The organism is Streptomyces sp. NPDC023723, assembly GCF_040639815.1.
Classification (GTDB): Bacteria; Actinomycetota; Actinomycetes; order Streptomycetales; family Streptomycetaceae; genus Streptomyces.
Genome location: NZ_JBFAAP010000014.1, coordinates 1 through 56342, shown reverse-complemented (window position 1 = coordinate 56342; position 56342 = coordinate 1). Strand labels below are relative to the sequence as shown.

The 56342-nt window shown below is 71.5% G+C and carries 50 protein-coding genes and 1 pseudogene (1 of these 51 running past the window's edge); 12 read left to right on the top strand and 39 right to left on the bottom strand.

The genetic code is table 11. From position 1 onward, the window contains the following. A protein-coding gene (locus tag AB0G32_RS17615; protein WP_361163543.1) for a type I restriction endonuclease crosses the window boundary here: on the bottom strand, positions 1-3589 show its 5' portion. Its footprint begins 173 nt before the window's first position; the window shows 3589 of its 3762 coding nt (coding positions 1-3589); it begins with the start codon at positions 3587-3589; the stop codon falls past the left edge of the window. Between the two features lie 267 nt (positions 3590-3856). On the opposite strand from AB0G32_RS17615, the gene AB0G32_RS17610 reads away from it, so the two are divergent. Both AB0G32_RS17610 and AB0G32_RS17605 read left to right on the top strand, forming a co-directional pair. Continuing rightward, the gene (locus AB0G32_RS17610) at positions 3857-4207 is read left to right on the top strand and encodes a hypothetical protein (RefSeq protein WP_361163541.1); all 351 of its coding nucleotides are present in this window, start codon (positions 3857-3859) and stop codon (positions 4205-4207) included. A gap of 139 nt (positions 4208-4346) precedes the next feature. Beyond that, entirely contained in the window at positions 4347-4982 is a 636-nt protein-coding gene (locus AB0G32_RS17605; protein ID WP_361163539.1) for a hypothetical protein, read from the top strand. An 86-nt stretch (positions 4983-5068) separates the two neighbouring features. Here AB0G32_RS17605 and AB0G32_RS17600 read toward each other — a convergent pair whose 3' ends face one another. From AB0G32_RS17600 to AB0G32_RS17560, 9 genes are all read right to left on the bottom strand, one after another. Next, on the bottom strand, positions 5069-5341 hold the full coding sequence (locus AB0G32_RS17600; protein WP_361163537.1) for a hypothetical protein: 273 nt from the start codon (positions 5339-5341) through the stop codon (positions 5069-5071). Beyond that, positions 5341-5733: a hypothetical protein gene (locus AB0G32_RS17595; protein ID WP_361163535.1), complete on the bottom strand. Its 393-nt coding sequence runs from the start codon at positions 5731-5733 to the stop codon at positions 5341-5343. The genes AB0G32_RS17600 and AB0G32_RS17595 overlap by 1 nt, the downstream gene beginning before the upstream one ends. A gap of 183 nt (positions 5734-5916) precedes the next feature. Next, entirely contained in the window at positions 5917-6108 is a 192-nt protein-coding gene (locus tag AB0G32_RS17590; RefSeq protein WP_361163533.1) for a DUF397 domain-containing protein, read from the bottom strand. 10 nt (positions 6109-6118) lie between these two features. Then, on the bottom strand, positions 6119-6973 hold the full coding sequence (locus tag AB0G32_RS17585) for a helix-turn-helix transcriptional regulator (protein WP_361163531.1): 855 nt from the start codon (positions 6971-6973) through the stop codon (positions 6119-6121). 12 nt (positions 6974-6985) lie between these two features. After that, positions 6986-8185 (bottom strand): restriction endonuclease subunit S, encoded by a 1200-nt coding sequence (locus AB0G32_RS17580; protein ID WP_361163529.1) that lies wholly within the window; start codon positions 8183-8185, stop codon positions 6986-6988. Beyond that, on the bottom strand, positions 8175-10907 hold the full coding sequence (locus AB0G32_RS17575; RefSeq protein ID WP_361163527.1) for a class I SAM-dependent DNA methyltransferase: 2733 nt from the start codon (positions 10905-10907) through the stop codon (positions 8175-8177). Before AB0G32_RS17575 ends, AB0G32_RS17580 begins: the two co-directional genes overlap by 11 nt. 64 nt (positions 10908-10971) lie before the next feature. After that, the gene (locus AB0G32_RS17570) at positions 10972-11742 is read right to left on the bottom strand and encodes an RloB family protein (protein WP_361163525.1); all 771 of its coding nucleotides are present in this window, start codon (positions 11740-11742) and stop codon (positions 10972-10974) included. Then, complete coding sequence (locus AB0G32_RS17565) at positions 11742-13016, bottom strand: ATP-binding protein (RefSeq protein WP_361163523.1); 1275 nt, start codon at positions 13014-13016, stop codon at positions 11742-11744. Before AB0G32_RS17565 ends, AB0G32_RS17570 begins: the two co-directional genes overlap by 1 nt. 121 nt (positions 13017-13137) lie before the next feature. Beyond that, positions 13138-14421 (bottom strand): adenylosuccinate synthase, encoded by a 1284-nt coding sequence (locus AB0G32_RS17560; RefSeq protein WP_361163521.1) that lies wholly within the window; start codon positions 14419-14421, stop codon positions 13138-13140. Positions 14422-14628: 207 nt separating this feature from the next. Here AB0G32_RS17560 and AB0G32_RS17555 point away from each other — a divergent pair, with 207 nt between their 5' ends. Continuing rightward, positions 14629-15576, top strand: a complete 948-nt coding sequence (locus AB0G32_RS17555) for a diacylglycerol kinase (RefSeq protein WP_361163519.1) — start codon at positions 14629-14631, stop codon at positions 15574-15576. 135 nt (positions 15577-15711) lie between these two features. Here the strand turns inward: AB0G32_RS17555 and AB0G32_RS17550 are convergent, their stop codons facing one another. Then, complete coding sequence (locus tag AB0G32_RS17550) at positions 15712-16209, bottom strand: MarR family transcriptional regulator (RefSeq protein ID WP_361163517.1); 498 nt, start codon at positions 16207-16209, stop codon at positions 15712-15714. A gap of 82 nt (positions 16210-16291) precedes the next feature. Here AB0G32_RS17550 and AB0G32_RS17545 point away from each other — a divergent pair, with 82 nt between their 5' ends. Continuing rightward, a complete protein-coding gene (locus tag AB0G32_RS17545) occupies positions 16292-17188 on the top strand; it encodes an ABC transporter ATP-binding protein (protein ID WP_361163515.1) in 897 nt (298 codons plus the stop codon). Beyond that, positions 17185-18759, top strand: a complete 1575-nt coding sequence (locus AB0G32_RS17540; protein ID WP_361163513.1) for an ABC transporter permease — start codon at positions 17185-17187, stop codon at positions 18757-18759. The genes AB0G32_RS17545 and AB0G32_RS17540 overlap by 4 nt, the downstream gene beginning before the upstream one ends. Before the next feature lie 28 nt (positions 18760-18787). Here the strand turns inward: AB0G32_RS17540 and AB0G32_RS17535 are convergent, their stop codons facing one another. Further along, the gene (locus tag AB0G32_RS17535) at positions 18788-20011 is read right to left on the bottom strand and encodes a cytochrome P450 (protein ID WP_361163511.1); all 1224 of its coding nucleotides are present in this window, start codon (positions 20009-20011) and stop codon (positions 18788-18790) included. A gap of 251 nt (positions 20012-20262) precedes the next feature. On the opposite strand from AB0G32_RS17535, the gene AB0G32_RS17530 reads away from it, so the two are divergent. Further along, entirely contained in the window at positions 20263-20985 is a 723-nt protein-coding gene (locus tag AB0G32_RS17530; RefSeq protein ID WP_361163509.1) for an alpha/beta hydrolase, read from the top strand. 92 nt (positions 20986-21077) lie between these two features. Here the strand turns inward: AB0G32_RS17530 and AB0G32_RS17525 are convergent, their stop codons facing one another. From AB0G32_RS17525 to AB0G32_RS17510, 4 genes are read right to left on the bottom strand one after another with little or no spacing between them, the layout of a single operon-like run. Beyond that, positions 21078-21974, bottom strand: coding sequence for a class I SAM-dependent methyltransferase (locus AB0G32_RS17525; protein ID WP_361163507.1), 897 nt, complete (start codon positions 21972-21974; stop codon positions 21078-21080). Continuing rightward, the gene (locus AB0G32_RS17520; protein ID WP_361163722.1) at positions 21971-23074 is read right to left on the bottom strand and encodes an NAD(P)-dependent alcohol dehydrogenase; all 1104 of its coding nucleotides are present in this window, start codon (positions 23072-23074) and stop codon (positions 21971-21973) included. Before AB0G32_RS17520 ends, AB0G32_RS17525 begins: the two co-directional genes overlap by 4 nt. A gap of 10 nt (positions 23075-23084) precedes the next feature. Continuing rightward, positions 23085-24473 (bottom strand): aldehyde dehydrogenase family protein, encoded by a 1389-nt coding sequence (locus AB0G32_RS17515; RefSeq protein ID WP_361163505.1) that lies wholly within the window; start codon positions 24471-24473, stop codon positions 23085-23087. Then, positions 24470-25225, bottom strand: a complete 756-nt coding sequence (locus AB0G32_RS17510) for a (5-formylfuran-3-yl)methyl phosphate synthase (protein ID WP_361163503.1) — start codon at positions 25223-25225, stop codon at positions 24470-24472. The genes AB0G32_RS17515 and AB0G32_RS17510 overlap by 4 nt, the downstream gene beginning before the upstream one ends. 252 nt (positions 25226-25477) lie before the next feature. Here AB0G32_RS17510 and AB0G32_RS17505 point away from each other — a divergent pair, with 252 nt between their 5' ends. Then, the gene (locus AB0G32_RS17505) at positions 25478-26005 is read left to right on the top strand and encodes an EF-hand domain-containing protein (protein ID WP_361163501.1); all 528 of its coding nucleotides are present in this window, start codon (positions 25478-25480) and stop codon (positions 26003-26005) included. Here AB0G32_RS17505 and AB0G32_RS17500 read toward each other — a convergent pair whose 3' ends face one another. From AB0G32_RS17500 to AB0G32_RS17485, 4 genes are all read right to left on the bottom strand, one after another. Beyond that, entirely contained in the window at positions 26006-26752 is a 747-nt protein-coding gene (locus AB0G32_RS17500) for a class I SAM-dependent methyltransferase (RefSeq protein WP_361163499.1), read from the bottom strand. 161 nt (positions 26753-26913) lie between these two features. Then, positions 26914-27099 (bottom strand): DUF397 domain-containing protein, encoded by a 186-nt coding sequence (locus AB0G32_RS17495; RefSeq protein ID WP_361163497.1) that lies wholly within the window; start codon positions 27097-27099, stop codon positions 26914-26916. Next, positions 27096-27281 (bottom strand): DUF397 domain-containing protein, encoded by a 186-nt coding sequence (locus tag AB0G32_RS17490; protein WP_361163495.1) that lies wholly within the window; start codon positions 27279-27281, stop codon positions 27096-27098. The genes AB0G32_RS17495 and AB0G32_RS17490 overlap by 4 nt, the downstream gene beginning before the upstream one ends. Continuing rightward, on the bottom strand, positions 27281-28132 hold the full coding sequence (locus AB0G32_RS17485; protein WP_361163493.1) for a helix-turn-helix transcriptional regulator: 852 nt from the start codon (positions 28130-28132) through the stop codon (positions 27281-27283). The genes AB0G32_RS17490 and AB0G32_RS17485 overlap by 1 nt, the downstream gene beginning before the upstream one ends. A 209-nt stretch (positions 28133-28341) precedes the next feature. Here AB0G32_RS17485 and AB0G32_RS17480 point away from each other — a divergent pair, with 209 nt between their 5' ends. Next, positions 28342-28650, top strand: a complete 309-nt coding sequence (locus AB0G32_RS17480) for an ATP-binding protein (RefSeq protein ID WP_361163491.1) — start codon at positions 28342-28344, stop codon at positions 28648-28650. On the opposite strand, the gene AB0G32_RS17475 is transcribed toward AB0G32_RS17480, so the two are convergent. The 13 genes and pseudogenes from AB0G32_RS17475 to AB0G32_RS17415 all read right to left on the bottom strand — a co-directional run. Then, positions 28620-29285, bottom strand: a complete 666-nt coding sequence (locus tag AB0G32_RS17475) for a response regulator transcription factor (RefSeq protein ID WP_361163489.1) — start codon at positions 29283-29285, stop codon at positions 28620-28622. The genes AB0G32_RS17480 and AB0G32_RS17475 overlap by 31 nt on opposite strands. Beyond that, a complete protein-coding gene (locus AB0G32_RS17470; protein ID WP_361163487.1) occupies positions 29282-30622 on the bottom strand; it encodes a histidine kinase in 1341 nt (446 codons plus the stop codon). Before AB0G32_RS17470 ends, AB0G32_RS17475 begins: the two co-directional genes overlap by 4 nt. 140 nt (positions 30623-30762) lie before the next feature. Beyond that, positions 30763-31623, bottom strand: coding sequence for an alpha/beta hydrolase (locus tag AB0G32_RS17465; RefSeq protein ID WP_361163485.1), 861 nt, complete (start codon positions 31621-31623; stop codon positions 30763-30765). A 74-nt stretch (positions 31624-31697) separates the two neighbouring features. After that, complete coding sequence (gene kynU / locus AB0G32_RS17460; RefSeq protein ID WP_361163483.1) at positions 31698-32906, bottom strand: kynureninase; 1209 nt, start codon at positions 32904-32906, stop codon at positions 31698-31700. Beyond that, complete coding sequence (locus AB0G32_RS17455) at positions 32899-33714, bottom strand: tryptophan 2,3-dioxygenase family protein (RefSeq protein ID WP_361163481.1); 816 nt, start codon at positions 33712-33714, stop codon at positions 32899-32901. The genes kynU and AB0G32_RS17455 overlap by 8 nt, the downstream gene beginning before the upstream one ends. A 148-nt stretch (positions 33715-33862) precedes the next feature. Further along, a complete protein-coding gene (locus tag AB0G32_RS17450; RefSeq protein ID WP_361163479.1) occupies positions 33863-34276 on the bottom strand; it encodes a DUF3151 domain-containing protein in 414 nt (137 codons plus the stop codon). A gap of 68 nt (positions 34277-34344) precedes the next feature. Beyond that, entirely contained in the window at positions 34345-35376 is a 1032-nt protein-coding gene (gene fbaA, locus AB0G32_RS17445; RefSeq protein ID WP_361163477.1) for a class II fructose-bisphosphate aldolase, read from the bottom strand. Positions 35377-35478: 102 nt separating this feature from the next. Beyond that, positions 35479-36027: an orotate phosphoribosyltransferase gene (pyrE, locus tag AB0G32_RS17440; protein WP_361163475.1), complete on the bottom strand. Its 549-nt coding sequence runs from the start codon at positions 36025-36027 to the stop codon at positions 35479-35481. Positions 36028-36047: 20 nt separating this feature from the next. After that, positions 36048-36836 (bottom strand): aldose 1-epimerase, encoded by a 789-nt coding sequence (locus tag AB0G32_RS17435; protein WP_361163473.1) that lies wholly within the window; start codon positions 36834-36836, stop codon positions 36048-36050. A 56-nt stretch (positions 36837-36892) separates the two neighbouring features. Continuing rightward, positions 36893-37768, bottom strand: a complete 876-nt coding sequence (locus tag AB0G32_RS17430) for an SRPBCC domain-containing protein (protein WP_361163471.1) — start codon at positions 37766-37768, stop codon at positions 36893-36895. A 299-nt stretch (positions 37769-38067) separates the two neighbouring features. Then, positions 38068-39678 carry a polyamine aminopropyltransferase gene (locus tag AB0G32_RS17425; RefSeq protein WP_361163469.1) on the bottom strand — a complete coding sequence of 537 codons (1611 nt, stop codon included), beginning with the start codon at positions 39676-39678 and terminating at the stop codon, positions 38068-38070. Positions 39679-39757: 79 nt separating this feature from the next. After that, positions 39758-40339 carry a DUF2617 family protein gene (locus AB0G32_RS17420; protein WP_361163467.1) on the bottom strand — a complete coding sequence of 194 codons (582 nt, stop codon included), beginning with the start codon at positions 40337-40339 and terminating at the stop codon, positions 39758-39760. An 899-nt stretch (positions 40340-41238) separates the two neighbouring features. Further along, a pseudogene (locus tag AB0G32_RS17415) lies at positions 41239-41379 on the bottom strand (pyridoxamine 5'-phosphate oxidase); the annotation flags it as partial. 118 nt (positions 41380-41497) lie between these two features. Between AB0G32_RS17415 and AB0G32_RS17410 the strand changes: the two are divergent. Continuing rightward, a complete protein-coding gene (locus tag AB0G32_RS17410; RefSeq protein WP_361163465.1) occupies positions 41498-42682 on the top strand; it encodes a pyridoxal phosphate-dependent aminotransferase in 1185 nt (394 codons plus the stop codon). A gap of 55 nt (positions 42683-42737) precedes the next feature. On the opposite strand, the gene AB0G32_RS17405 is transcribed toward AB0G32_RS17410, so the two are convergent. From AB0G32_RS17405 to AB0G32_RS17390, 4 genes are all read right to left on the bottom strand, one after another. After that, on the bottom strand, positions 42738-44840 hold the full coding sequence (locus tag AB0G32_RS17405) for an acyltransferase family protein (protein ID WP_361163463.1): 2103 nt from the start codon (positions 44838-44840) through the stop codon (positions 42738-42740). 176 nt (positions 44841-45016) lie between these two features. Further along, entirely contained in the window at positions 45017-45547 is a 531-nt protein-coding gene (locus tag AB0G32_RS17400; protein ID WP_361163461.1) for a YbjN domain-containing protein, read from the bottom strand. 104 nt (positions 45548-45651) lie between these two features. Then, a complete protein-coding gene (gene clpB, locus AB0G32_RS17395) occupies positions 45652-48249 on the bottom strand; it encodes an ATP-dependent chaperone ClpB (protein ID WP_361163459.1) in 2598 nt (865 codons plus the stop codon). Between the two features lie 421 nt (positions 48250-48670). Further along, positions 48671-49006: a hypothetical protein gene (locus tag AB0G32_RS17390; RefSeq protein ID WP_361163457.1), complete on the bottom strand. Its 336-nt coding sequence runs from the start codon at positions 49004-49006 to the stop codon at positions 48671-48673. 277 nt (positions 49007-49283) lie between these two features. Between AB0G32_RS17390 and AB0G32_RS17385 the strand changes: the two genes are divergently transcribed. Continuing rightward, positions 49284-50303, top strand: coding sequence for a helix-turn-helix transcriptional regulator (locus AB0G32_RS17385; protein WP_361163456.1), 1020 nt, complete (start codon positions 49284-49286; stop codon positions 50301-50303). Further along, a complete protein-coding gene (locus AB0G32_RS17380) occupies positions 50300-51295 on the top strand; it encodes a helix-turn-helix transcriptional regulator (protein ID WP_361163454.1) in 996 nt (331 codons plus the stop codon). Before AB0G32_RS17385 ends, AB0G32_RS17380 begins: the two co-directional genes overlap by 4 nt. Here the strand turns inward: AB0G32_RS17380 and AB0G32_RS17375 are convergent. Together AB0G32_RS17375 and AB0G32_RS17370 are read right to left on the bottom strand one after the other, a co-directional pair. After that, positions 51276-52289, bottom strand: coding sequence for a LuxR C-terminal-related transcriptional regulator (locus AB0G32_RS17375; protein WP_361163452.1), 1014 nt, complete (start codon positions 52287-52289; stop codon positions 51276-51278). The two genes, AB0G32_RS17380 and AB0G32_RS17375, sit on opposite strands and share 20 nt — an antisense overlap. 78 nt (positions 52290-52367) lie before the next feature. After that, a complete protein-coding gene (locus AB0G32_RS17370; protein ID WP_361163450.1) occupies positions 52368-53471 on the bottom strand; it encodes a substrate-binding domain-containing protein in 1104 nt (367 codons plus the stop codon). 304 nt (positions 53472-53775) lie between these two features. Between AB0G32_RS17370 and AB0G32_RS17365 the strand changes: the two genes are divergently transcribed. Then, entirely contained in the window at positions 53776-56211 is a 2436-nt protein-coding gene (locus AB0G32_RS17365) for a PA14 domain-containing protein (protein WP_361163448.1), read from the top strand. Positions 56212-56342: the final 131 nt, after the last annotated feature.

Sequence of the window (56342 nt, the reverse complement as noted above, 5' to 3'; positions counted from 1 at the left end):
CGCCGAACGACACCGGCCGCACCGTCGCGATGATCTCCTCGTACGTCTCGGCGACGAGCTGCCGCAGCCGCTCCGGAGCGGCGTCTCCCAGGGCCTCGTTCTCCGCCAGTTTCTCGCCGATCAGCTCGTACAGCCGTCGCTCCATCGGCGACAGATCGGCGACAGCGGGATCGGTCTGTTCCGCCCGCCGGGCCCTGTCGACCAGCGGCAGAAGCTCGCGGGAGATGTCCTCCCAGTTCCCGGCGAACTCCTGGAGAACCCGTTCCAGCTCGACGGAGAGTTGCCGGTAGACCGGTCGTTCCTCGACCGCCAGACGCTCTTCCAAGTGGTAGCGCAGTGCTTGCGCCTGTTCGGCGGCGGCCTCGCGTACGGACAGGGTGCCGATCACTTCGTCGAAGTCGGGAGCGAGGATGGAGACGGGCGGGATCTTCTGCTCGACTTCCTGCGCCTGGAGGTGGTCGGCGATCAGGGCGCGCACCTTGCGGCCGTAGCCTCGCATGGAGAACCCGCCGCCGGTGTCGTCCCGGTAGTGGCGGCGCACACGCATCTGGAGCACGCTCCACGCCCGTACGTCGTGCAGGTGTTCCAGCGCACCCTCGTGCGGGAGCACCCGGTCGACCGCCCCGAGGAAGTCACCCAGCCGGTTGTCGAAGTCGGCGCGTACCGTCGGATCGGCCAGCGCGAGCACAGCGCTGCCGAGAGCCCCGTGTGTCGTGAGACCGTCGGGATCGATACCCGCTGCCGTGAGAGCATCGCGGACCAGACTGGCCGTCCGCCCCATCTCCGGGATCTCGTCGGCCATGCTGCGCAGCGATTCCAGAGCGGGCGGGTTGCCCCGGTAGGCGGCCAGGGTTACACCGAGATTATTGAGGACGCCGTAGTAGTCGACGACCAGCCCTTCCCGCTTCCTGCGAGCGGGACGGTTGACGCGGGCGATCGCCTGGAGCAGTTCGGCGTCGCGGATCGGCCGGTCCAGGTAGAGCGCCTGCTCGCGGGGAGCGTCGAAGCCGGTGAGCAGCATCGACTTGACGATGAGGAAGGCGATGGGCGGCTGTGCTCCTTCGTCACCTCGACGGTTGCTCCGGGAGCCGTCGCCTCCGCCGAACACCAGATCGCTCCACGGGTTCATGCTGCCCACGGACCCGGCCCGCACCGGGTCGGGTTCGGCGGGCGGAAGCGCAGCCCAGGGGTTGTCCGGCGGCAACTGCGGGAAGGGCCGCAGGAAGCGCGCGATGTGCTTGCGCTGTTCCTCGGGATCGGTCCACTCACGCCACACCCCTTCCTTCTGCTCGGCCCCGGCGGAGATGACCGGTACAAAGTCCATCCGCCTCAGCAGTTCCTGGAACTGCCAGGCACGCAGCAGAAGCAGTTCCTCAGCGGTGTACGTCTCCGGCTTCCTGCCGCGCAGAGCCTCACGCCGCCCACTGTCGTCGAAGTCGGCGACCCGTCGAAGCAGTTCGGCCCGCGCGTCCCGGAACGCGTCCCGGTAGAGAACGGCGGCCCGTCGGCTCACCGCGGCGACCTGGGCCTTGAAACCCCCGGTGAGCGGCCCGGTGACGTAGTGCTCCAGCATGTTGGCGGCCTTCGCCCGGATCAACGGTACCGACTCCGCCACGGTCCTCGCGGAGGGCGCGGCGTACTTCTCGCGTACCCGCTTTTGCTGGTCCTCGTCCAGCGGCTCGATCAGGTCCTCGAAGCACTCGTCCAGCCGTTCCTTGTCGCGTACCTCGGCGCTGGTGGCGCGTCCTTCGTAGCGCACGGGCACCACGACGTGGTCGCGTTCGGCCTCGGTCATGCGGTACGTGTCGAGGAACTCGGGGTCCCCGCCGGGTTCGGCGCTGGGCTCCAGGCCGAAGATGCGTCCGGTATCGGTGAGGCGCCCCTGCATCAGCGGAGTGCCGGTGAAACCGATCCGGGCCGCGTTGGGCAGGGCCTTGCGCAGGCAGGCGTGCAGGACGGAAGTGTGCGAGCGGTGGGCCTCGTCGACGAGGACGAGGACCCGGTCCTCGTCGCTGCACTCGGGGAAGATCCGTTCGGCCCGCTTCAGCGTCCGTTCGTCCGGCGCGGGATCGGCGACCTCCTCGGCGTCCTCACCGGCGTCGACCCGTCGGCGCGCCTGCTCGAAGTCCTCGGCCAGCGCCCGGTCCGTGCCGTCGGCCGTGTCCTTCGCGTCCTCCGTGGCCGGCGCCAGGTCGCCCAGGAACTTCTGGATCGTCGCGAAGATCACCGCTCGTCCGCCGACTCGCCCGGCTCTTCGGAGCAGACCTTCCAGATCCGTACGGGAGGTGGCTTCCCGGATGTCCGACCCGCTGAGCGCCACGGCCCGCTTCAGCTGCCGCTGGAGGTCGGTACGGTCGGTGATCGCGACGATGGTGATGCCGTTCAGCTCGCGGTCCCGGCTCATGTGCAGGCGCCGGGCCAGGAACTGCATGGTGAAGCTCTTGCCTGCGCCCTGGGTGTGCCAGATGACACCGCCCCGCTCGTCCCGGTCGCCGCCGGTGACGCGGCGGCTGGGCCGGGTGCGCAGCCGGTTCACGATCTTCTCGGTCGCCCGGTACTGCTGGTGGCGGCAGACCACCTTGACCGTCTTCGGTTCGCTCCCCCGGGCCCGACGGCCCGTGGTCCTGACGCCGTTGCCCGTGTCACTGTCCTCGTCGACCGGCTTCTCGAAGACGTAGTGCCGGACGATGTTGAGGAGGTTGCCGGGCGCGAGGACGAGCGCGGTGAGCCGCTGCTGGAGGGTGGGCGCCTCGTCGGGCCCGAGTAGCCCCCAACCGCGCAGTTCCCGGCGGAGATCCTCCATGCCGTCGTCGCCCGGCCGGTCCGGATCGCCGTAGTCCGGCGTGACGCTGCGCCACAGCGCGTAGTGCTTCTCGTCCGATGAGTACGTGCCGAGTGCGGCGTGCGTCCCGTCGGCGGCCACGAGCAACTGAGCCGGTACGAACAGGTGCGGCACGCCCCGGGGCGCCCCGGAGCCGCGCCGCGTGTCGTCGTCGAGCGGGCGCCCCGTGTAGGCCCGCAGGTCGCGTATGGCCTTGCCGATCGGGTCGGGTACGTCCGGCGACTTGCACTCGATGACGACGAGCGGGATGCCGTTCACGAAGAGGACGAGGTCCAGCACGGACGGCCGCCCGTCCGCGTCGTGCACCCGGAACTGGTCGACGACGAGGTAGTCGTTCCGCGCCAGCACCTCTTCCCGGCTGCCCTCCAGCGCCTCGCTCGACCAGTCGAAGAACTTCGCCTGTACCTGCTTGTCGTCGGGCCCCTGTTGCATGTCCCCGTGGAGCAGCAGCGTGGTGACGTCACGGTTGGCCTCGGGCAGCGCCTGGGCGGACACATGGCGGGCGGCGGCGCGCAGCCGCGACACGGCGGGCTCCGTGTGCGCGTCGCTCCTCATCCAGCTCGACGACCGGCGCAGCGCCGCCCGCAGCCGGCGCTCCAGCAACACTTCCCGGTAGTCGCCGCGCTCTCCCGCGTCCCGCAGCCGGGCACCCTCGACGTGCTGCCACCCCATCGCCTTGAGGTGTTCCAGCAACGGCCGCTCCGCCTCGACCCGTTCGGTCCCTCCCCTGACCCCACCCGCAGCCATGCGCCCGCGCCCTCCCCTGCGTCGCGGTGAACGTGTGAGGGTCCATTGTGGGCCAAGGGCCGTGGGGAGTTCACGTTTCTCTGGCGCCGGATCGCGTCCAACTCAGCAGGGCGGCATCCCGTTCAGCACCCGACCCGATCCCCGCTCGCTTCATCCATAGATACCTATGGAACGTCGATGCGCTACTCTCTAAGGGACGGATGAGGGACGAGACCCTCCCCGGCGCTGGCATCACTGTGCGTAAAAATCGCAACTAAGGGGACGGTAATGGACAGCAGTTACCAGGAACTTCGCGACAAGGTCGAGACCGACGGCGGACTCAGCGTTGTCACCATGCGCGAGCTGCGCGACATCCACGGAGTCAGCCGTATCGGCAGCCGAGTGCCCGGCGAGATCTCGGAGAAGCTGGCATCCCACGGAATGGGACACATCCCCACGAAGCTGCCCCGCAGCCAGAACAGCCCGGCCCGTCTCTACCTCCTCGGGACCTCGATCGCGGACGCCGTCAGCGCCGTACTCGACCCGACGCCCCAGGGCGACGCGATCCTGCGGGGAGTGGGCGACTCCGAGGCCCGGCAGGATCAGCTTCGTCAGATTCGTGAGATCGTCCGCGCCTAGAACCTGCCCGACGGTCCGGCTGGGGGGTGTTCCGGCGCCCTGGGCGACAATGTCGACGGTTCAGCGCCGTCGGCCGCCGACCCTGGCCCCCGTGTGGAATGGGGCAGTTCCTTCGGGACTGCCCCTCGGAACAGCGTCAGTGAGGATCACCGAGATGCGCCCGAGCCCCACCCACCGACTGGTCGAGCTCTGCGAGATCGCTTCCGGTCCCTCAGGACTCCAGCTGGGAGCTCTTTCGGCGAGCCTGGAAGGCGTCCCTGTCATCTCGCCTCCGGACCTGACCACCGACCACCGAGTCGATACGCGCAGCATCAAGCGTGTCAGCGCCGACACCGCCGCCGGTCTCGCGCGGTTCCGACTGCGAGCGGGAGACCTGGTCTACGTGCGCCAGGGGACGCTCGGACGGCGGGCTGTCGTCGGCCCGGCGGAGGCCACCTGGTTCTTCGGCCCCGCGTGCCTGCGCATCAGACCCAAGTCGGAGGCGATTCTGTCCGACTACCTTCTCCACTACCTCGGGCATCCCCTCGTCCACGACGCGATCGTCTCGTACGCCAACCCGAGCAAGGCGGTGGAGACACTCCCCTCTCAGGCTCTGGCCGCGACGCTCGTCCAGCTTCCCTCGCTGGAACAGCAGCGGACCGTCGCCGGTGCCATGAACGAGATCGTCACCCAGATCGAGGCGAACAAGCTGCTGGTCGACAAGCAGGAGAGGTTCCGCCTGGGACTTCTCACGGACCTGCTCGGCAGCACGGTCAGCGAACCGGGTACGCCATAACGGACCACCAGAGCGGCGAGAGAAGAGGAACGGTTGGGCGGCACGACCTTGCTCGTCGTGCCGCCCACACGGAGGAGATCAGGCTTCTACGGCCAGTGAACGCCCTGGCTGCCTCCCACAGGCTTACGGCAGTCGGGCACCTTCGGCATCGGCGCGATCACCGAGGCGGTCGTGTCGTCCAGTACGTAGCAGAGTTGGGCGTGCAGCACCTCCGCCTCGGCGGCGGTGAGCCGCAGGGCGAGGTCCGACTCGAAGTCCCCGTCCCTGGTCAGCCAGAGGTCGATGGTGAGCGTGCCGTCGTCGCTCCGTCGTACGGGCTTGCTGGGCACGCGGCTGATCCGCATCCGAGGTGCGCTCATCAGGCCGCCACCCCCAAGGGCATACGGACCGGGCTGCCGACGCGATGACCGTGGATCACCACTGGACCGACATCGATCCCGTCGAGCGCGAGCAGCAACTCCCGTCGCCGCATGCGCCGCTCGTGGGCGATCAGGTACGGACGGATGCGGGACGGGAGCAGGTGCTCCGGGATGTCCGCGGCCGGTCCGCCGGACCGCAGCCGCCGCAGGAGATACGGGGGCAGTACGGGGATCTCGGCGCCGGCGACGAGGATGCGGTAGCCGGGCGGCCGGCGGACCGGGTCCACCCCGGGCAGAGGCACGGGGAACAGTGCACGCACCAGGCACACGAGGAGAAGCCCGGCGACCTGCACGAGTGTTCGTGCGAGGCCGGGCCGGATACGGTGGGTCATGCTGACGCTCCTGTAGGGCGTTGGCCATGCCCCGGGGTGCCGCTAACACCGCCGGGGCGCTTGACTTCCAATCGGTAGTCAAGCGACTACCGACTGATATCAAGGTACCCAAAACCTGCTGCGGCATCAACATTGATGCCAACTTGGATCATGTTGGCATATGCCGATCCACGACGTGGACGCTCACACCAGGTCGTCGAACTCTCCCGCCTTGGCTCCTGCGAGGAACGCCGCCAGTTTTGCGGGGGTCGTACTGACGATCACCTCAGGGTTGTCGCTCTCCCTGACCAGCACCTGGCCATCCGCGACCGCCAGTTCGAGACAGTTGCCCGACTGTTCGGAGTATGACGACTTACGCCACTGAATGTTCAACATCCTCGTACCCTCACAACTCATGCAGCACCTTGCGTATAAAGTCCCGTGAGTGTTCCTCATCCAGGGACCGCGTCTCCATGCGGCTCAGAACGGCGCGGTAGTTGGTGAGATGAATCGCGGAGTCCAGAAACGTAACTGTGTTCGGGACGTCGATCTGTACGGTGTCCAGTTGGCGGACGGGGCCGCTCGCGTACATCGTTGAGCTGCCAGCGCTGGGAAACCCTCCTGAGGAGAAAGGGATCACCCGCAGAGTCACCGAATCCCGCTCCGACTCACTCAAAAGCCCCTCCAACTGCCGTCGAACTACGGACCGATCTCCGAACAGCATGCGCAGTGACGCCTCGTGGAGAAGGAACGAGCAGTTCGGGGGAACCGTCCGATCGAGCAATGCCCGCCGTCGCATGCGGAACTCGATTTGCGAATCTAAAGCTTTCGGCGTCAGGGGTGGGACGGCCTCACTGAAGACCGCTCTCGCATAGTCCTCGCATTGCAACAGCCCGGGTAGGTGTGTGATCTGCACGTGCTGCAACGCAACGGCGTGATGCTCCAGCTCGGCGAGGTCCAGCATGAACGAGGCCATGGAATCCTTGTACGCAGACCACCAGTAGGCGCCACCCCGCTCGCTGGCCATGGCCGCGAGCGCATCAACGTAAGCGTGGTCCGGACAAGAGTAGTTGGCAGCCCACACGCGCACCCGGTCAGCACTCACCCCGAAGCGGGCCGACTCAGTATTGCTGATGGCGGTCTTGTCCACGCAATGAAGAGCGGCGGCTTCGGTGAGGGAAAATCCCACACGCTCACGCATCCGTCGAAGCTCAATCCCGAGCCGACGCTGTCTGGCCGTGGGCAGCTTTCGAACAGGCATGGCACTTCCTTTTCAGGAGGCATACACGCGAGCAACAAATTTCGCCGTTCTACCACTGAGCAAATCAGCAGAAAGAGCATACTTCAACGACTTCAGCTTCGCTACGCGAGCCCTCCCTACCCGAATACAATTATCTACTGCATCCAACCGGTCCAGAAAAGCACCCTGTTCCGCCGAGCTCATTATTGGCATCGGACAAGAAAGAATATCTCGACGATTGATGCTGGCCTGGGACACAGCCGGCTTGGTTCGACTCGCAAAGTAAGCTCGAACCAAGGAGGAGGAAAGCCATTCCTGCACCAGCAACGGAGAAATCTTCGACGAATCCACTCTGCACCGCATAATATTTGACTCATAAAGAGTGAGCTCATCGAGTCGCGAGACAACCGTGCTTTTACCGACCAACCCTGGCGTATTCACTCGATTAATCAACACATCACCAACCCTGATACTGAATCTTTCAATCTCGGCATCACTGACCCGTACGCGAAGCAAGCCCGAGGTGAGGTCCGAAGGTCCGCCATCGAAGCTACCGATGCGAACAATAGGGATTCCGTTTTCTCCGTAACATTCCGCAGGCTTATAAATACCATTGCTAGGTCCATCAGTAAGAAACTGCGAAAAAACCGTTGCCTTGCGAGAGATCAATGACTCGACTAGCCCCCTCCTCACGGCTTCCGCCTTGAGAACCTCGCCCTCTGCGGTATATTCCGACTCGGACATAGATTCTAGAATTTTGATTATACGTGACTGCTCCGCAGCAGGAGGAATGTTCAACTCATAGGAGCTAAGATCACTCCTATTCAGTTTTGGGATTCCAGTCCTACCGGACACACTCTCTGCAAAAAGAGAAAAACGTTCACCAAGAAGTTCACTCTGGAGAATTTCTGGCGCTAGCCGAAGGGATCGCATCGGGTACATGTCTGCAGAACACGTACCATTGAATCGCGCTAGCGCTACCTTCCTGAGCGCAGGACGAATTTTACTGAGGATTACATCCCCCGGACGGACAATGTACTTTCCACTCGAAGCACCCTGCGCCTCTGCGGATTCCAAAGTCATGATTCGCCCCGTGGCTGATTCGACGTGGTCCGGGGCTAGCAGCGGCTGAGCACGGTATGGCAGTGACTGCGGATTAACTTGGCCAGTAGGCAACAACACCACGTCTGTCAATTTATGCCTAGACCAGCCTGGTGGCAGCTCATCCGACATAACCCAGCTCCTTAAGGAACCCGTTCAACCGCTTCGCCGCAGCCTCGCGCCGCGCTTCGATGTCCCGCAACGACACCAGATACTTGCGCTCCCAGCCCAAGTACGTGTCGATCAACTCGCGCCGCCTGCGCACGACATGGCCCTCCAGTTTCGACGCCAGGTCGTCATGGAGGATGCCGAGAACGATGTCCCGGGCGCCCTCGTCCGTCAGCGCGTCGCGGGCCTCGTGCAGGCCGATCTTGCGTTGCTCCGGCTCAGTCGCGAGTGTCACGTCGAGTGTCGTCTGTCCGGCCTCTGCGGCAGTGGCCACCGCCGTCCTGGGCGCCTTGCCGGGCTTCGCCGTGACCACCGCCCCCAGCCCGTCCAGCGGATAGAACGCCTCCTCCAGCGCCTTGACCGCCTTGCTCGCCGCCGTCCGCTCCCGCTTCGCCTTCTTCAGGTCGGCGTCGCTGAGCAGCGCCTCCGCGATCGCCGGGTCCAAGGCGGGTCCGCCCTCGGCAGAGTCATCGGGCGAGCCGTCGGACAACTCCCCGTCCTCCGAGACACCCGCCGCCGCCGCGGCCCGCGCCGCCTCCGCCTCGTCCGCTGCCTTCACCTTGGCGTCGAGCCGGGCCTTTTCGGCATCCGCGTCGGCCAGCTCCTTCAGGAACTCGCCAGCGATGCGGGCGACGACCTTGTGCCCGTAAGCCTGGCGCCGCTCGGCGGCGGAGCGCTTGCGGGCGCCTCCGGTCCACGGGTTGGGCTCCGGGTTCAGCAGGGTCTCGACCGTGTCGACCCAGCCCTCCACGACACCCCTGAAACCGTTCTCCGTCAGGGCCTTGAGCTCGTTCCTCGCGTCCTGCCACCAGCCCGCGACCGCGCCGGCAAGCGCGTACCGGTCCAGCAGGCCGACAGTCAGGAGCCGGTCGCGGAAGGAGTTGATCAGGTCGGCCCGTAGATCGGCGAGCTGAGCACGCTTCTCGAACTCCGTGCGGTCGTCCCCGTCATACGGTGCGATGGCCGCGATCTTCTCCGTCTCGCCCGTCCACCAGGACTCGAACGCCTCCCACAGCTCGCGTTCCCGGCCCTCGGCCAGTGCGCTCAGCCGGTCGGCGTCCGGTCGCCGGTCCTCCGGCAGGAAGTCGACGTACTCGGAGGAGGAGTCGGATTCTCCCTCGCGTTCGGCGAACAGGTCCGTCAGAGCCACCCCGTACGCCGACAGCACCGCTGCCTTCTCCGGCGCATCGATCTCGGACCTCGGCACGCCCCCCACCAGATGCGCCCGTACGTCCTGCGGTTCCGGCGGCGGGGTGTTGTCTACGTAGCGGCGGATGTTGAGGTTGTACTTGTTCTTCCGGATATCGTCCCGCTTCACCCAGCGCGCAAAGCGCTGCACCTCCGTGCCCGCCTTCGCGTGGAAGGTGGAGACGATCTTCTCCACGTGCTCGGGCAGCAGCACGTTCTGAGCTCGCTCGGAGTGATACTCGCGGTCCGCGTTGATGAACAGGACCCGATCGTCCCGGCCGTCCCGCTTGTGGCCGCGCGAGCGCAGGACGAGGATGCAGGCCGGGATGCCGGTGCCGTAGAAAATGTTCGAGGGCAGGCCGATCACGGCCTCCAGGAGGTCGTCCTCGATGATCTTCGCTCTGATCTTCTCCTCCGCGCCGCCCCGGAAGAGCACACCGTGCGGCATCACCGTGAAGACGGAACCGCCCCGCCCCTTCACCATGTGCAGCATGTGCTGGAGGAACATCAGGTCGGCCTTGCCCTTCTCGGACGTCTGGCCGTACGGCATGCGGTCGTCGATGTCGGCGATGTCCGCTGCCCGGTAGTCCATGGAGAAGGGCGGATTGCTGAGTACGAGGTCGTACGAGCGGTCCAGGTGGAGCGGCTGCGACAAGGTGTCGCCGGTGTACAGCTCGAAGTCGTGGGCACCGTGGAACAGCATGTTCATGGTGGCCATGACCCAGGAGCCGTTGTTGGCGTCCTGCCCGGCCAGGGCCAGATCTTCGGTGTCGCCACCGTGCTCCTCGATGTACTCCTTGGCGTGGATGAGCATGCCGCCCGATCCGACGCAGGGGTCGTACACGCTGTCCCCGGCACGGGGCCGGGCCAGCTCGACCATCATCCGCACCACCGCGCGCGGGGTGTAGAACTCGCCGCCCTTGGCACCCGCCGAGTCCGCGAAGTCCTTCAGCAGATACTCGTACGCGGCACCGATCACATCGGGGAACTCGAAGTCCTCGCCGCGCAGGCGGAGGCTGCCGAAGTGGCCGATGAGCGCGGTCAGCCGCTTGTCCGCCAGCTTGGCCGCCGCCGCACCGGTGCCGCCGCCTCCGCCGATGCGGTTGAAGTTGATGTGGTTGAACAGGCCGCGCAGTCGCTCGTTGCCCTTCTGGCCCTCCAGCGCGTCGAGCGCGGGCTGGAGGTGTTTCGTGGCCACGTCGTCCACCGCGTCGGCCAGGTTCTGCCAGCGCGCCTCCTGCGGGACGTACATGATCCGGCGGAGGGTGTAGTTGGCCGGCTCCTCGGCCTCCTCCTCCGCCTCCGCCTTCGATGCCCCACCGGCCAGCTCCCGCTTCTTGATCTCGTCGTAGGCCGCCTCGAACTCGTCGTTGGCGCGCTTCAGAAACAGCAGGACGAGAAGGAAATCGCGGTACTCGGCGGCGTCCATCGTGCCGCGCAGAATGTCGGCGGCCGCGAAGAGGTGGCGCTCCAGTTGGTCGAGCGTGAGCTTGGCCACGTACGGGCTCCTTGAAGTGATATCCGGGGGCGGGGCGCCCGCTGGAGAGGTGCGGCTACTCAGCCTAGTAGTGGCTGAGCAGCAGTCCTTCCTCCACGAAACACCAGACGTCGGTGTACGGGTCCCAGTCGTTCGGGTTGGACGACTCGCAGCGCTTGTTGATCGCCTGGGCGTGTTTACGGGCGGTGCGGTACCGGCTTCCGTCTTTTTTTTCGCTGAGGATCTGTCCCTCACGCACGTGTTTGGACTGCTGTTCCGTGACCGCGCGGACGCCGCGCCCGTAGGTCTGCGCGAAGCCGCGGCTCGCCCGCAGGCGGCTGTTGGCGTCGCCGCAGGCTCCCTTGCCGAACGTGCTTGTGTAGTTCGTGTAGTGCAGCAGCCGCCAGAGTTCGAAGCAGGGGTGGGAGTACGCGATGCCGACCCCCTCCTTCTCCGCCAGCCGGACGGCTTCGGAGACGCCCTGGTGGTCGTCACGGTCGAACAGCACCCACACCTGGGGCCAGTTCCATGACCCCTCCTCCACACCGCCGGTGACCCGGTACGGCTTCAGGCCCGCCGCTTTCGCCTCGCGCTCCACCTTCCGCAACGTACGGACCGCGTCCTGAACCATGCGGTAAGGCTTGCGCAGCTTGCCCTCGGCGTTCGAGTTCTCGATGTGGTGCTGGACCGTGCGGCCCGGTCTGCCGGGAACACCGTTCTTGAGGATGAGGTCGATGTACTCCGGTTCGGTGACCTCGCCCTCGGTGAAGACGTACACCTGACGAGGTCGGAGCGCACGCCCCTTCGCGCCGCCCTTCTTGGGGGTGATGCTGTCCCCTCCCCTTGGCCTGGCCATCAGACCTCTTCCGCCTCCATCCCCATCCGCGCGATGTCGTCCGTACGCGCCAGCCGCCGGCCGATCTGTCCTTCGGACACCTTGGGCACGGCCCCGAAGGAACCGGCGAGGTACGAGGCCATCAGGTCCTCCTCCTCCGTCGGCTCCCACTCGGCGACCGAGGTGAGCTCCGTGGCGCCGCGTCCATCCTTCTCCGTGAGCCAGATCTGCCCCGGCTGGAGAAGCCGTCCCCCTCCCGGTGTGCGCAAGAGGGAGGGATCATGGCCGGTGAAGATCAACTGGGCGCCCTTCGGATTCGCCCAGGGGGCTTGGAAGAGCCGTACGACCTCCGCCGCGAAGCGTGGGTGCAGGCTGGCGTCGAGTTCGTCGACCAACAGCACGGCGCCCGTGTCAAGGGCGAGGAGCACGGGCCCGATCAGAGCGAACCACGAACGGGTCCCCCACGACTCCGACGACCAGTCCAGCGGGACCTGCTCGCTGCCCCCGGCGTGGACGAGGCGTACCTCGGGGCGGCCGGAGGACGACTGCTCGACCTCGACTCCCATGACGCCCAGGTCGGCCACGCGCAGCAACTCCTCGGCCCGCCGCCGGAAGTCCTCGCTGCGCAGCAGCCGCATGGCCGTATACGCCTCACGCTGCTCTCGCTCGGTCTCGGGCGTGACGTCCCAGAGGTTGTTCTTGAACCAGTCGAAGACGGGGGTGAGCTGCTTGTGCCCGTCGTTGGCGGCGCGGGTCAGCAGAAGGGCGTCCGGCCTGGTGGTACGGGACAGCAGGGCACGGTCGTGAATGCGGTGCCCGGGAAAGTCAAAGTCCCTCTCGCGGGTCGCGTCACGCTCGAACCACACCTGGCGGTGGCCCTTGGGGTAGGCGTAGAGCCACTCGGCCTCGATACGCCGTTCGCCCAATTCGAAGCCGTAGGTCCAGCGGACGCCCGTGGGGAGGACGAAGTCCGCTTCGTAGAGAGTGGTCTCGGACGCCGCTTTCGGATCCAGGGCGAACTCGTCGCGAGGGATGCCGTCGTACGAGGTCCAGTCGGCGTAGGAGCGCAGTACCGCGTGCCGCATGTTCTTGAGCGCGGCGATGATGTTGGACTTGCCGGACGCGTTGGCGCCGAAGACACCGGTGACCGTGTGGACGGCGAGGCGCCGGCCGTCGGAGAGCTCCACCTCGCGAGCCGCGGCGAGGTCCCCCTCGATCTCCTGCCTCGCGACGAAGGACAGCTCCTGCTCGTCACGCAGGGACCGGACGTTCGCCACTCTGAATCTCAGCAGCATCCTGTCTCCTTCATGGCGGACAGACTAGTCACATCACCTGGTCCTCGTCGCCGGTCGGGCGGCGGCAGTCGAGGCATCTTGCCGGGGCTGCCGCCACCTCTTGACCACCGGGATCACAAGATCAGAGGAAGGAATTGATCTCGATCGTCTCGTCCCGGCCCGGACCCACGCCGATCGCGGAGATCGGCGCGCCGGACATCTCCTCCAGCGCCTTGACGTAGTTCTGCGCGTTCTTCGGCAGGTCGTCGAAGGACTTCGCCTTGGTGATGTCCTCGGACCAGCCGGGCAGCGTCTCGTAGACGGGCTTGGCGTGGTGGAAGTCGGACTGCGAGTACGGCAGCTCCTCGACCCGCCGGCCGTCGATCTCGTACGCCACGCAGACCGGGATCTCCTCCCAGCCGGTGAGCACGTCGAGCTTGGTGAGGAAGAAGTCGGTGAGGCCGTTGACCCGGGTCGCGTAGCGGGCGATCACCGCGTCGAACCAGCCGCAGCGCCGGTCCCGGCCGGTGGTGACGCCGCGCTCCCCGCCGATGCGGCGCAGCGCCTCGCCGTCCGCGTCGAACAGCTCGGTCGGGAACGGGCCGGCGCCGACCCGGGTGGTGTACGCCTTCAGGATGCCGATGACCCGGCTGATCTTCGTCGGGCCGACGCCGGCGCCGGTGCAGGCGCCGCCGGCGGTCGGGTTGGACGAGGTGACGAAGGGGTACGTGCCGTGGTCGATGTCCAGCAGGGTGCCCTGGCCGCCCTCGAAGAGGACCACCTTGTCGTCCTCCAGCGCCTGGTTGAGCACCAGGACGGTGTCGGCGACGTAGGGGCGGAGCTTCTCCGCGTAGTCCAGCAGCTCCTCGACGACCTGGTCGGCGGTGATCGCCCGGCGGTTGTAGAGCTTGGTGAGCATCTGGTTCTTGACCTCGAGCGCGGCCTCGACCTTCTGGGCGAGGATCGACTCGTCGTAGAGGTCCTGGACCCGGATGCCGACGCGGTTGATCTTGTCGGCGTAGGTCGGGCCGATGCCGCGCCCGGTGGTGCCGATCTTCCGCTTGCCGAGGAAGCGTTCCGTCACCTTGTCGACGGTGACGTTGTACGGCGTGATGATGTGAGCGTTGCCGCTGATCAGGAGCTTGGACGTGTCGACGCCACGCTCGTTCAGACCGCTCAGCTCGGAGAGCAGGACCGACGGGTCGACGACGACTCCGTTGCCGATGACCGGCGTGCAGCCGGGGGAGAGAATCCCGGAAGGGAGCAGGTGGAGGGCGTACTTCTGATCGCCCACGACTACCGTGTGGCCGGCGTTGTTGCCGCCCTGGTAGCGCACCACATAGTCGACGGAGCCACCGAGCAGGTCCGTCGCCTTTCCCTTGCCTTCGTCACCCCACTGAGCACCGAGCAGCACAAGTGCGGGCACGCGCGTACACCCCTTCCGGGCGGGGCATGTCCAAGGTCGAGGGCATACGTGCCACGGTTCGTGCTTCGTACACACGGCTCATGGCTCGTACACCGGCGACCTTCGTCGGCCGCAACCCGTCGGACCGGATGCCCCGGAATAGACGAAGCCCCTGGCGCAATCGCGCAAGGGGCTCTTGCACAAAGATGCTACCCGAGGAAGCGAGGCATGGCCGAGGTGGCGATTTCCGCGAGCTCTTCCGCGAGCTGTTCCGCGACGCCCGATCAGCTTCTGGTGGTGGTCGATCCGGTCGCCCGACGAACCGACGGTGAGTCCGTCCGGATCGCGAAAGACGTGCTCAGAGCGGGTGCGGCGCATACCAAGATGTGTTTTCCGGACGATCCGGAGGAGTTCGCCCGGGTGCTCGCGCGGCGCGGTTCGCGGCGGCCGGTGGTGGTCGGCGACGACCGGACGCTGCTGCGCACGGTGGCCCTGCTGCACCGCCGGCGGGAGCTGGCCGGCTGTGCGCTGTCGCTGGTGCCGGTCGGCCCGGAGCTGGCGCTGGCCCGCGCGCTCGGGGTGCCGACGGGGGCGGTGGCGGCGGCGCGGGCGGTGCTGGACGGGACGGAACGCCGCCTCGACCTGCTGGTCGACGACAGCGACGGGGTGGTGCTGGGCGCGGTGGGCATCCCACCGCTGCCCCCGGTGGCCGCGCGGGCCGGGGGCACGCGGGCGGCGGACGGACGGTCCGCCGGTATCGGTACCGGTACTGGTACTGGTACTGGTGCCGAGATACCGGTGCGGCCCTGGCTGCGCACCTGCCAGTCCCTGGTACGGACGCTGGCGCATCCGCGTCCGGCGGCCCGGTCCGCGGCGGCGCCGGCCGCCGGTCCGGCCCGGCTGCGGGTGGAGGTGGACGGGGTGACGCTGGTCGACCTGGACCAGCCGGTGCTGGGGGTGTCCCTGGCACCGGGCGCCCCGGGCACGGCCGAGGTGGAGGTGCGGCCGCTGTCGGTCGGCGCGGCGGCGACCCCGCTGACGGCCCGGGGCCGGACGGTGACGGTCTCGGGAGCGCACTTCCGCTACCGGGCGGACGAGGTGGAGTCGGGCCCGGTGGGGACCCGGACCTGGACGGTACGGGAAGCGGCCTGGGGGCTGACGCTGCCGGCGCGGTGAGGGAGCGGTGAGAGGGCGGTGAGAGGGCGGTGAGGGGGCGGCCGGGGCAGGTCAGGGAGGCTGGAGGCTGCTCACCTCGTCACCCCGTCACCCCCTCACCCCCTCACCCCGTCACCCCGTCACCCCGTCACCCCGTCACCCGAACCGTTCCTCCCGGTGCACCCGCCACCGCTCCATCATCGCCGCGATCTCCCCGTCGATGAACTCGAAGAAGGCCAGCGTCTCCGACATCCGCCGGCCCGCCGGAGTGTCCGCGCCAAGGCTGGTGACGCCCTCCGCGAGGGCGGTCTCCCACCGCTTGATGACCGCCTCCCGGCTGGTCAGCGCCTCGTACCACTGGTCGCTGTGCACCCGGTACCGCTCCCGGCGCGAGCCGGGTTCGCGCTCGCGCGTCACCATGTGCTGCTGCGCGAGGTAGCGCACGCCGCCCGAGACGGCGGCCGGGCTGACCTTGAGCTGGTCGCCGAGTTCCGCCGAGGTCAGCGCGCCCGCGTCACAGGCCAGCAGCGCGGCGAAGATCCGGGCCGGCATCCGCTGCATGCCGGCCTCGACGAGCTGCGCGGCGAAGCCCTCCACGAACCGTGACACGGCCTCGGGGTCGCGCCCGCCCGCTGCCTGGGTCTCTTCCGTCATGCCTCGATCATCCCGCACCACCCGACATTCTTGACAGTTCTTTAACTTCACAAAATTCTGAAAGCAGCGTACGTTCCGAATCATGACGAAGGCAATCAGCGTCTCGGGGCTCCACAAGTCGTTCGGGCGCACGCACGCGCTGGACGGCCTCGACCTGGCCGTCGAGACCGGCGAGGTGCACGGCTTCCTCGGACCCAACGGCGCCGGCAAGTCCACCACCATCCGGGTGCTGCTCGGCCTGCTGCGCCCCGACTCGGGAGCCGCCCGCGTCCTCGGCCGCGACCCCTGGACGGAAGCGGTGGAGGCACACCGCCGCATCGCGTACGTCCCCGGCGACGTGACCCTGTGGCGCGACCTCTCCGGCGGCGAGGTCATCGACCTGTACGGCCGGCTGCGCGGCGGCCTGGACCCGGGGCGCCGCGCGGAGCTGGTGGACCGCTTCGAACTGGACCCGACCAAGAAGGGCCGCACCTACTCCAAGGGCAACCGGCAGAAGGTCGCCCTGGTCGCCGCGTTCGCCTCGGACGTCGACCTGCTGATCCTGGACGAGCCGACCAGCGGCCTGGACCCGCTGATGGAGGAGGTGTTCCGGCGCTGTGTGCGCGAGGAACGCGACCGGGGCCGCACGGTGCTGCTCTCCTCCCACATCCTCGGCGAGGTCGAGGAGCTGTGCGACCGGGTCAGCATCGTCCGCAAGGGCCGGACGGTGCGGAGCGGTTCGCTGGCCGAGCTGCGGCAGCTGACCCGGACCAGCGTCACCGCCGAGCTGGCCGGCGAGCCGAACGGCCTGGCCCGGCTGCCCGGCGTGCACGACCTCGACATCCGGGGCCACCGGGTCCGCCTCCAGGTCGACACCGCCCACCTGGACGCCGTACTGCGCTCGCTCGGCGAGTCCGGGGTGCGGTCGCTGACCTCGACGCCGCCGACGCTGGAGGAACTGTTCCTGCGCCACTACCAGGACGAGGCGACGGCCCGATGACCACCTTCGCCGGCACCGGCACCCTGCTGCGCTTCGCACTGCGCCGGGACCGGGTGCTGATCCCGGTCTGGGTCGGCGTGAACGCGCTGCTGGCGCTCTCCATGCCGAGCACCCTCGACAGCATGTACGGCACCGCCGCCGAACGCGCCGACCTGGTCCGGCAGGTGGCCGCCAACTCCTCGCTGCGCGCCCTGGTCGGCCCGCTCCCCGGCGACTCGCTCGGCGCGCTGACCGCCTGGCGGGTCGGCGTGTACGTCGCCGCCGTGGCGGCCGTGATGAGCCTGCTGATCGTCGTCCGGCACACCCGGGACGAGGAGGAGAGCGGCCGGGACGAACTGGTGCGGGCCGGCATGGTGGGCCGCCGGGCCCCGCTCACCGCCGCGCTGCTGGCGGCGGCGGTCGCCAACGCGGTCCTCGCGCTGCTGCTGGCGGCCGGGCTGTCCGGGCAGGGCGCGGCCGGCGCGGTCGCCTTCGGGCTGGGCGTCGCGGGCACCGGCCTGGTCTTCGCCACGACGGCCGCGATCGCCGCGCAGCTCACCGAGAGCGCCCGAGCGGCCCGGGGCCTGACGGCGGCGGTACTGGGCGCGGCCTTCGTGCTGCGCGCGGCCGGCGACTCGGCCGCCACTGGGGGCGGCTTGTCACCGCTCACCTGGGTGTCCCCCCTGGGCTGGCTGGAGAACCTGCGCGCGTTCGCCGGCGAGCGCTGGTGGGTGCTGGCCCTGATCGCCGGCGCGGTGCTGCTCCAGACGGCCGTGGCGTACCGGCTGACCGCCCGCCGCGACGTCGGCGCGAGCTTCCTGCCGACCCGGCCCGGACCGGCGTACGGCCGTCTCGGTACGGCGGGCGCGCTGGCCTGGCGGTTGCAGCGGGGCGGCGTACTGGGCTGGAGCGCGGGCTTCTTCCTGGCCGGGACCGTCTTCGGCGGGATGACCGGGGGCGCGGCCGAACTGCTCGCCGGCAACGCGGGCAGCCGCGAGATCCTCACCCGGCTGGGCGGGCCGGGCACGCTGACCGACACCTTCGTCGCCGCGATGACCGGCATCCTCGGGCTGGTCGCCGCGCTGTACGTGGTGTCGGCGGTGCTGCGGCTGCCCGCCGAGGAGACCTCCGGGCGGGCGGAGCCCGTGCTCGCCGGGGCCGTGGGACGGCTGCGGTGGGCGGCCGGCCACCTGGTGATCGCCTTCGGCGGCACGGTGCTCGTCCTGCTGCTCGCGGGACTCGGCTACGCCCTCGGCTACCGCCACGACCCCGGACCGGTGCTGGCCGCCTGCCTGGTGCAGGTGCCGGCGGTGTGGGTGGTCGGCGGCACGGCGGTCCTGCTGCACGGCCTGCTGCCCCGGGCCGCGCCGGCCGCGTGGGGGGTGGCCGGGGCGGTGCTGCTGCTGGGCTGGATCGGCCCGGCGCTGGACCTGCCGGGGCCCGTCCTGGACCTCTCCCCCTACGGCCACCTCCCCAAGCTGCCGGGCGCCACCGTGACCTGGGGCCCGGTCGCCGCCCTCCTCGGTGTCGCGGTGCTGCTGGTGGGCGCGGGGCTGGCGGGACTGCGCAGGCGCGACGCGGTGCTGGGCTGAGCCGGGGCGGGCGCGGCGGGCCCGGCCGTCACCCGACCTCCACCCTGAGCCCCGCCAGCCCCCGGATGACGAAGTTCGGCTTGCGTTCCGGTTCGGCGGCGAGGGCGAGGGTGGGGGCCTGTTCGAGCAGGGCCGTCATCGACGCGGCCAGTTCGATACGGGCCAGCGGGGCGCCGATGCAGTAGTGCAGGCCGGCGCTGAAGGAGATGTGCGGGTTGTCGCGGCGGGCCAGGTCGAGGCGGTCGGGCGCGGCGAAGACGGCCGGGTCGTGGTTGGCTGACCCGAAGAGCAGCGCCACCTCCGCGCCCCGGGGCAGCACGGCGTTGCCGATCTCGATCTCGTCCAGCACCCACCGTTCGAAGAGCTGGAGCGGGGTGTCGTAGCGCATCAGCTCCTCGACGGCGGTGGGCACGAGGGAGTGGTCGGCGCGGAGCGCGGCGAGCTGTTCGGGGTTGCGGAACAGCGCCCACCAGCCGTTGACGGTGGCGTTCACGGTGGCCTCGTGACCGGCGTTCAGCAGCAGCACGCAGGTCGAGATCATCTCCTGCTCGGTGAGCCGGTCGTCGTCCTCGTCGTGGGCGGCGACCAGACCGGAGATCAGGTCGGCGCCGGGGTGCTCGCGGCGGGCCGCGATCAGTTCGCGCAGGTAGTCGGAGAACTCGACGGAGGCGCGCACCGCGCGGGCCGCCGTCTCCCGCGACGGGTTCAGCTCGTACATCCCGCAGATGTCGGCGGACCAGGGGCGCAGCGGGGCCCGGTCCGCCTCCGGGATGCCGAGCAGCTCGGCGATCACGGCGACCGGGAGGGGTTCGGCGACGTCGGTGAGCAGGTCGCCGCCGCCGGCCGCGACGAGCCGGGCCACCAGGTCGCCGGCCAGGTTCCGCACGTACGGCTGGAGCCGCTCGACGGTGCGCGGCGTGAACGCCTTCGACACCAGGCGCCGGATCCGGGTGTGGTCCGGCGGCTCCAGGTCGAGCATGCCGTGGTCGTTGAGGGTGTGGAACGGCTCGTGCGCGGGCGGCGGCGGGGTGCGGCCGAACTCCTCGTGCGAGAAGCGGTGTTGGTAGGTGCGACCCAGGCGGCGGTCGCGCAGCAGCGCGGACACGTCGGCGTGGTGCGGGACGAGCCACTGGTTCGTGGGCGCGTAGTGGTGCACCCGTCCCCGGGCGCGGAGTTCGGCGTAGGCGGGGCGGGGGTCGGCGAGGAACGCCGGGTCCCACGGGTCGAACGCGAGATCGGAGGGTGCCGTCATGGCCGGACGATACGGCGTCGCGGGCGGCGGTGCCCAGCGGGGGCGGTGCCGCGGTCGCCGGGCTTTTCGGCCACCGGAAAACCCGTTGGCCGCTCGCCCCGGCCGCTGCTACCTTTCCGGTGGCCGTGCGAGCAACGAGGAGGTGGTACCCGTGGACACAGTATCGACGTGGGTGCTCCCCTCCGGGGTCACGGTCGGGCGATAGGTCGTCCGGGAGCGCCGTTTCCAGCGCTCTCCCGAAAGGCACGACCATGCGCTTCACTTCCGAACAACGCCTCGACGACCGCGTCCTCGAACGCGAGTTCACCCTCGGCGAGATTCCCGGCACCCTGTGGACGCCCGCCGCCCCCGCACCGGCCCCGCTGATCCTGATGGCCCACAACAACGGCCTGCCCAAGCGGGACGCCCGGCTGGTGGCCCGGGCCCGGTTCTGCGCCGGCCGCGGCTACGCGGTCGCCACCATCGACGCCGCCGGATGCGGTGACCGGCCGCGTTCCGCCGCCGCCGAGCAGGCCCGTACCGAACTGCGGCGGGCGCTGCGGGCCGGCGAACCGGCCGACGACATCTTCGAGTCCCTGGTCGGCCCGCTGGTCGAGCAGGCCGCCCCGGAGTGGCGGGCCACCCTGGACGCCCTCCTCGCCCGGCCCGGGATCGCCGGCCCGGTCGGCTACTCGGGCTGGACCGCCCTCGGCATCCGGCTGGCGGCCACCGACCCCCGGATCGCCGCCGCCGGCTTCTTCGCCGGCGGTTACGTGCCCCTTGCCCAGCGGGCCGAGGCCCGGCAGGTCACCGTCCCGCTGCTGTTCCTGCTCCAGTGGGACGACGAGGGCAACCCCCGGCAGCGGGCCCTGGATCTGTTCGACGCCTTCGGCAGCAAGGAGAAGACGCTGCACGCCAATCTGGGCGGACACACCGGCACCCCGTGGTTCGAACTGGAGGACGGGGACCGGTTCTTCGGGCGGCATCTGAAGTAAGCGGGCGGCATCCTTCAGACGGTGGTCAGGGGCTTGGCCGGGTCTTGGTCAGGGCTCGGTCAGGGCTCGGTCAGGGCTCGGTCAGGGCTCGGTCAGGGCTTGTCCGCGAACACCCACCGGTTGCCGCCCAGCGCGTCGTTCTCCTCCGGCAGCGGGCCGCGGCCGTGCCGGCGGGTGAACTCGTAGGGGGTGTGCACCGAGGTGGACCAGCCCCTGGCCACCAGGTCACCGCGGGAGTCGGGCCGCGGCTCCCGGTCGAACAGGCCGAGCAGGTCGATGCCGAGCTGCCGGGCCGTCGCGGTGTAGAGCGGGCTGTCGCGGTGGGCCAGCAGGTCCTTGTCGAGCTTCACCTCGTACGCCAGCGCGCTGCCCGCGGCGCTCAGCCGGTCCACGCTGTCGATGAGACCCGTCTCGGCGGCGGGCGACAGGTAGAACAGCAGCCCCTCGGCCAGCCAGACGCTCGGCGCGGCCGGGTCGAACCCGGCCCCGGCGAGCGCTCCGACCCAGTCGGCGCGCAGATCCACCGGCACCGGCACGCGCGCGGCTCTCGGGGCGGCCGGCAGTCCGTCGAGCACCCGGTGCTTGAACGCCAGTACTCCGGCCCGGTCGATCTCGAAGACCACGCACCCGGCGGGCCAGTCCAGCCGCAGGGCCCGGGTGTCCAGCCCGGCTCCCAGCAGCACGACTTGGCGGGCGTCACCCGTGTGCACGGCGCGGAGCAGGAAGTCGTCGAGGACCCGCGTGCGCAGCCCGAAGTACCGCGCGAACCGTCCCCACAACGGGTCCGCGTCCCCGTCCGGGACCTGGTCCGGGCGGACCGGCCAGCCGGCACAGCCCGCGGCGGCGCGCACGAAGTGCTCCGCGTAGCCGTCCCGGGCCAGCGCGTCGGGGCGGTGCGTCTCGATCGCCCGGGCGGCGGCGACCAGCAGCGCGGTCACCCCCACCCCGCCGTCCACGCCCTCCTCCGGTGTCTCACGCGTTGTGCTCATCGGCTCTTTCCTTCCGGAATCAGTACAGGTTTGACCACGCGGCCCGCTTCGCAGTCGCGTTCGGCCTCGTTGACGGCGGCCAGCGGATACGTCCGGATCAGCTCGTCGAACGGGAACAGTCCGGCCCGCCACAGCCCGGTCAGCCGCGGGATCAGCAGCCCCGGCACCGCGTCCCCCTCGCAGATGTGGGAGATCCGCCGGCCCCGGTCCAGCGCCCCCGGCTCCAGCGGCAGCGCGGTGCCCAGCCGGGCCACCAGACCGAGGTGACCGGTGGGGCGCAGCGCGCGGAGCGCGTCGTTGATCAGCCGGGCGGAGGCGGTGGTGTCCAGCGCGTAGCCCGCGCCGCCGTCGGTCAGCCGCCGGACGCGGCCGGGCAGGTCGGGCGCGGCGGCGGGCAGCGGCGTCGCACCGAACCGTTCGGCCAGGGCGAGCCGTTCCGGGTGCCGGTCGACGGCCACGCTCAGCACGCCCGCGGCGGTCGCCGCCATCACCGCGGCCAGTCCGACCGCGCCCGCGCCGAGCACCACGAGGGTGTCACCGGGTCCGGCGCCGAAGGAGTTGAGGACCGCGCCGGCGCCGGTGAGGAACCCGCAGCCGAGCGGCCCGAGCAGTTCGAGCGGCAGCGCGGGGTCGACCCGTACGGCGTTGCGGGCCGGCACCACCGCGTACCGGGCGAACGCGGACTGGCCGAACCACCGGGGCGCCAACGCGCCGCCCGCCGCGTCGGTGAACCGGGCGGCGTGCTCCGCGCGCCCCCCGAAGAGGTTGAGCTGGGTGAAGGTGTCGCAGTAGGCGGGGGCGGCGTCCAGGCAGTTGCGGCAGCGGCCGCAGGAGTCGAAGCTCAGGACCACGTGGTCGCCGTCGCCCAGGCCGGTGTCCGGGCCGCCGGTCGCCACCACCACGCCGGCGCCCTCGTGCCCGAGCACCGCCGGCAGCGGGGAGCGGCCCGCCGAACGCCGGACCGCGAGATCGGTCCGGCACATCCCGCAGCCGGCGATCTCGACCAGCACCTCGTCGGCGGCCGGCCCCGAGTGCAGCAGCACCTCCTCTACGCCGAACTCGGCGTCGTACCCGCGCAGTACCGCCGCGTCGAACCGCAGCGCCACGCCCTCACGCCTCCGGCCGGGGACGGTGCACGACGAACGGCCGGAGGTTGCCGTACAGCCCCCACGGCCCGCCCGCGACCCCGACGCCGCTCTCCTTGACACCGGCGAAGGGCTGGGCGAGGGAGAGTTCGGCGTGGTGGTTGATCCACGCCGTGCCGCACTCCAGCCGGCCGGCGACCTCCTCGGCCCGGTCCAGGTCGGTCCCCCACACCGAGCCGCCCAGCCCGAACCCGGTGCCGTTGGCCGCGTCGACGGCCGCGTCGAGATCCGTGTACGGCAGCACCGGCAGCACCGGCCCGAACTGCTCCCGCGTCACCACCGCGCTGTGCGCGGGTACGTCCGCGAGGACGGTCGGCGCGAAGAAGTAGCCCGGCCGGTCCAGCCGGTGCCCGCCGGCGGCCGCCCGCGCGCCGTCCGCCAGCGCCCGCGCCGTGCACTGCGCCACCCGGGCCAGCTGGGCGGCGTTGTTGACCGGCCCCAGCTCCGTACCCGGATCGAGGCCGGCCCCGACCACGACGCTCTTCGCCCGCTCCGCGAGGGCCTCGACCACCTCGGCGTACCGCCCGGCCGGGGCGTAGACGCGCTTGACGGCCATGCAGACCTGCCCGCAGTTGCGGTAGGCGGCCCAGAACAGCCGGTCCGCGATCCGCTCCACCGCCACGTCGGCCAGCAGGACGGCCGCGTCGTTGCCGCCCAGCTCCAGGGTGACGCGGGCCAGCGAGTCCGCCGCGCCGCGCGCCACGGCCCGCCCGGTGGGTCCGGAACCGGTGAAGGTCACGTGCCGGATGCCCGGGTGGGAGGCGAGCCGGGCGCCGAGCGGTTCGCGGCCGGTGACGACCGTCAGTACGTCCGCGGGCAGCGCGCCGGCCACGACGGACACCAGCAGCCGGGTGGCCAGCGGGGTGTACGGGGACGGCTTGAGCACCATCGTGTTGCCGGCCGCGAGGGCGGGCGCGAACTTCGCGGCCGCGAGCTGGAGCGGGAAGTTCCACGGGACGATCCCGGCCACCGGCCCGAGCGGCCGCCAGCGGATCTCGCTGTGCACGGGTCTGCCGTCCGTGATGGTCCGCGGCCGTGGGGCCAGTTCGGCGAAGTAGCGCAGCCGGGCCGCCGTGCGGTCGACCTCGAGGTACGACTCGGCCAGCGGTTTGCCCTGTTCCCGGGTGAGCAGCGGGGCGAGCTCCGGGCCGGCCGCCGCCACGGCGTCGGCGGCGGCGCGCAGTGCGGCGCTCCGGGCGGCGGGGTCGGTCCGCCAGCCGCGCCAGGCCGCGTGCGCCCGGCCGACGACGGCGTCCAGCTCGTCGGGGTGCTGGTCGGGGGCCTCGTCGAAGGTCTCGCCGGTGGCCGGGTCGACGACGGCCAGGCCGCAGTTCCGGGGCTGTCCTGTGGTCATGCCGGGGTGACCGCGGCCGCCGCCCGCTCCCCGGCGTGCCGGTCCAGCTCCGCGCGGAACGCGGCCACCAGGTGCGGCCGGATCCGCCCGGCGGTGCGGTCGCCGCCCTCGCAGACCGCGCCCCGCACCCCCACGATGTCCGTGCCGATCCGGGTCAGCGCGCCGAGGTCGGCCACCTTCACGCTGCCCGCGAGGGCGGCGAGCAGGCCGGCGTCGTGCGCCCGCCCCACGAACTCCGCGCAGATGTCCGGCGGCACGTGGTCGAACAGCCCGGTCCCGTCCTTGACCGCGGTGTCCAGCATGGCCGCGTCCGAACCGGAGCGGCGGGCGATGTCGGGCAGGGCGAGCGGGTTGACGCAGCCGATCCGGTGCGCGTCGGCGTATCCCGAGGCGACGACGAAGGCGTCCGGCCGGTGGTCCTTCACCGCCCGGACGACTCCGCGCATCACGTCGACGGCCTGGTCGGGGGTGGTGCAGCCGTAGAGCCCGACCTTGATGTAGGTGGCTCCGGAGACCACCGCGCCGAGCGCGGCCTGGGCCACCGTGCCGGGCTTGTACGGCACGTCCCCCACGGTCGCGGACACCGGCTTGTCCGCCGGGACCGCGTCGCGGATCTCCCGGATCACCCACGGGAAGTTCGCGCCGAGCGAGCCCTCGTCGGGCTTCTTGACGTCCACGATGTCGAGATGCTCGGCCGCCTTCGCGCAGTCGAGGGCCTCCTCGACGCCGTCCGGTGAGATGAGAAGCAGCACGCGGCCTCCTTGGAATTCTCGCGGTCCGCTCATCATTGAGGGGGGCCAGGACCGCCGGTAGGGCGTGCGGGGACCGAACGGGGCGTTGCCGGTGTGCCCAGTGCGCCGTGCGCGCCGGTTCCATGCGGCAGCGACGCCAGGTTCACTCTTTCCGTTGACCGGCCGGGCTTCCCCGGGACACCGGTTTCCGCAGCCCGCACAGTGACAGCGCGATCTGTCCTGACGAAAGGTCCTGACGAAAGGTGGGAAACCATGCGTGACGAAGCGGTCAACCGGGTGCGGCTCGTGTTCACCCTGTTCGACGCCGATGGCAACGGGGTGCTGGAGTCCGCCGACTTCGACCTGATGAGCAACCGGGTCGCCGCGGCCGCGCCCGGCGCCGGCGAGGCGCAGCAGCAGGCCATGCGGGCCGGCTTCACGCACTACTGGAACACCCTCGTCGGCGCGCTCGACGCCGACGGCGACGGCCGGATCAGCTACGACGAGTTCCAGGCGTGCGTGCTGTCGCCGGAGCGCTTCGACGAGGCGGTCGCCGAGTTCGCGGCCGGCTTCGCCCGGCTCGGCGACCTGGACGGCAGCGGCCGGGTCAGCCGGCCGGTGTTCACCGGCATGCTGCGCGGGGTCGGCTTCGAACCGGCCAACATCGAGGCGCTCTTCGAGGCCCTCGGCCCGGACGACACCGACCGGATCGAGGTGGCCGCCTGGGAGGCCGAGATCAGGAACTTCTACGCTCCCGACCTCGGCGGCATCCCGGCGGACCTGCTGGCCCCGGCGGCCTGATCAGCGACGCATCAGGGCGAAGACTCCCCAGCCGAGATACTCCCGCTGGTACCGCGTGTAGCGGACGGGCTCGGTGTCGAGTTCCTCCCGCACCTCGGCGGCCAGTTCGTCGCCGGGGTGCTCGTCCAGCCAGCGGCGCAGGTTGAGCCACTGCGCCGCCCGGTACCGGTCCCAGCTGTCCTGGTCGGCCAGCACCATCTCGACGACGTCGTACCCGAGGCCGCCGAACCGCTCGACCAGCTCCGGCAGCGGCAGGAAGTCGTCCTTGCTCTGCGCGTGGCAGGCCCTGGCGGCCTCCTCGTCCGGCACCTCCCGGCGCCAGTACGGCTCACCGACCAGCATCAGGCCGCCGTCGCGGAGACTGCGGGCCAGCAACTTGACGGTGCCGGCCAGTCCGTCGCCGATCCAGGTGGCCCCGAGGCAGGCGACGAGATCGACCGGCTCGTCCGCGACATACCCGGCGGCGTCGCCGTGCACGAAGCCGACCCGGTCGGCGACCCCGAGTTCGACGGCGCGGGCCCGGGCCTGCTCGGTGAAGACCGTGCTGATGTCCACGCCGGTCCCGGTGACGCGGTGGTCCCGGGCCCAGGTGCACAGCATCTCGCCCGACCCACTGGCCAGGTCGAGCACCCGGGTGCCGGGCGCCGGCCGCAGCGCCGCGCCGAGGGTGGCGAGCTTGGCCGGGCTGAACGGGTTGTGGATGCGGTGGCTACTTTCGCGGACAGTGAAGATACGTGGCAGATCCACGGTGGTGGTCCCTTGGGTTCGATGAGGTCAGGACGTTTACGGGGGACAGCCGACCGGAGCCGGCCGCCGCGGCGCGAACCGTCATCAAACACACCTCTTCTGCGACGTACGGACCTCGAACCCGGCGAATGTAGCCCGCGCGGTCCGACGTCTCCACCGATTTACCGGTCGCCCTTCCCTCCCTTCACGGACTCGACGAACGCGGCGAAGGCGGGGGCGGGGAAGGAGAGGGTGGCTCGGGCCGGGATCTTGGAGTCCCGGATGCGTATGCGGGTGGGCGACGCTGCGATCTCGACGCAGGCGTCACCGTCGCCACCACCGGAGTAGGTGGACTTGCGCCAGATCACGAAGTCTTCCTTCCTTGCTTCACAGACTCGATGAAAGCAGTGAACGCAGACGTATGGAAGGAGAGGGAGGCCCGGGCCGGGACCTTGGAATCGCGGACGGATATGCGGGCAGCGAGGGCCGCGATCTCGACGCAGGTGTCGCCGTCGCCACCGTCCGAGTATGTGGACTTACGCCAGTTCATCAGAGTTCCTTCGCCAATCGGTGGATGAAGTCGCGGGACGCCAGAGGTTCCAGTGAGGCGCCCTTCACCGTGCGAAGCAGCCCCCGCAACTGTTCGAGCTGAGTCTCGGCATCAATGAACGCGACCCCTGTGGGTGAGTCACGCAAGCAGGTGTCCAGCCGAGGCAGCGGGCCTCCCACGTACGTCATCGACGCCCCGGATCCCGCGAAGCCGTCCTGGTCGAGAGGGATTACACGGACGGTCACCTGCTCCTGCTCGATCAGGTGCAGGATCTGCTGGAGTTGCGCACGCGAGCACTGACGGTCAGCGACACGTAGCCGCAGGGCGACCTCGTGGATGATCGCCTCGTACGGGGTGGGATGGTCCCCCTCGATGACCGATCGCCGCCGCATCCGGTGTTCGACCCTGGGGTTCACTTCCGCCCGAGGCAACTCCGGCCTCATGTAGCTGAAGACCGCCCGCGCGTAGTCCGGTGTCTGAAGCAGCCCCGGGACGCGGGTGATGACGATCTCCCGGAGGTAGGTCGCATGGTGCTCGGCTTCCGCAGAGTCCATGAACGCCGGCGGCAGCACCCCCCGGTACTCCTCCCACCAACCACGCGTCCGATCGGTCGCCATCGCTACAAGTGCATCGACCAACGCCTCGTCCATGCACGTGCAATGCGCCGCGAGCCGCCGCACCCGTTCTTCGCTGACACCCGCGAAACCCAGCTCCATCTGGCTGATCTGGGCAGAAGTCGAGTTCAGCAACGCGGCTACCTCGCGAGCCTTCAGCCCGGCCGCCTCGCGCAGGCGTCGGAGCTCGGTGCCCAGACGCACTTGTCGCTTGGTGGCGTGGCTTCTCAGCGGCATCCAACCCCCTCGTAGGCGCGCCATTCCTTCGAGTGCCAGGTTACGCCAGGCGGTTGCCTTGGCGACAATTGTTGCCCTTCCGTCGGTGACGCGACGCACACGCTGCGGAACGCCGGGGCGCCGGAAGCGCACCGCCCCGTCCTGCCATGACGGCTGCGGCAATGACACCCCCCCTCCCACCCACCGGACTGACCGAACGGAGCCCAGCCATGCCCGAAACCGAACCGTGGGAGTACTCCCTCTACATCCCCAACGACCACCGCGCCGTCACCGTCAGTCGCCGCACCCTTCGGCTCATCCTCACCGTCCACGGGCTGATCGGGCTCGTCGACGTCGCGGAGTTGCTGGCGGCGGAGTTGGACGTGACCGGCGTCGATGCGGAGGGCGGCAGAAGGCTCGCCCTCGTGCGGGCATGCTCCGACGTCTGGGGCTGGCAGCCGCTCTCCAGGTTCGGCAATCGCGGCAAGTACGTCTGGTGCGAGCTGGGTCAGCCCGGCGTCACCAACCGCGCCTCATAGGCGAACACCGCCGCCTGCGTGCGGTCCCGCAGGCCCAGTTTGACCAGGACGCGGCTGACATGGGTCTTGATGGTCGACTCCGCCACCACCAGCCGCCCGGCGATCTCCGCGTTCGACAGGCCCTGCGCGATCAGCACCAGTACCTCCGTCTCCCGCTCGGTCAGGTCGCCGTACGCCGCGTGGGCGGCCGGCATCATGCGCGGCGCCTCGGAGAGTTTGGCGAACTCGGTGATCAGGCGCCGGGTGACCGAGGGGGCGAGCAGCGCTTCCCCCGACGCCACCATCCGTACTCCGTCGGCTAGTTGGCGGGCCGACGCGTCCTTCAGCAGGAAGCCGGACGCGCCCGCGCGCAGCGCCTGGTACACGTACTCGTCCAGGTCGAAGGTGGTCAGGACCAGGACCTTCGAGGCCGCGTCCGCCGCGACGATCTCCCGCGTCGCCTCGATGCCGTTCAGCTCCGGCATGCGGATGTCCATCAGAACGACGTCCGGGGACAGCTCCCGCACCTTCTCGACCGCCTCGCGGCCGTTGACCGCCTCCCCCGCCACCTCGATGTCCGGCATCGCGTTCAGCAGGACCGAGAACCCCTCCCGCACCATCATCTGGTCGTCGGCGATCAGTACCCGGATGGTCATGACTCGCCCTCGGTCGCCAGGGACACCGGCAGGAAGACCGCCACCTCATAGCCACCCTCGTCGGTCGGGCCGGCCGTCATCTCGCCGTTCAGCATCGACACCCGCTCCCGCATGCCGGTGACGCCGTGCCCGGCGCCGGGGGACGGCTTCACCAGGGACGCCACGGGGACCGGACCGTTGACGACCCGCAGGCCCAGGCCGCCCAGTACGTAGGAAACCTCGACGCGGGCCGACGCGCCCGGCGCGTGCCGCAGCGTATTGCTCAGCGCCTCCTGCACGATCCGGTACGCCGACAGCTCGACGCCCGGCGGCAGTTCGCGTACCGCGCCCGTCACCGCCTTCGCCACCGTCAGGCCCGCGTCCCGCACATTGGCCAGCAGCGCGTCCAGATCGGCGAGGGTGGGCTGCGGGGCGTCGGGCGCCGCGTAGTCCTCCGCGCGGACGACACCCAGTACGCGGCGGAGTTCCGTGAGGGCCGCCACCGCGTTCTCGCGGATCGTGGCGAAGGCCCGCGCCAGCTCCGGCGGCGGGTTCTCCACCCGGTACGGCGCCGCCTCGGCCTGGATGGCGACCACCGACATGTGGTGGGCGACCACGTCGTGCAGCTCGCGGGCGATGGTGGTGCGCTCCTCCAGCAGGGTGCGGCGGGAGCGTTCGTGCGCCGTCACCGTCTGCTGGGCGGTGACTTCCTGCGCGGCCTCGCGGCGGACGTGCCGGACGGCGACCACGAGGAGGACGAGGGCGGTGGTGACCAGCAGCGGGCCGGTGTTGGAGTGGTAGTAGTCGCCGCCGAGCAGGGTGTCCGCGCCGAGGCTGTAGACGGCGGTCAGCACCCACATCCAGGCCGCCGTGCGCGGCCGGGTGCGCAGCGCCACCACCGTCAGCACGATCAGGTGGCAGGCGAAGCTGCCGGGCGCCCACGGCCACATCTCCCACTTCTCGGCGAACAGCACGCTGACCGGCGCGGCGGCCAGCGAGCACCAGAAGGCCCCGACCGGACGGACCAGAAGCAGCAGGACCGGGATCAGGGCGAGGGCGCCGTTCAGCACCCGGCGCGGGTCGTTGTGACCGTGGACCTCGGTGCCGGCGATGGCCATGGCCAGCAGACCGGCGGCCAGCAGACCGGCGTGCGGCGCCCACCCCGCGTACTCCCGCAGCCGTCCCGGCAGCCGCCGGGTCAGCGGGCCGTCGACGCCCCTGCGGGGCAGCGGACGGTAGGCGAAGGCGTCGTGGATCAGATCCTGCCGCAGCCCGCGCAGCGCGCTCGCGGCGAGCCGGACCTCCGGGCTGCCCGCCGGCGCGGGCGGTATCTGGGTCGTCTGGGTCGTCTCGGTCACATACCGAACCGTAGGGGGACGCCCGGCGTCCCGTCGTCCGCTGCGAGGACGGTCCTCGCCCGTCCCTCTCAAGTACTACCCGGGTACTACCCGGGTCAGTATCCCGAGGGCCGGACCAGTCCGGTCCCGGGCGCCACCCCTCACCAGGCCAGCTGGGCGATCTCCTCCGCCACCACCGCGCAGGCGTCCGCCGCCGGGTCGATCAGCGGGAAGTGGCCGACGTCCTCCAGCAGCGTCACGCCCACCACCTCCCCCGCCCGGGCCGCCGCGTCGGCGTACGACTCGGCGACCTCCTGCGGCACGGTCGCGTCGGTACGGCCCTGGACGAGGGTGGTGGCGATGCCGGTGGGCAGCAGCAGCGCGGGGTCGGCGTACGGCTGCCGTTCGGTGAACAGGGCGTCCGCGCCGAGGAGTTGGCGGACCGCGTCCACGCACACGCCGAGCCGCGCGGCGACCGTGAGGTCGGCGATCGGCGCGAGGGCGACCACACCGCGCAGCGGCGCGGGCCGGTCGGTGCGCCAGGGGGCGTCGGCGGGCAGCAGGTGCCGGGCCGCCGCCCACAGCGCGAGGTGGCCGCCCGCCGAGTGCCCGGTGAGCACCAGGCGGCGCGGATCGGCCTCCGGCAGGTGCTTGCGTACCAGCGCGGGCAGCGCGTCGAGGGCCGCGGCCACGTCGTCGAAGGTGTCGGGCCAGCGCCCGGCGGCCTCCGGGTCCGGGCCGCCGCGCCGGTACTCCACATTGGCCACGGCGAAGCCGCGGTGGGTGAGGAAGCTCGCGAACGGGCTGAGGTGCCGCCGGTCGTACCGGGCCCGCCAGGCGCCCCCGTGCAGGACCACCACCACCGGCGCCGGGCCGCCCGGACCGCCCGGCCCGCGCGGCGCGTAGAAGTCGATCACCTGGTCGGGCAGGCCGCCGTACGCGGCGCTGCTGTCGGGGTCGACCGCCGGATGCGAGAAGGCGGACTTCTCCTCCGCGTCGTTGCCCGCAGTGGTGTCCGGCATGCCCCAACCTCTCAGCGGTTTAACGGTGTTGGCCGGACGCTATCAGGCCCGTGACGTGCACCGACACGGGGTTGTCACGCAGGGTGAGGGCAGCCCCGCTCCGTCACGACCTCGCCCAGCACCCGCGCCGCCCGCTCCACGTCCGCGAATCCGACGTACAGCGGTGTGAAGCCGAACCGCAGCACGTCCGGGGCCCGGAAGTCCCCGACCACCCCGCGTCCGATCAGCGCCTTCATCACCTCCCCGGCGTCCGCGCAGCGCAGCGCCACCTGGCTGCCCCGCTCGGCGTGCGGGACCGGGGTCAGCGACTCGACCCGGCCGGCCGGCAGATACTCCCCGACGCAGCGCAGGAAGAAGTCGGTCAGGGCGAGCGACTTGGCCCGGACCGCCGCGACTTCGACGCCCTCCCAGACGTCCAGCGCCGCCTCCAGGGCGAGCAGCGACAGGATGTCCGGCGTACCGACCCGCCCGCGCACCGCACCGGCGGCCGGGGTGTACCCGGCCGTCATCCCGAACGGCTCGGCGTGCGAGTTCCAGCCGGGCAGCGGTGAGTCGAAACGGTCCTGGAGGTCGCGGCGGACGTACAGGTAGGCGGGCGAACCCGGGCCCCCGTTCAGGTACTTGTAGGTGCAGCCCACCGCCAGGTCGACGCCGTGCCGGTCCAGCCCGACCGGCAGCGCGCCCGCGCTGTGGCACAGGTCCCACACGGCGTACGCCCCGGCCGCGTGCACGGCGGCGGTGAGCGCGGGCAGGTCGTGCAGCCGGCCGGTGCGGTAGTCGACGTGGTTGAGCAGCACGGCGGCGGTGCGCGCACCGAGCGCCGCGGGCACCTCGGCCGGTGCCACCGCCCGCAACGCGCACCCCGTCAGCCGGGCCGCCGACTCGGCGACATACCCGTCGGTGGGGAAGGTGCTGGCGTCGACGAGGATCTCGTCCCGGCCCTCCCCCGCCATCCGCACCGCCGCCACCACCGCCTTGAAGACGTTGACGCTGGTGGAGTCGCCCACCACCACCTGCCCGGGCGCCGCCCCGACCAGCGGGGCGATCCGGTCGCCGACCCGCTCCGGCGCGGTCCACCAGCCGCTCTCCGTCCAGGACCGGATGCGCAGCTCGCCCCACTGCCGCCGTACGACGTCCTCGACGGCACCCGGCACGTGCGCGGGCAGCGCGCCCAGCGAGTTGCCGTCCAGGTACACGGTGTCGTCGAGGACGAACCGCTCCCGCGTCCCCGCCAGCGGGTCCGCCGCGTCCAGTTCCCGCACCTCGCTCAGCAGCTCAGACATACGACCGAGCCGTCCACAGCTCGGGGAACACGTTCTTGCCGGCCCGCTTCTCCAGCCAGGCCACCCCGGCGGAGCCGCCGGTGCCGGTCTTGGCGCCCATCGCGCGCCGGGTGGCGACCAGGTGGTCGTTGCGCCAGCGCCACACCAGCTCGGCGACATCGCTGAGCGCCTCACCGAGCCGGGCCAGCTCGCCGTTCTGGTCACCGGAGTACACCTCCGTCCAGGCGGCCTCCACCTCGGGCGACGGCTCGTACGGCTGGGACACGTCGCGGCGCAGCACGGCCTCCGGGATGTCGTACCCGCGCCGGGCCAGCAGCCGGACCGCCTCGTCGTACAGGCTCGGCTCGTGCAGCGCCTTCTCCAGCTCGGCGTGGGCGCGCGGGGTGCCGCGGTGCGGGACCAGCATGGACGCGGACTTCTCGCCGAGCAGGAACTCCAGCCGGCGGTACATGGCCGACTGGAAACCGGAGCCCTCGCCGAGGGCGTCCCGGTAGGAGTTGAACTGGGCCGGGGTGAGCCCGGCCAGCGGCCGCCAGGAGGCGTTCAGTGCCGCCAGCTCCCGTACCGACCGCTTCAGCGCGTCCTTCGCCACGTCGGTCCGGTCCTCGCGCAGGGCGCCGGACGCGGTCTCCCACTCATGCACGATGACGGTGAACCACAGCTCCATGACCTGGGTGGTGACCAGGAAGACCAGCTCGCCGGGATCGTCCGAGACGGGGTGCTGAAGATGGGTGAGCACGTCCGCCTTGACATAGTCCTCGTACGGCGTGCTGCCCGCGAAGTCGAGATTCGGGGCGTCGTGGGACATCGCTGTCTCCTGAAGGCACTTCGGGTAGCGGTCCGCCCTGCCGTTACCGGCACGGGGCCCCGGTCCCCGGTCCAGCATCCTCCGCAATCGTCCCAGGTGCGCGCAAGGCCCGCCCGTCCGGACGGGCCCCAAGGGGACCGGCGCGCGGTCAGCCGAGGACGTCGGCCGCCTGCTGCGAGGAGTCCCGCAGGAACTGCGCGCAGCGCTCGTACTCCGCCTTCTCGCCGATCGCCTGCGCGGCCCGGCCCAGCGCGTGCAGCGCGCGCAGGAAGCCGCGGTTCGGCTCGTGCTCCCACGGCACCGGACCGTGCCCCTTCCAGCCGCTGCGGCGCAGCGCGTCCAGCCCCCGGTGGTAGCCGGTGCGGGCATACGCGTACGACTCCACGACCGCGCCCCGCTCGAAGGCGTCGTCGGCGAGCTGCGCCCAGGCCAGCGAGGACGTCGGGTACTGGGCGGCGACCTCGGCGGGCGAGGTGCCGCCGGCCAGCAGCTCGCGCGGCTCGGGGTCGTCGGGCAGGTGGGTCGGGGGCGGTCCCCCGAGCAGGTTCTCGTGAATGGCCATGCGGTCCAGTCTGCGGCATGCCGCGGGCCCGGCACCGCGAGGGTGCCGGGCCCGCGGGACCAGCCGGGTTACTTGATGCGGGTGCCGGCGGACCGCAGGTGGCCGCAGGCCTCCACGACGCGCGCGGCCATGCCGGCCTCGGCCAGCTTGCCCCAGGTGCGCGGGTCGTAGGTCTTCTTGTTGCCGACCTCGCCGTCGATCTTCAGCACGCCGTCGTAGTTGGCGAACATGTGACCGGCGACCGGACGCGTGAAGGCGTACTGGGTGTCGGTGTCCAGGTTCATCTTGACCACGCCGTTGTCCAGCGCGGTGGCGATCTCCTCGGCGGTGGAGCCGGAGCCGCCGTGGAAGACGAAGTCGAACGGCTGGGCGCCGGCCGGCTTGCCGTACTTCGCGGCGACGCCCTCGTTCAGCTCCTTGAGCAGGTCGGGGCGGAGCACGACGTTGCCCGGCTTGTACACGCCGTGCACGTTGCCGAACGAGGCGGCCAGCAGGTAGCGGCCCTGCTCGCCCAGGCCCAGCGCCTCCGCGGTGCGCAGCGCGTCGTCGACGGTGGTGTAGAGGGAGTCGTTGATCTCGTGCGAGACACCGTCCTCCTCGCCGCCGGTCGGGGTGATCTCGACCTCAAGGATGATCTTGGCGGCGCGGGCCTGCGCCAGCAGCTCGGTGGCGATGGCGAGGTTGTCGGCCAGCGTCTCCGCCGAGCCGTCCCACATGTGGGACTGGAACAGCGGGTTCAGACCGGCCTCGACGCGCTTGGCGGAGAGCGCGATCAGCGGACGCACGTACGCGTCCAGCTTGTCCTTGGGGCAGTGGTCGGTGTGCAGCGCGATGTTCACGTCGTACTTCTCGGCCACGATGTGCGCGAACTCGGCCAGCGCCACCGCGCCGGTCACCATGTCCTTGCTGTGCTGGCCGCCCAGGAACTCGGCGCCGCCGGTGGAGATCTGGACGATGCCGTCGCTCTCCGCCTCCGCGAAACCGCGCAGCGCCGCGTGCAGCGTCTGGGAGGAGGTCACGTTGATGGCCGGGTAGGCGAACTTCCCCGCCTTCGCCCGGTCCAGCATCTCGTTGTAGACCTCGGGAGTTGCGATGGGCATGAGTCCGCTCCTTGATATGTGCGGGTGGGCTGTGTCGTGCGTCCGTACGTACGGCCCTGACCTGGGGGCGACGTCATTGTCGGCCCCATCTTCCCAGACCGCTCAGTCCAGGCCCAGCTCGTCCTTGGAGAAGGCGAACCGGTACGGCACACCCGCCCCCTCCTGGATCTTCTCGGCGGCGCCGGTGGCGCGGTCCACGATGGTGGCCACCGCGACCACCTCGGCACCGGCCGCGCGCACCGCCTCGACGGCGGTCAGCGGGGAGCCGCCGGTGGTGGAGGTGTCCTCGACGACCAGGACCCGGCGGCCCGCGATGTCCGGGCCCTCGACGCGGCGCTGGAGGCCGTGCGCCTTGGCCGCCTTGCGGACGACGAAGGCGTCCAGCCGCCGGCCGCGCGCGGCGGCGGCGTGCAGCATGCTCGCGGCGACCGGGTCGGCGCCCATGGTCAGCCCGCCGACCGCGTCGAACTCCAGGTCCTCGGTCAGGTCGAGGAGTACCTGTCCGACCAGCGGCGCGGCCTCGCCGTCCAGGGTGATGCGGCGCAGGTCGACGTAGTAGTCCGCCTCCAGACCGGAGGAGAGCGTCACCTTGCCGTGCACCACGGCCTTGTCCTTGATCTGCTGCAGCAGCGCGCCACGTACGTCACTCATACCGGCCAGGTTAAACGGCTCTAGAGCCGCCGCCAGCGCCAGGTCGTCGTCGCCTCCAGCGGCTCCAGGGGCGTGACCAGGCGCGGGAGGGTGTTCAGCCCGTCGGGCGGCCCGGTCTGCGGCTCCACACAGACGGCGGCCTCCTGCTCGTCGTAGATCACGGCCCACTGCTCCGGGCTGGTCACCTTCAGCTCCAGGCGCTGCGGCCAGGTGAGGGTGACGTCGACGCCGTCCGGCATGCCGAAGCAGTCGTCCCAGGGGCCGGGCAGCGGGTCGATCCGCTTGCCGGTGGGCAGGTGGTCGGCGCCGCGCTCCTCCTGCCAGGCGGCGTCGAAGCCGATCTCGACGGCGCTCGCCTCGACGGTCCGGTTGAACCAGGGGTGCCAGCCGAGCTGCGCCGGGAACGACGAGTCGTACGTCTCCACGGCCATGGTCAGCGTCAGCGCGTCCGCGGCGAGGGCGACCTGCTGGGTGACGCGGCCGGTGTACGGCCAGGGGTCGGTGAGGTCGTAGGTGAGGACGGCCTCGGTCTCGGTGACCCGCGCGGTCGCCCAGGGGGCGTCGCGGGCGAAGCCGTGGATGGCGTGCGGCGGGGAGTTCAGCGGCATCTGGTGGACGGTGGCGCCGTCCCGGAACCGGCCGTCGCGGACCCGGCCGCACCAGGGGACCATCGGGAAGCAGCCGTAGCGGTCGCCCTGGCGGAGCAGTTCCACGCCGCCGACGCGCAGCGAGCCGACCCGCCCGCCGTTGCCGGGCCGCACGGTCACCCGCGCGTCGCCCGCGGACAGAGTGATCTCTTCGTTACTCACGCCCCGACCCTACTGGGGCACTCCGGCCCCGGGACCGCGGACCGTCCGGCCCGGCGTCAGCGCCGGCGGCGCAGCGCGCGGCCGACCACGATGGCCGAGGCGACGGCCAGGGCGGCGGCCGGGGCGGCCCAGCGCAGCGGGGTGCCGGCGGAGGCGGCCTGCGGAGCGGGGACCGGGGCGTACCGGCCGCGCGGCGGCGCGTGGTCGACCTCCTCGGCGCTGCGGCCGATCATCGTGCGGCGCGCGTGCGCGGCTTCGGCGGGCGGACCGTCGCCGCCCGCCTCGGCCGGTACGTCGGCCGCCGGGTCTTCGTCGGGGGCGGGTGCGTCGGCCGCCGGGCCTTCGTTTGGGGCGGGTGCGGGTGCGGATGCGGCTTCCGGTTCCAGTGCGGACTCGGGGACCTCGGTGCCGAAGACGGAAGAGGAAGCTTCCGGGGCCGAGGTCGGGTCCGGGGTCGGGGTCGGGTCCGGGGTCGGGGTCGCGGCAGGGGCCGGCGTGTCTGCCGTGGTCCCCCGTCCCAGGTTCTCCGCGAACCGCGTCAGCAACCGCGTCGCCGCCGCGCGCACCGCGTCCGGCGGCAGTTCGGTCAGCCGCCCGTCGGCCTCGGCCGTGGCCGTCCCCCCGAACGTCAGCGTGGCGCCGCCCGCCGCGTCGGCCACCCGTACCGTCAGCGCCAGCGTCACCCGCCCCGGCCCGCGCGCCTCGTCCGCGTCGCCCTGGACGACGTACGTACCGTCGTCCCGCGCGGACACCCGCACCGAACCCCGGTAGGTGACGGAGTGGCTGCCGACGCGCAGTTTCAGCCGCCCGGTGACGGGCTCGGCGCCGGCCTCCTGCTGGAGCCCGGGCACCGCGGCCGCGACCCGGGCGGGGTCGGCCAGCGCCTCCCTGAGCCGCTCGGCCACAACCGGAACGAACACCTCATGCTCCATGTCAGCCGAGCCTACCCAGCGGGCGACGGGAACACGCCCCGTCGGCCGGAAGTCATCCGCCGCCGCCGTCCCGGACGCCACCGGTCCCGTCCCGTGGGCCGGCACCACCGCCCGCGCCCGGCCGGCCGGTCCCGGCTTGGCCGGCGCCCGGTCGAAGTGGCGCCGCACGGTCGCCGCGCTGCTGAACAGCCGGTCGACGGCGGCCCCGGGCCCGCCGCCACCGTGTACCCCATCCGGGTGAACGCCACCGGCAGCCGTGGGCGGGCCACCGCAGGACCGGACACACCCCCGGGACGGCCTCAGTACCGCGGATGCGTCAGCGTCGACGGCGGCAGATCCAGTGCGGGCGGGCCGGCCGCGGCGGCGGCGCGGGCCAGCGACCGGGGGGTCAGGGTCGCCGGGCGCGGGCCGTCCGGGTCGAGGCGCAGGGCGGGGGGCCGGCGGGCGGCGAGCAGGAACCCCCAGTCGCCGGCCGGGGAACCGGCGATCCGGTAGGGCGCGGTGCGCAGCCCCGCCGCGCGCAGCGTCGACTGCACCGTCCGGAACACGCCGGGCCGCGAGGCGACCGGCCCGGCGTGCACCGCCAGCCGTCCGCCGGGCGCCAGCGCGCGCCGGGCCAGGCCGTAGAACTCCTGCGAGTACAGCTTGGTGCCGGCCGTGACGCCCGGGTCGGGCAGGTCCGAGATCACCACGTCGTACGCCGCGACCGGCGCCCCGCGCAGCCGGTGGAAGGCGTCGTCCGTGGTGACCCGGACCCGCGGGTCGTCGTAGGCGTGCTCGTTGAGCGCGGCCAGGCCGGGATCGTGCCGCGCCAGCCGGCACAGTTCCGGGTCCACCTCCACGATCTCCACCCGCCGCACCCCCGGGTGGCGCAGCACCTCCCGGGCGGCCAGCCCGTCGCCGCCGCCGAGGATCAGCACGCGCGCGTGCGGACCGGTCATGGCGGGGTGCACCAGCGCCTCGTGGTACCGGCGTTCGTCGCCGCTGCCGACCCGCAGCCGGCCGTCCAGGAAGAGGTCGAGGGGGCGGCCGTCGGAGTCGCCGAGGACGACGATCTCCTGCACGTCGGTGCGCACCGCCACCCGGACGTCCTGGCCGTACATGGCGCGCCGGGCGGCCTGTTCGAAGTCGTCGGCCAGCACGGCGGTGGTGGCGAGGACCGCGATGACGACGACGTTGGCGGTCAGCAGCAGCCGCCGGGCCCGGCCGGTCAGGTCGCGCCGGAACAGACCGAGCACCAGGGCCGCCCCGACCACCGCGTTGACGGTCCCGGTGACCAGCGCCCCCGTCAACTGCCCCAGGAACGGCAGCAGCAGGAAGGGGAACGCCAGTCCGCCGATCAGCGACCCGGTGTAGTCGGCGGCGAACAGGTCGGCGACGGCGCCGCCCACGTCCTGGCGGCGGATCCGCTGGATCAGCTCCATCAGCAGCGGTACCTCGGCGCCGATCAGCAGGCCGATGGTGAGCGAGAAGGCGACCAGCAGCACGCGCGGCGCGTCCGCCCACAGCCCGCCCCAGTCGCCGGTCCAGGCGAACACCGCGTACAGCATCATCGCGCTGCATCCGCCGACCAGGGCGAGGGCCGCCTCCACCGCCCCGAAGCCGGCCGCGCCGAGCCGCCGCAGCCGCTTGGCGACCAGCGAGCCGATGCCCATCGCGAACACCATCACCGACAGCACGATGGACGCCTGGGTGACCGAGTCGCCGGTCAAGTAGGAGGCGACGGCGACCAGTTCGAGTTCGTACACCAGACCGCAGGCGGCGCAGACGAAGACGCCGGCCAGTACCAGGAACCGCCCGGTGCCCGGTCGCACGGGCAGCGAGGGCGGGGGCGGGGTGGCGCGACGGCCGCCCGGACCGCCCCAGGGCGGCGGGGAGCCGGGCGGGGCGGGCGCGTGCCGTTCGATCACGCTGTGACGTTACGTTACTGCGGGGCCGCGCTTCGTCACCCACACGTGTGGAACTGTCGTACACCCGGCCGCCGCAGGTTTATCCGGCGAAGACACCGGAACGGCCGCCGACGCCGGACCGGGCGCCCCCGCCCGGCCGGCCGGGCCGGGCCGTCTCGGCGCAGGCCCCGACCCTGGTCCGGGTGGCCACCAGGCGGCCTTCCTGCGGATACGCGTGCCAGGTGCGCCAGGACACCTGGCCCCGGCCGCCCTGGGCCAGCAGGGCCGTGAAGGCGTGCGGACTGCCCGGGAAGACCCCGACGAGCCCGTGCGGATGGTCGGCGACCAGGGCCAGCAACTCCTGGGCGCGGCCCGCGAAGGCGCCGGGCGAGAGCACCTCGACGTGGGCGGCGAACTCGTACTCCCAGTCGCCCACCCGCTTGGCGACACCCAGCGGCAGCGGCGTCCGGCTGCCCGGGATGCACGCGACCGTCTCCGAACAGGTCCCCCGCTCCTCCTCCAGGAGGACCTGGTGAGAGGCGCCGAGAAGTCTCAACTGGAGTGCGGCGTCTGCCAGTTCGACATCAAGGGTGGCGAGGGCCGGCAGCGGCTCCCGCCCCAGGGCCCAGGCGAGGTCGGCCGCGCGCGTGTCGGTGTAGGCGGTGTTCAGGGTCGTGAGCATGGATGGGCTCCGCAAGCACACAGGGGGAAGGAGGGCAGGGTCCCGCGTATGTCCCGGCCGCGCCGAGGGGGTGCGGCCCGGTCACAGCCCGGCCGGCCGGTCAGGAGGGGTCCGCAGGACGCGCCCGTTGGGCTGCTTGGGCGAATGAGAGGCAATCATGGACGGTGACGGCGCCACAGCGTTTTTACCCAACTTCGTGGTATTTCCATCCCTCAGGGGGCTCAACAGCTCAACTGTTCAACGACAGCGCACGCCCCTGCCCGCACCGCGCGCGCCGGCACACGAGAGCGCCCGCCGGGCGTACTGCCCGGCGGGCACTGGGTGCGGGGCCGCCCCGCGAGGTTCTCCGAAGCTCAGCTGCCCCGTGTCAGCCGCGCCTCCGCCCCCGTGTCAGCCGCCTCCGCTCCCCCGGTCAGCCACCCCCGCCCCCGCAACCGCCGCCGCCCCCGCCCCCGCCCCCGCAGGACGAGCCGCCGCCGCAGGAGTGACCCCCCGAGTGACCACCGGAGTCACCGCCCGAATGCCCACCGGAGTGACCCCCGTCCGAGCCACCCACCCACCAACTGCCCCCGCCGCTGTCACCACCACCGGCGGCGGCACCGCCGCCCCCGGCGGCCCAGCCGCGCCGCCCGCGCGTCCGCCCCCGCGCCCCGCCGGCCCGCACGCCCCGGCGCGTGACGGACACGCCCCTGGCGAGAACCAGAATCACGACCACTGCCAGGATGATGCCGATGACCATGGCGCCACCCTCCTTCCGTTGAGCGCCCCGTGAGCAACCCCCCGTGGGTGCCTCGCTGCGGGTGCCTCGCTCGTCGCGTGCACCGGAGATGCCCGGGCCCGGCCCGGCGCAAAGCGGAGTTGAGCAACTCCAGAGGTTCGGCCCGGGGACACTGCGCCGGCCACACCCCGTCGCGCATGACGACCCGCCCGCGCGGTTCCGGCTCCCCGCGCCACGCGCGCACGGTCCCCGGGACCACGCGGACGCGGACGAAGGACCCCTCCTCCGCGCGTGGGTCCCACCCGGACTCGGCGGCATACGCCCGGGGCGCGGGACCGACGCCCAGCGACCGATGCGGGCGCCCGACCACCTGTTCGCGCGCGTCGACTCGCCCCCGACGTGAGTTGATGAGGGCCGGAACTTCGGCGCAGGATGGCCGGATGACCTCCAGCGCACGCCCCCTGCTCAACCGCCGGCTCGCCGAGTTCGGGACGACGATCTTCGCCGAGATGTCCGCCCTGGCCGTGCGGACCGGCGCGATCAACCTCGGGCAGGGCTTCCCGGACACCGACGGTCCCGAGGAGGTCAGGGAGGCGGCGGTACGGGCGCTGCGCGACGGCCGCGGCAACCAGTACCCGCCGGGCCCCGGCGTCCCCGAACTGCGCGCCGCGATCACCGCCCACCAGCGGCACTGGTACGGCCTGTGCTACGACCCCGACACCGAGGTCCTGGTCACCGCCGGCGCCACGGAGGCGATCGCCGCGGCCCTGCTCGCCCTGGTGGAACCCGGCGACGAGGTGATCGCCCTGGAGCCGTACTACGACTCCTACGCCGCCTGCGTCGCGATGGCCGGCGGCACCCGCGTCCCGGTCACCCTGCGCCCGCACGAGGGCGCCTTCCGCCTCGACCTGGACGAACTGCGCGACGCGGTCACCGACCGCACCCGCCTGCTGCTGATCAACACCCCGCACAACCCCACCGGCACCGTCCTGACCCGCGCCGAACTCGCGGCCGTCGCCGAACTGGCCGTGGCCCGCGACCTGCTGGTCGTCACCGACGAGGTCTACGAGCACCTGGTCTACGACGCCGCCGAGCACGTCCCGCTGGCGTCCTTCCCCGGCATGCGCGAGCGCACGGTCACCATCTCCTCCAGCGGCAAGACCTTCTCCTTCACCGGCTGGAAGGTCGGCTGGATCACCGCCGCCCCCGCCCTGCTCACGGCGGTCCGCTCGGCCAAGCAGTACCTGACGTACGTGTCGGCGGGCCCCTTCCAGTACGCCGTCGCCGAGGCGCTCGCGCTGCCCGACACCTACTTCACCGCCTTCCGCGACGACCTGCGCGCCAAGCGCGACCTGCTCGCGACCGGCCTGGCGGAAGCCGGCTTCGGCGTGCACCGCCCGGCCGGCACGTACTTCGTCACCACCGACGTCCGCCCCCTGGGCCACGAGGACGGCTTCGCCTTCTGCCGCGCGCTGCCGGAACGCGCCGGCGTGGTCGCCGTCCCCAACGCGGTCTTCTACGACCACCGGGAGCAGGGCGCGCCGTTCGTCCGGTTCGCGTTCTGCAAGCGGACCAGTGTGCTGGCGGAGGCGGTACGGCGGCTCAAGGGGCTGGGGCGCGGGTAGCGGCAGGGACGAGTGCGGCGGGCCGCTGCCGCTGGACGTCCTGGGGGTCCGTACGTCACACCCGGCCCAGCGCGTCCCCCAGCACCGGCGTCAACGCCCGCGCGTACCCCTCGGAGAGATGGCTGTCGTCGCGATAGACCGCCGTGTCGCCGACAACCACCGGGCACCGGCCCGTGCGCGCGTCGCAGAGCCAGGGCGCCGGGTCGACGACGCGGACGCCGGTCGCGGCGGCGGCGGCGCGGACGGCGGCCCGCCGGACCGTGTCCCGCACGGCGTCCGGCAGCCGGTCGGCGCAGGCGTGCAGTTGCTCGGCGTTGGCCGCGGCGCAGTCGACCGGGTCGCCCATCGGCCACGGCGTGTCCAGCAGGGAGACGACGCGGGTGCCGAAGGCGCCGAGCCGGCGGAAGGTGCCGGCGTAACCGGTGGTCCACTGCCGTGCCCGGTCGGCGGCGGGGCGGACCGGGTCGCCCGCCTCCGAGGAGGAGACGACCACCAGGTCGGGGCGGAGGGCGCCGATCCGGGCGATGGCGTCGGCCCGCCAGCGGTCGCAGGCCGTGTACGGATCGCCCCCGCTGACGATGGTCACCTCGGCGGTCTTGCAGGACGCTTTCGTCAGCGAGACCAGTTTCCAGCCGCGCGCGGTCGCGAGCCGCTCCAGGGCCGGGAACCACTGCGCCGCGTGCGAGTCGCCGAACAGCACGACGGTCCGGGCGCCGGCCGGGTCCCCGTAGCCGCAGGGGGTGGCCCGGGTGGCGGCGTAGTCGGCGTGGCAGCCGTCCCGGTAGAGCGCGGACCGGGCGGACCGCACCTCGGGCAGTGCCGGGGAGAGGTTGCCCGGCAGCACGCCGGGGGCCGCCGCCAGCAGGGCCCCCAGCCGTGCCCCGGGGTCCGGGGCGGTGGCCAGTGCCCGGGCCAGTTCGGGCGCGGGCGGGCCGGCCCCGATGGCCGGCGGGAGGGCCGCCGCGGTCAGCGCCAGCGCCGCCGTCCCGGCCGACAGCGCGGCGCCCAGCGCCAGGCCCCGGCGCGGGCGTCCGGTCAGCGCCCGGTGGAACCGCACCGGGTTCTCCACCAGGCGCAGCGTCAGCCAGGCCAGGGCCAGCGCCACCGCGCACAGGGTGAGCGCGAGGAACGGCCCGGCGGTGCCGTCCGTGCGGCCCAGCGCCGCCGGGGCGATGACCAGCAGCGGCCAGTGCCACAGGTACCAGCCATAGGAGAGGCCGCCGATCCGGACCAGCGGCCGGCATCCCAGCAGCCGGCCCGCGCCGGGCCGGGCGGGCGCGCAGCCGGCCGCCAGCACGAGTGCCGCGCCCAGGACCGGCAGCAGGGCGTACCCGCCCGGGAACGGCGTCGTGTCGTCGTACCAGAGGGCCGCCAGGCCGATGCCGGCCAGGCCGAGCCAGCTCAGCGGGGCGGCGACGGCGGCGGGCAGCCGTTCCAGCCGGGGCGCGCACAGGGCGAGCAGGGCGCCGGCGCCCAGTTCCCAGCCCCGGGCCGGGGAGGCGAAGTACGCCCAGGGCGCCGAGGTCTCGGTCGCCACCACGCCGAACAGGAACGACCCCGCGCACAGCACCCCGAGCCCCACCGCCAGCGGCCGGCGCCGGCCGCCCACCAGACGGGCGCCGAGCAGCAGGAGCAGCGGCCACACCACGTAGAACTGCTCCTCCACCGCGAGCGACCAGAAGTGCTGGAAGGGGGAGGGCGGGCCGGTCTGCGCGAGGTAGTCGGTGCCGGCCGCCGCCAGCCGGAAGTTGACCGCGTACAGCGCGCTGCCGAGGGCGTCGCCCGCGTACTCCGCGAACCGGGTGGGCGACAGGAACAGCCGGCTGCCGGCCAGGGTGACGGCGATGACCAGCACCGCCGCGGGCAGCAGCCGCAGCGCCCGGCGGGCGTAGAAGGCGGGCAGCGAGACACGGCCGGTGGCGGCCGGCTCGCGCAGCAGCAGGGACGTGATGAGAAAGCCGGATATCACGAAGAAGACGTCGACCCCGACGTACCCGCCCTCGACCCCGGCCACCCCGGCGTGCGAGAGCACCACGAGCCCGACGGCCACCGCGCGCAGGCCCTGTATGTCGAGGCGCGGGGCGGGGTGGCCGGGCGGCGGAGCGGCAGTGCCGACCGGTGGGGCGGAGCAGACGTCGGTGAGGGTGACGCTGGGCATCGGCGGGACGGCTCCTCGCGGACGGGACGGTCAGGTTCCTGTCCCCGTACTGTGCAGGCGCTGTCCGGCCGCCAGGCGGCCTCGCGGGTGAACGCGGCCACAACATCGGGTACTTGCGGCACACGAAAGCCCGGCCGGAACATTCCCGGCCGGGCTCCCGCACTCGCTGGAGACGGCTACTCGTCGTCGTCCTCGGGCTTCTCCGCCCCGTCGACCTCCTGCTCCAGGCCGAGCTGCTCCACCAGCCACCGGTCGAACTCGATGGCGGCGCGCACCCAGCTCACCGTGGAGGAGACGAAGTGCTCCAGGCTCACGCCGGTGCCGATCAGCATCTGGGCCTCGCCGATCAGGCGGACCGTGCCGTCGTCGTGGGTGTGCGAGTACACCTTGGGCCACAGGGTGCGCCGGTTCCAGTCGTCGGCGGACTCCAGCAGCTGCGGCTTGTCCTCGATCTGGTGCGGCCGGTCGTAGAACGTCCGCACCGAGAAGACCTGCTGGTCCCCCTCGCCGCGGAACATGAAGTACGTACGGAACTGCTCCCACGGCGCCGCGAGGTCACCCTCGTCGTCGACGACGTACTTCAGCTCCATCTGGTCGAGGAGCTGCTTCACGAGGTCCTGATCCGGGACGACGGGGCCCGCCGGGCCCTGGGGCTCAGGCTCGGGCTTGCCCCCGAAGTTCGGAATCGAGGACGGGTCGATGCTCACCGTGATTTTCCCTTCGTACGGATTCCGCCATCCTCCCCCATGCGGGGAGGGGGGTGGCAAGCCCCGGCGCGCCTGTGCCCCGGGGCGGTGGAATCAGGGTGGCGTCAGAGTGTCTTCCCGGCATCCGGTCCCACGATCAGATCGTCCCCGAACCGGTCCACCCGTACCGCGTCGCCGTCCTTGATCTCGCCGGACAGGATCTCCCGGGCGAGCCGGTCGCCGATGGCCGTCTGGACCAGGCGGCGCAGCGGGCGGGCGCCGTAGGCCGGGTCGTTGCCCTCGTCCGCGAGCCACTGGAGGGCCTCGTCGGTGATCTCCAGGGTGAGGCGCCGCTCGGCCAGCCGGCGGGACAGGGCCTGGATCTGGAGGCGGGCGATCCGGCTCAGTTCCTCCTTGGTGAGGGCCGAGAAGACGACCAGGTCGTCGAGGCGGTTGAGGAACTCCGGCTTGAAGGAGGCCCGGACCACCTCCAGGACCTGTTCCTTCTTCTCCGCCTCGGTGGTGATCGGGTCCACCAGGAACTGGCTGCCCAGGTTGGAGGTGAGGACGAGGATGGCGTTGCGGAAGTCGACCGTCCGGCCCTGTCCGTCGGTGAGCCGGCCGTCGTCCAGTACCTGGAGCAGGATGTCGAAGACCTCGGGGTGGGCCTTCTCCACCTCGTCCAGCAGGACGACGCTGTACGGGCGGCGGCGCACCGCCTCGGTGAGCTGGCCGCCCTCCTCGTAGCCGACGTAGCCGGGGGGCGCGCCGACCAGCCGGGCCACGCTGTGCTTCTCGCTGTACTCGGACATGTCGATGCGGACCATCGCCCGCTCGTCGTCGAAGAGGAAGTCGGCGAGCGCCTTGGCCAGTTCCGTCTTGCCGACGCCGGTCGGGCCGAGGAAGAGGAAGGAGCCGGTGGGGCGGTCGGGGTCGGCGATGCCGGCCCGGGAGCGGCGTACCGCGTCGGAGACCGCGCGGACCGCCTGCGTCTGGCCGATGAGCCGCTTGCCCAGCTCGTCCTCCATGCGCAGCAGCTTCTGCGTCTCGCCCTCCAGGAGGCGGCCGGCCGGGATGCCGGTCCAGGCGGCGACGACGTCGGCGATGTCGTCGGCGCCGACCTCCTCCTTGACCATGGTGTCCTGGGCGACCTCCTCCTCGGCCTGGGCGGCGGCCTCCAGGTCCCGCTCCACGTTCGGGATCTCGCCGTACAGCAGCTTGGAGGCGGAGTCGAAGTCGCCGTCGCGCTGGGCGCGTTCGGCCTGGCCGCGCAGTTCGTCGAGCTTCTCCTTCAGCTCGCCGACCCGGTTGAGGGACTGCTTCTCCTTCTCCCAGCGGGCGTTCAGGCCGCGCAGTTCCTCCTCCTTGTCGGCGAGGTCGCGGCGCAGCTTCTCCAGCCGCTGGAGGGAAGCGGCGTCGGTCTCCCGGCCGATGGCCAGTTCCTCCATCTTCAGCCGGTCGACGGCGCGCTGGAGTTCGTCGATCTCGACCGGGGACGAGTCGATCTCCATGCGCAGCCGGGAGGCCGCCTCGTCGACGAGGTCGATGGCCTTGTCGGGCAGGAAGCGGGAGGTGATGTACCGGTCGGAGAGGGTGGCGGCGGCCACCAGCGCGCTGTCCGCGATCTGCACCTTGTGGTGGGCCTCGTAGCGGCCCTTGAGGCCGCGCAGGATCGCGATGGAGTCCTCGACGGACGGCTCCGCCACCAGCACCTGCTGGAAGCGGCGCTCCAGCGCCGGGTCCTTCTCGATGCGCTCGCGGTACTCGTCCAGCGTGGTCGCGCCGACCATGCGCAGCTCGCCGCGGGCCAGCATCGGCTTGAGCATGTTGCCCGCGTCCATCGCGGAGTCGCCGCCCGCGCCGGCCCCCACGACGGTGTGCAGCTCGTCGATGAACGTGATGATCTGGCCGTCCGAGTCCTTGATCTCGGCCAGCACGGTCTTCAGCCGCTCCTCGAACTCACCGCGGTACTTGGCGCCCGCCACCATCGCGCCGAGGTCCAGCGCGACCAGCCGCTTGTTCTTCAGCGACTCGGGCACGTCCCCCTTCACGATCCGCTGGGCGAGCCCTTCGACGACGGCGGTCTTGCCGACGCCCGGCTCACCGATCAGGACCGGGTTGTTCTTCGTACGGCGGGACAGCACCTGCACCACGCGGCGGATCTCGGTGTCCCGGCCGATGACCGGGTCGAGCTTGCCCTCGCGCGCGGCGGCCGTGAAGTCGGTGCCGAACTTCTCCAGCGCCTTGTACTGGCCCTCCGGGTCCGCGGTGGTCACCCGGCGCCCTCCCCTCGCCTTCTGGAAGGCCTCCTGAAGCTTCTTCGCGGTGGCCCCCTGCTCCGTGAGCAACTCACCGGCCGCACCGCCCTTGGCGGCGATGCCGATCAGGAGGTGTTCGGTGGAGAGGTACTCGTCGCCGAGGTCCTCGGCCCTCTTCTGGGCGTCGGCGACGACCGCGAGCATCTCACGGCTGGGCTGGGGCGGGGCGACCGTGGACCCGGTCACGCTGGGCAGCCCGGCCAGCACCCGTTCGGCGCCGGTGCGGACGGCGACCTGGTCGGCGTCGACGGCGGTGAGCAGGTCGGTGATGTTCTCGTTCTCCTGACCCTGGAGCAGGGCCAGAAGCAGGTGGGCGGGGGTGAGGTCCGGGTGTCCCTCGGTCACGGCCCGATTGCTGGCCGCGTTGATCGCGTCCCGGCTCCGGTTGGTCAGCTCGGCGTCCACGTTCGGGTTCTCCTCCTGGCGACTGACTGGCGACTGACTCAGCAACGTCCTGACTTGAGCAACATACGTAAAGTTGAGTCTATTCCACTCAAGTGGCGTCCGGCAGTACTGGCGCGGGAACGCGAGCGCGAAGGCGGGGTTACGTACGGGGTACCGAGGCGGCGCGGCGGCACGCGGAGCGGAGCGGTACCGGCCACCGCGGCCGAATCCCACCCGGGCGGCCATCGGGGGCACGGCGGGACGGGCTGGGACGCTGGGGCGCTGGGCACGGGGCGGGCCCCCGGTCGGGCCAGGTAGGCCGAAACGGGGCGATGGCCCCGGAAAACCATGAAAAACTGCAGCGGCGTCACCGTGTTCAGGTCACGGTGACGCCGCTGCGGGGGGAAGCACCTGAGCGATCTTTTACGACGGGGGAATCGCGTCAGGCACTGCGGGGGGTGGCAGAGATGGTCCTCAGATCGGAGTCCTCCGACGGCACGAGCCGGTGGTCCCGCTGATCAAGGTTCACAAAGATCATTCCGTACCGGATGGCACACCGGACGGGCTGCGGCGCCCCCCGGGGCCGCCGCAGACACCGGTACGCCCGCACGTCGTCGTCCTCGTCCCGGGTGACGACGACCGGTTCGCCGAACACGGTCACCATCAGCGAGTCACCGCTGTGGGGGATGGCGGTGACCAGGTCGATGAAGTGCCAGCCGGACCGGTAGGCGGTGGCCATCTCACGACGGAACGAGCGATCGTCGGGTGGCGTGGCCATCGCGATCAGTCCCAGGACGTGTCATTGACGTGGGCTCCGCCGACGACCGTCGCGATCGAACCCGTGTCCGCTCGAACGTCACTGGACTTGCCGGTCAGACCGCTCACAGCCCCGAAGATCACGACGGCGGAAAGAGCAGCGGCAAGTACCGAGCGAAGCATTCTCTTACTCATAGTCGGCTTCGTCCTCACTCGATGGCCTCCTCTTCCCCCGTCGAACAAGACGATGGCTCATTCAGGCACATCCTGGCCACACAATCGGTGCATCATGTTCCTGCATGTTCAGGACCCTGGGGGGTGGAAAATTGGGGACAAACGGAGCACAAGGGGCACATCCCCACGCCATAACCGATCTGTGTGAGGAAGGCGGCCGTCTCTACACGAGTGCTCTGCGTGCCGGCCGCATCGCTCGCGCGGACGCGGCGTCGGCCCCCTGCCTCATGGAGTTCGCGCTGCTCCACCCGGACCCCGACGACCCCGACTGGCTGCGCCCCGTCCCGCCGTCGGTCGCCCTTGCCCAGCACCTTTACCCAATAGAGCGGGAGATCACCGAGCGCCGCCGGCTCTCGGTGGAGCTGGCCGACGCCTTCGAGCCGTTCCTCGCGGCCGGTGCCCAGAGCGCCTCGGACACCGACCTCATCACCGTGCTGGAGGGGCAGGACCGGATCAACGCCGCGCTCAACCTCGCGACATCCCAGTGCCACACCGAGGTACTCACGGTACAGCCCGGCAAACGCCGGCTGGAGAGCAACCTGCTGAAGGGCCTGGAGCGCGACCGGCCCTTCCTCGACCGGGGAGTACGCCTGCGCACCCTGTACCAGCACACCGCGCGGCACAGCCCCGAGACCCTCGCGTACGTGGAGCAGATCGCCGATGGCAAGGTCGAGGTGCGCACCATCGACGAGCTGGTCGAACGGCTCATCATCTGCGACGAGACGGTGGCCTTCATCCCCATCCGGGACGACCGGCGCGTCGCCCTGGAACTGCGTCACCCCGGCCTGGTCCGGTACCTGATCAAGGTCTTCGAGTTCATGTGGTCGCGCGCGGTGCCCCTGAGAGTCGGCATCCCCTACGAACCGGCCCCCGGCGGCATCACCGACATCCAGCACTCCATCGCGAAGCTGCTGGTCGAGGGGCATGTGGACGAGGCAATCGCCCGCCGCCTCGGCATGAACGTCCGTACCTGCCGGGCCCACATAGCCAAACTGGCCTCCGCTCTCGGCAGCGGCAGCCGCGCGCAACTCGGTTACCTCATCGCACGGTCGGGAATCCTGGAGCAGGAGGAGGCCGCCCGGTGACCACCCCGCCGCCCGCCGAGCACGCCGAGCACGGCGTGGAAGACCTGTGCGCCGCCGGCCGGGAGCTGTACGAACGCGCGCTCAACAACGGCCCGGTGCGCGCCGAGGAGGCCGCGCACGCGCCGTGCCTGCCGGCCCTCGGACTGCTCAGCCCCGCGCTCGAAGACCCGCACCTGCTGGAACCCGTACCACCGGCCCTCGCCCTGCACCGGTTGCTGCGCACCTCGGCCGACCGGGTCGCCGCCGAACGCCGGCGCGAGGAACGGCTGTCCCGGACGTTCGAGCCCTTGATGCGGGCGACGGGGCAGTGGGCCGCGGCGGCGGACGGACCGCTGCGGGTGCTCAGCGGCATGGAGAGCATCAACCAGGCCATCACCGAGGCCATGACGGGGGCGGCGCGGGAACTGCTGTGCGTCCAGCCCAGCCTGAGACGCGACCCCGGCCGCATGGAGCGGGCCAGGGCCATCGCCGTCGCCCGCGACCAGGCCCTGCTCGACCGCGGTGGCCGTATCCGCACCCTCTACCAGCACACCCAGCGGCACGTGCCCTCCGTCCTCGCCCACTACGAGACGCTCAACGGCGACGCCGAGGCCCGCACCCTCGACGAGATCACCGACCGGCTCATCGTCGTCGACCGCACGGTGGCGTTCGTCGCCGGTGACAAGGAAGCCTGGTCCGCGCTGGAGGTCCGGGTCCCCGCCCTCGTCTCCTACTTCGCCACCGTCTTCGACCGCCTCTGGCGCCTCGCCACCCCCATGTACCCGAACGCCGTCCAGCCGCCCACCCTGGACGGTGTCACCCCCCGGCAGCGGGCCATCGCCGCGCTGCTGGTGGAGGGGCACACCGACGCCGTCGTCGCCGAGCGGCTCGGGCTGAACGTGCGGACCGCGCGGGAGCACATCGCCAAGCTGTCCGCCACGCTCGGCAGCGAGAGCCGGGCCCAGCTCGGCTATCTCATCGCCCGGTCGGGGATCATGGACCGGGCGGACTGACCGGCGGCGGCTGCGGCGGCCCGTCCAGCCCCGCCTGGGCCAGCCGCACGCCCAGCTGGGTCCGGCTCGCCGCGCCCAGCGTCTCCGACAGCCGGGCGATGTGCGCCCGGCAGGTCCGTACGCTGATGCCCAGCCGTTCGGCGATCACCGCGTCCTGGTGGCCCTCCGCCAGCAGCGCCGCGATGGACCGCTCCCGGTGCGAGATGCCCTCGATGCCGGTGTCGGGCAGCGGCGCGGTGATCGGCAGGGCGAGCCGCCACAGCCGTTCGAAGACGGTGACCAGGTACTCCACCAGCGCCGGGTGGCGCAGCTCCAGCGCCATCGTCCGGTCCGCGTTGGCGGGTACGAAGGCCACTGTGCGGTCGAACAGGATCAGCCGGTCGATCACCTCGTCCAGCGTCCGCGCCTCCACCGCGTCGCCCATCAGCTCCATGTAGTGCAGCAGCCCCTGCCCGTGCCGGGCGACATGCGTGTACAGGTCCCGCATCCGCACCCCGCGCCCGCGCAGCGCCAGCGCCCGGTGCAGCCCCTCGGAGAGTTCGTGCTCGCGCCGGATGCCGCCGGGCTGCACGGTCAGCACCTCCGTCGTGCAGGCCCGCGTCGCCTCGTCCATCGCCGCCTGGATCCGGCCCAGCCCGTCCAGCACCCGGATCGCCGCCGTGCCCTCGGCCGCCACCGGCCGGCGCTCGGCGCCCAGACCGGCGTACCGCTCGAAGGCGGCGACCACCGAACCCATCCGCCGCTGCCCGGCGCTGACCTCGTCGTGCACCTCGCGCAGCAGCCGGGACATGACCTCCCGCGGCGCGGTCGGCACCAGCCAGGCCATGTCGTCGGGGTCGGGGTGCAGCAGCGCCAGGTCCAGCAGACAGGGCACCGCCTCGGCATCCCGGCGCGGCACCCGGCCCCGCCGCACCGCCCGGGCGTACACCTGGTCCCCGGCCTCGCACAGTCGGTCAGCACCGTGTGGATGCCCGTCCGTCCCGTGCCCGGCCATCGCCCAGCCCACCCCCGCGTCCCGCGCCCTTCCGCAGCGCAACTATGCGCGGCCGGGACCGGCTGTGCAACAAGCGGCCTACTTCAGACCGGCCTCGGCGCAGGCGTCCTCGTACGCGGCGGTGCAGATGTCGGAGACCTGGTAGATGCCGTCGTTGATGACGGTCTGCTTGATGTTCTCCTTGGTCAGGGCGACGACGGTGACCAACTGGGCGGGAATGTCCTGCTGGGTGGGGCTGTCCACCTTGTCGGTGGTGAGCGCGTCGAACTGGATGTCCTTGCCCTGCACTCGGGCCACCGCCATCTCGGCGGCGTTCTCCGCCTCCTGCGGGTAGGACTTGTACACGCTCATGTACTGCTCGCCGGTGACGATCCGGCGCACCGCGTCCAGGTCGGCGTCCTGCCCGGTGACCGGCGGCAGATCGGTGACACCGGCCGCCTTGAGCGCCTTGATGACACCGCCCGCCATGCCGTCGTTGGCGGAGTAGACCCCGGCGATCCCGTCCACGCCGAGCTTGTCGATCGCCTCGGCCATGTTCTGCTCGGCGTTCTCCGGCTTCCAGTCCTTGGTGTCGTACTCGGCGCCGACCTGTACGTTCCCGGCCAGTTCGGTCAGCGCGCCGGCCTTGAACTGGCGGGCGTTGGGGTCGGTGGAGGAGCCGTTCATCATGACGATGGTGTCGGCGGCCGAGTCGCTGCCGAGCGCCTCGAGCAGCGAACGGCCCTGGACCTCCCCGACCAGTTCGTTGTCGAAGGAGATGTACGCGTCGATCGGCCCCTCGGCCAGCCGGTCGTACGCGATCACCGGGATGCCCGCGGCCTTGGCCTTCTTCACGCCGCTCGCGATGGCGTGCGAGTCGACCGCGTCCAGCACGATGACGTCGACCCGGTCGTCGACCATCCGCTGCAACTGCTGGGCCTGCTTGCCCGCGCTCGCGTCGGCGTTGGCGTACGCCACCGTGCCCCGGCCGCCGGTCAGTTCGTCCACCTTCTTCTTGAAGATGGGGTGGTCGAACTGCTCGTAGCGGGTGTTGTCCTTCTCCGGCAGCAGCAGGCCGACCGTGAGGTCGTCGCCCTTGGTCGGGCTGGCGTCGTCGCTGCCGCCCGCCACGTTCAGGGCACCGCAGGCGGTCAGCGAAACGGTCATCGTGGACGCCGCCACGCATATGGCGATTCGACGCATGCTGGTGATCACTTCTGGTGCCTTCCGGACGCGGCCGCCGCTTTGCGACCCAGGTGACTGAAAAGACAACGCCAGACCCATCCGCCCGTCAAGCGATACCACTTAACGAGAGCGCAACATCACACACCGCAGCCGACCCGGACCCGGCCCGGCAAAACCTCCAACTTCCCTACACACGCTGGTCATCTGGGCTCCACAACCGAATCCACAAGATCCGTACAACCAACTCCAATCCTCACGAGTCGTGATCACGGAGACCGCTCACCGTCTCGACTGCCTCCGCTGTTTTCGATCAGAGGACCGAATGAACTCAGCCAGACGCACGACCCTGGCCGCCGCCTCGGCCGCCGTCGTGCTCTCCACCGCGGGCGGACTGCTGACCGTCGCCGCCGCACCCGCCGCCGCGGCCGTGAGCTGCGCCTCGCCGGTCTTCAAGCGGCAGTTCTTCGCGAACACCACGTTCGCCGGGACGGCGAAGAAGACCGACTGCGACTCGGTGATCGACCAGAACTGGGGCACCGGCGCCCCCGCCGCCGGCCTGCCCGCCAACAACTTCGGCGTCCGCTGGTCGGTCACCCGCGACTTCGGCTCCGGCGGCCCGTTCGCCTTCACCGCCGCCGCCCAGGACGGCATCCGGGTCTACCTGGACGGCACCCGCAAGCTCGATGTGTGGAAGAACGTGTCGTCCACCCGGAAGAAGACGGCCAACGTCACGATCCCCAAGGGCAAGCACACCCTGCGGATCGACTTCGTCAACTGGACCGGCAGCGCGAACGTCAAGTTCACCTACGCGCCGCGCACCACCGCCTCCGTCGACAAGGTCGAGCCGCTCACCCCGGCCGCCCCCGCGGTGACGTACGACAAAGCCACCGGGAAGACCAAAATCACCTGGTCCAGGAACCAGGAGATGGACCTCGCCGGCTACCGCGTCCACCGCCGCCTGAAGGGCACCTCGTACGCCGCGAAGCCGCTCGCCACGACCACCTCGACGTCGTACACGGACAGCACCCTGCCGAAGACCGGCGAGACGTACTACTACGAGGTCCGCGCCTACGACAAGGCGGGCAACGAGTCGGCCGGGACCACGGACAAGGGCGTCACCACCGTGGACAGCACGCCGCCCGCCGCGCCGTTCGTGGAGCTGGACGCCTGCCCGGCCGGCCGGCCCTACGCCGCCCCGGAACTGGTCACCACCGCGGCCAACGCCGCCGACATCGCGCTCTACGAACTCCAGCGGCAGAACGCGGCCACCGGCGCCTGGACGACCGTGGCCACCGCCGCCGAGGGCGCCTTCTGCGACACCGGCACCCCGGCCGACGGCCGCCAGGTCACCTACCGCGGCCGGGCCCGGGACGCCGCCGGCAACTGGTCGGCGTACTCGGCCGCCACCACCGTCACCACCGCCGACCTGACCCCGCCGGCCGCCGTCACCGGCGCCCGCGTCGAGTACCGCTCCGGCGTCCCGCACCTGACCTGGACCCCGGCCGACGACGCCACCGCCTACCAGGTCCTCCAGTACGACCCGGCGACCGGCGGCTGGCTCGACGCGCTGCCCGGCACCGGCGGGACCACCACCGGCACCGATGTCGTCCCGCGCCAGCTGACCGCCGTGAGCGACACCTACCGGTACGCCGTCCGCGCGGTGGACGCCAAGGGCAACGCGGCCGCGCCGGTGGAGATCCCGCTGGACCTGGCCGCCCGCCCGGAGGCGATACCCGCCTTCCGCACCACCGCCACCCCCCACGGGGAGGGCGTGATGGTCGAGTGGAGCGCCACCGATCCCTGGGCCTTCGACGGCGACGGCCCGCTGCTCACCTTCCACCTGGTCCGCACCGACCCGGCCACCGGCCTCAGCACCACCGTCGACCTGTGCAAGCCGAACAGCTCGGTCGACCTGCCGCCGGCGGCCCCGGAGACCTACTCGACCTGGACCGGTTCCGACGCCCCCGACTACGCCGGCCGCAAGCAGGTCAACGGGGTCTGCTGGGACGTCTCGGGCGCCTCCGAGACCACCTACGAGTACCGGGTGGTGACCGAAGGCCCGGACGGCCACGACTCGGCGCCCGGCCCGGCCGCCACCGCCACCACCCCGGACACCGAACGCCCGGCCCCGGTGCGGGACCTGACCGCCGAGGCCGTCCCGCTCGGCGTCCACCTGACCTGGACCCCGCCCGCCGACGACGACGTGCGCAAGTACCTCGTGTGGCAGGGCGTCACCGACCCGGACACCGGCGAGACGGTCTGGACGGAGAACTGCTGGACCGGCAGCTCACTGGCCGCCACCGAGATCTACTGCCCGACCGTGCCCGACGGCGCCGAACACGTCTACCGGGTCGCCGCCTCCGACGGCTCCGGACTCATCGACCCCTACGCCGGCCCCGCCGCCTACCGCACGGCGGACATCACGGTCACGCTGCCCGACACCCGGCCGCCCGGCTGGACCGGCACCGAGGTCCGCGAGGGCCAGTACCCGAAGCTGTACGTGGACTGCTCCGCCACCGCGGGCCTCGGCGACTGCGCCCGGTTCGCCGGGTACCGGGTGGAACGCTGGGACCCGGCCACCGCGACCTGGACCACCCTGACCCAGGGGGTGGCGGACGACGCGGTGTACTACGTGGACGAGGCGGTCAGCGCGGACCGGCTGGGCCTCTACTACTACCGGGTGGTCCGCACCGACGCGTCGGGCGCCGACGTGCACACCGACTACCAGGCGTACGGCATCTGGGACGCCTGGCTCTGACCCCGGCCCAGCGGCGAGACAGCGGTGCGGGGGGCCGGGGGGGTTGCCGACCGGGCCCCCCCCCCCCTGGGCCCCGGCCGCCCTGCCCCCGCCCCCGGGGGCCCCCCCCCCCCCCCCGCCGGGGAGCAGCT

Bases quoted from the DNA above. Each gene is read 5' to 3' on its own strand.
- AB0G32_RS17610 (WP_361163541.1), top strand. From the start codon at position 3,857: ATGGACAGCAGTTACCAGGAACTTCGCGACAAGGTCGAGACCGACGGC.
- AB0G32_RS17600 (WP_361163537.1), bottom strand. From the start codon at position 5,341: ATGAGCGCACCTCGGATGCGGATCAGCCGCGTGCCCAGCAAGCCCGTA.
- AB0G32_RS17595 (WP_361163535.1), bottom strand. From the start codon at position 5,733: ATGACCCACCGTATCCGGCCCGGCCTCGCACGAACACTCGTGCAGGTC.
- AB0G32_RS17590 (WP_361163533.1), bottom strand. From the start codon at position 6,108: ATGTTGAACATTCAGTGGCGTAAGTCGTCATACTCCGAACAGTCGGGC.
- AB0G32_RS17585 (WP_361163531.1), bottom strand. From the start codon at position 6,973: ATGCCTGTTCGAAAGCTGCCCACGGCCAGACAGCGTCGGCTCGGGATT.
- AB0G32_RS17580 (WP_361163529.1), bottom strand. From the start codon at position 8,185: ATGTCGGATGAGCTGCCACCAGGCTGGTCTAGGCATAAATTGACAGAC.
- AB0G32_RS17570 (WP_361163525.1), bottom strand. From the start codon at position 11,742: ATGGCCAGGCCAAGGGGAGGGGACAGCATCACCCCCAAGAAGGGCGGC.
- AB0G32_RS17565 (WP_361163523.1), bottom strand. From the start codon at position 13,016: ATGCTGCTGAGATTCAGAGTGGCGAACGTCCGGTCCCTGCGTGACGAG.
- AB0G32_RS17555 (WP_361163519.1), top strand. From the start codon at position 14,629: ATGGCCGAGGTGGCGATTTCCGCGAGCTCTTCCGCGAGCTGTTCCGCG.
- AB0G32_RS17550 (WP_361163517.1), bottom strand. From the start codon at position 16,209: ATGACGGAAGAGACCCAGGCAGCGGGCGGGCGCGACCCCGAGGCCGTG.
- AB0G32_RS17545 (WP_361163515.1), top strand. From the start codon at position 16,292: ATGACGAAGGCAATCAGCGTCTCGGGGCTCCACAAGTCGTTCGGGCGC.
- AB0G32_RS17540 (WP_361163513.1), top strand. From the start codon at position 17,185: ATGACCACCTTCGCCGGCACCGGCACCCTGCTGCGCTTCGCACTGCGC.
- AB0G32_RS17535 (WP_361163511.1), bottom strand. From the start codon at position 20,011: ATGACGGCACCCTCCGATCTCGCGTTCGACCCGTGGGACCCGGCGTTC.
- AB0G32_RS17530 (WP_361163509.1), top strand. From the start codon at position 20,263: ATGCGCTTCACTTCCGAACAACGCCTCGACGACCGCGTCCTCGAACGC.
- AB0G32_RS17525 (WP_361163507.1), bottom strand. From the start codon at position 21,974: ATGAGCACAACGCGTGAGACACCGGAGGAGGGCGTGGACGGCGGGGTG.
- AB0G32_RS17515 (WP_361163505.1), bottom strand. From the start codon at position 24,473: ATGACCACAGGACAGCCCCGGAACTGCGGCCTGGCCGTCGTCGACCCG.
- AB0G32_RS17505 (WP_361163501.1), top strand. From the start codon at position 25,478: ATGCGTGACGAAGCGGTCAACCGGGTGCGGCTCGTGTTCACCCTGTTC.
- AB0G32_RS17490 (WP_361163495.1), bottom strand. From the start codon at position 27,281: ATGAACTGGCGTAAGTCCACATACTCGGACGGTGGCGACGGCGACACC.
- AB0G32_RS17485 (WP_361163493.1), bottom strand. From the start codon at position 28,132: ATGCCGCTGAGAAGCCACGCCACCAAGCGACAAGTGCGTCTGGGCACC.
- AB0G32_RS17480 (WP_361163491.1), top strand. From the start codon at position 28,342: ATGCCCGAAACCGAACCGTGGGAGTACTCCCTCTACATCCCCAACGAC.
- AB0G32_RS17475 (WP_361163489.1), bottom strand. From the start codon at position 29,285: ATGACCATCCGGGTACTGATCGCCGACGACCAGATGATGGTGCGGGAG.
- AB0G32_RS17465 (WP_361163485.1), bottom strand. From the start codon at position 31,623: ATGCCGGACACCACTGCGGGCAACGACGCGGAGGAGAAGTCCGCCTTC.
- kynU (WP_361163483.1), bottom strand. From the start codon at position 32,906: ATGTCTGAGCTGCTGAGCGAGGTGCGGGAACTGGACGCGGCGGACCCG.
- AB0G32_RS17455 (WP_361163481.1), bottom strand. From the start codon at position 33,714: ATGTCCCACGACGCCCCGAATCTCGACTTCGCGGGCAGCACGCCGTAC.
- AB0G32_RS17450 (WP_361163479.1), bottom strand. From the start codon at position 34,276: ATGGCCATTCACGAGAACCTGCTCGGGGGACCGCCCCCGACCCACCTG.
- fbaA (WP_361163477.1), bottom strand. From the start codon at position 35,376: ATGCCCATCGCAACTCCCGAGGTCTACAACGAGATGCTGGACCGGGCG.
- pyrE (WP_361163475.1), bottom strand. From the start codon at position 36,027: ATGAGTGACGTACGTGGCGCGCTGCTGCAGCAGATCAAGGACAAGGCC.
- AB0G32_RS17430 (WP_361163471.1), bottom strand. From the start codon at position 37,768: ATGGAGCATGAGGTGTTCGTTCCGGTTGTGGCCGAGCGGCTCAGGGAG.
- AB0G32_RS17420 (WP_361163467.1), bottom strand. From the start codon at position 40,339: ATGCTCACGACCCTGAACACCGCCTACACCGACACGCGCGCGGCCGAC.
- AB0G32_RS17410 (WP_361163465.1), top strand. From the start codon at position 41,498: ATGACCTCCAGCGCACGCCCCCTGCTCAACCGCCGGCTCGCCGAGTTC.
- AB0G32_RS17405 (WP_361163463.1), bottom strand. From the start codon at position 44,840: ATGCCCAGCGTCACCCTCACCGACGTCTGCTCCGCCCCACCGGTCGGC.
- AB0G32_RS17390 (WP_361163457.1), bottom strand. From the start codon at position 49,006: ATGGCCACGCCACCCGACGATCGCTCGTTCCGTCGTGAGATGGCCACC.
- AB0G32_RS17385 (WP_361163456.1), top strand. From the start codon at position 49,284: ATGTTCAGGACCCTGGGGGGTGGAAAATTGGGGACAAACGGAGCACAA.
- AB0G32_RS17375 (WP_361163452.1), bottom strand. From the start codon at position 52,289: ATGGCCGGGCACGGGACGGACGGGCATCCACACGGTGCTGACCGACTG.
- AB0G32_RS17370 (WP_361163450.1), bottom strand. From the start codon at position 53,471: ATGCGTCGAATCGCCATATGCGTGGCGGCGTCCACGATGACCGTTTCG.
- AB0G32_RS17365 (WP_361163448.1), top strand. From the start codon at position 53,776: ATGAACTCAGCCAGACGCACGACCCTGGCCGCCGCCTCGGCCGCCGTC.